52 protein-coding genes and 1 pseudogene (1 of these 53 running past the window's edge) are annotated in these 57,671 nt (G+C 57.9%); 7 read left to right on the plus strand and 46 right to left on the minus strand.

Annotated elements, in window-relative coordinates; genetic code table 11:
* The 28 genes and pseudogenes from RBB47_RS19375 to RBB47_RS19510 all read right to left on the minus strand — a co-directional run.
* A pseudogene (locus RBB47_RS19375) lies at positions 1-119 on the minus strand (IS481 family transposase); the annotation flags it as partial.
* Positions 120-182: 63 nt separating this feature from the next.
* Positions 183-1,040: a bifunctional 2-polyprenyl-6-hydroxyphenol methylase/3-demethylubiquinol 3-O-methyltransferase UbiG gene (locus RBB47_RS19380; protein ID WP_305987525.1), complete on the minus strand. Its 858-nt coding sequence runs from the start codon at positions 1,038-1,040 to the stop codon at positions 183-185.
* 49 nt (positions 1,041-1,089) lie between these two features.
* Positions 1,090-2,496 carry a glycosyltransferase gene (locus tag RBB47_RS19385; RefSeq protein ID WP_305987526.1) on the minus strand — a complete coding sequence of 469 codons (1,407 nt, stop codon included), beginning with the start codon at positions 2,494-2,496 and terminating at the stop codon, positions 1,090-1,092.
* Position 2,497: 1 nt separating this feature from the next.
* Positions 2,498-3,538, minus strand: a complete 1,041-nt coding sequence (locus RBB47_RS19390; RefSeq protein ID WP_305987527.1) for a hypothetical protein — start codon at positions 3,536-3,538, stop codon at positions 2,498-2,500.
* A 104-nt stretch (positions 3,539-3,642) separates the two neighbouring features.
* The gene (locus tag RBB47_RS19395) at positions 3,643-4,335 is read right to left on the minus strand and encodes a sulfotransferase family 2 domain-containing protein (protein ID WP_305987528.1); all 693 of its coding nucleotides are present in this window, start codon (positions 4,333-4,335) and stop codon (positions 3,643-3,645) included.
* 424 nt (positions 4,336-4,759) lie between these two features.
* Positions 4,760-7,552 (minus strand): M10 family metallopeptidase C-terminal domain-containing protein, encoded by a 2,793-nt coding sequence (locus RBB47_RS19400; RefSeq protein WP_305987529.1) that lies wholly within the window; start codon positions 7,550-7,552, stop codon positions 4,760-4,762.
* A gap of 740 nt (positions 7,553-8,292) precedes the next feature.
* Entirely contained in the window at positions 8,293-10,635 is a 2,343-nt protein-coding gene (hypF, locus tag RBB47_RS19405) for a carbamoyltransferase HypF (protein ID WP_305987530.1), read from the minus strand.
* Positions 10,636-10,637: 2 nt separating this feature from the next.
* Positions 10,638-12,089, minus strand: a complete 1,452-nt coding sequence (locus tag RBB47_RS19410; protein ID WP_305987531.1) for a nickel-dependent hydrogenase large subunit — start codon at positions 12,087-12,089, stop codon at positions 10,638-10,640.
* A gap of 2 nt (positions 12,090-12,091) precedes the next feature.
* Positions 12,092-13,114, minus strand: a complete 1,023-nt coding sequence (locus RBB47_RS19415) for a HupU protein (RefSeq protein ID WP_305987532.1) — start codon at positions 13,112-13,114, stop codon at positions 12,092-12,094.
* The gene (locus RBB47_RS19420; RefSeq protein WP_305987533.1) at positions 13,095-14,420 is read right to left on the minus strand and encodes a sensor histidine kinase; all 1,326 of its coding nucleotides are present in this window, start codon (positions 14,418-14,420) and stop codon (positions 13,095-13,097) included. The genes RBB47_RS19415 and RBB47_RS19420 overlap by 20 nt, the downstream gene beginning before the upstream one ends.
* A gap of 48 nt (positions 14,421-14,468) precedes the next feature.
* Positions 14,469-15,962 (minus strand): sigma-54 dependent transcriptional regulator, encoded by a 1,494-nt coding sequence (locus tag RBB47_RS19425; protein ID WP_305987534.1) that lies wholly within the window; start codon positions 15,960-15,962, stop codon positions 14,469-14,471.
* Positions 15,959-17,650 (minus strand): enoyl-CoA hydratase-related protein, encoded by a 1,692-nt coding sequence (locus RBB47_RS19430; RefSeq protein WP_305987535.1) that lies wholly within the window; start codon positions 17,648-17,650, stop codon positions 15,959-15,961. The genes RBB47_RS19425 and RBB47_RS19430 overlap by 4 nt, the downstream gene beginning before the upstream one ends.
* Positions 17,651-17,652: 2 nt before the next feature.
* Positions 17,653-18,690: a hydrogenase expression/formation protein HypE gene (gene hypE / locus RBB47_RS19435; RefSeq protein WP_305987536.1), complete on the minus strand. Its 1,038-nt coding sequence runs from the start codon at positions 18,688-18,690 to the stop codon at positions 17,653-17,655.
* A complete protein-coding gene (hypD, locus tag RBB47_RS19440; RefSeq protein WP_305987537.1) occupies positions 18,687-19,844 on the minus strand; it encodes a hydrogenase formation protein HypD in 1,158 nt (385 codons plus the stop codon). Before hypD ends, hypE begins: the two co-directional genes overlap by 4 nt.
* Positions 19,841-20,095 carry a HypC/HybG/HupF family hydrogenase formation chaperone gene (locus tag RBB47_RS19445; RefSeq protein WP_305987538.1) on the minus strand — a complete coding sequence of 85 codons (255 nt, stop codon included), beginning with the start codon at positions 20,093-20,095 and terminating at the stop codon, positions 19,841-19,843. The genes hypD and RBB47_RS19445 overlap by 4 nt, the downstream gene beginning before the upstream one ends.
* A gap of 9 nt (positions 20,096-20,104) precedes the next feature.
* Complete coding sequence (hypB, locus tag RBB47_RS19450; RefSeq protein ID WP_305987539.1) at positions 20,105-20,983, minus strand: hydrogenase nickel incorporation protein HypB; 879 nt, start codon at positions 20,981-20,983, stop codon at positions 20,105-20,107.
* On the minus strand, positions 20,983-21,324 hold the full coding sequence (gene hypA / locus RBB47_RS19455; protein ID WP_305987540.1) for a hydrogenase maturation nickel metallochaperone HypA: 342 nt from the start codon (positions 21,322-21,324) through the stop codon (positions 20,983-20,985). The genes hypB and hypA overlap by 1 nt, the downstream gene beginning before the upstream one ends.
* On the minus strand, positions 21,324-22,424 hold the full coding sequence (locus tag RBB47_RS19460) for a nickel-dependent hydrogenase large subunit (RefSeq protein ID WP_305987541.1): 1,101 nt from the start codon (positions 22,422-22,424) through the stop codon (positions 21,324-21,326). The genes hypA and RBB47_RS19460 overlap by 1 nt, the downstream gene beginning before the upstream one ends.
* On the minus strand, positions 22,414-23,016 hold the full coding sequence (hybE, locus tag RBB47_RS19465) for a [NiFe]-hydrogenase assembly chaperone HybE (protein WP_305987542.1): 603 nt from the start codon (positions 23,014-23,016) through the stop codon (positions 22,414-22,416). The genes RBB47_RS19460 and hybE overlap by 11 nt, the downstream gene beginning before the upstream one ends.
* 1 nt (position 23,017) lies before the next feature.
* Entirely contained in the window at positions 23,018-23,242 is a 225-nt protein-coding gene (locus RBB47_RS19470) for a rubredoxin (RefSeq protein ID WP_305987543.1), read from the minus strand.
* On the minus strand, positions 23,239-24,111 hold the full coding sequence (locus RBB47_RS19475) for a hydrogenase expression/formation protein (protein WP_305987544.1): 873 nt from the start codon (positions 24,109-24,111) through the stop codon (positions 23,239-23,241). Before RBB47_RS19475 ends, RBB47_RS19470 begins: the two co-directional genes overlap by 4 nt.
* A gap of 20 nt (positions 24,112-24,131) precedes the next feature.
* Complete coding sequence (locus RBB47_RS19480; protein WP_305987545.1) at positions 24,132-24,563, minus strand: hydrogenase-1 expression HyaE; 432 nt, start codon at positions 24,561-24,563, stop codon at positions 24,132-24,134.
* A gap of 10 nt (positions 24,564-24,573) precedes the next feature.
* Positions 24,574-24,882 (minus strand): HypC/HybG/HupF family hydrogenase formation chaperone, encoded by a 309-nt coding sequence (gene hypC, locus RBB47_RS19485; protein WP_305987546.1) that lies wholly within the window; start codon positions 24,880-24,882, stop codon positions 24,574-24,576.
* On the minus strand, positions 24,882-25,574 hold the full coding sequence (locus RBB47_RS19490; protein ID WP_305987547.1) for a HyaD/HybD family hydrogenase maturation endopeptidase: 693 nt from the start codon (positions 25,572-25,574) through the stop codon (positions 24,882-24,884). The genes hypC and RBB47_RS19490 overlap by 1 nt, the downstream gene beginning before the upstream one ends.
* A 416-nt stretch (positions 25,575-25,990) precedes the next feature.
* Positions 25,991-26,746 (minus strand): Ni/Fe-hydrogenase, b-type cytochrome subunit, encoded by a 756-nt coding sequence (cybH, locus tag RBB47_RS19495; RefSeq protein WP_305987548.1) that lies wholly within the window; start codon positions 26,744-26,746, stop codon positions 25,991-25,993.
* A gap of 10 nt (positions 26,747-26,756) precedes the next feature.
* Positions 26,757-27,320: a HupE/UreJ family protein gene (locus RBB47_RS19500; RefSeq protein WP_305987549.1), complete on the minus strand. Its 564-nt coding sequence runs from the start codon at positions 27,318-27,320 to the stop codon at positions 26,757-26,759.
* Positions 27,321-27,332: 12 nt separating this feature from the next.
* Positions 27,333-29,132, minus strand: coding sequence for a nickel-dependent hydrogenase large subunit (locus RBB47_RS19505; protein ID WP_305987550.1), 1,800 nt, complete (start codon positions 29,130-29,132; stop codon positions 27,333-27,335).
* A complete protein-coding gene (locus RBB47_RS19510) occupies positions 29,132-30,211 on the minus strand; it encodes a hydrogenase small subunit (RefSeq protein WP_305987551.1) in 1,080 nt (359 codons plus the stop codon). Before RBB47_RS19510 ends, RBB47_RS19505 begins: the two co-directional genes overlap by 1 nt.
* Before the next feature lie 349 nt (positions 30,212-30,560).
* On the opposite strand from RBB47_RS19510, the gene RBB47_RS19515 reads away from it, so the two are divergent.
* Positions 30,561-31,553 (plus strand): GlxA family transcriptional regulator, encoded by a 993-nt coding sequence (locus tag RBB47_RS19515; RefSeq protein ID WP_305987552.1) that lies wholly within the window; start codon positions 30,561-30,563, stop codon positions 31,551-31,553.
* Here RBB47_RS19515 and RBB47_RS19520 read toward each other — a convergent pair.
* From RBB47_RS19520 to RBB47_RS19575, 12 genes are all read right to left on the minus strand, one after another.
* Positions 31,550-32,479, minus strand: coding sequence for a 3-hydroxyacyl-CoA dehydrogenase NAD-binding domain-containing protein (locus RBB47_RS19520; protein WP_305987553.1), 930 nt, complete (start codon positions 32,477-32,479; stop codon positions 31,550-31,552). The genes RBB47_RS19515 and RBB47_RS19520 overlap by 4 nt on opposite strands.
* Positions 32,479-33,213 (minus strand): SDR family NAD(P)-dependent oxidoreductase, encoded by a 735-nt coding sequence (locus RBB47_RS19525; RefSeq protein ID WP_305987554.1) that lies wholly within the window; start codon positions 33,211-33,213, stop codon positions 32,479-32,481. Before RBB47_RS19525 ends, RBB47_RS19520 begins: the two co-directional genes overlap by 1 nt.
* Entirely contained in the window at positions 33,213-34,631 is a 1,419-nt protein-coding gene (locus RBB47_RS19530; RefSeq protein ID WP_305987555.1) for a gamma-aminobutyraldehyde dehydrogenase, read from the minus strand. The genes RBB47_RS19525 and RBB47_RS19530 overlap by 1 nt, the downstream gene beginning before the upstream one ends.
* 30 nt (positions 34,632-34,661) lie before the next feature.
* Complete coding sequence (locus tag RBB47_RS19535) at positions 34,662-35,597, minus strand: 3-keto-5-aminohexanoate cleavage protein (protein WP_371932819.1); 936 nt, start codon at positions 35,595-35,597, stop codon at positions 34,662-34,664.
* A complete protein-coding gene (locus tag RBB47_RS19540; RefSeq protein ID WP_305987557.1) occupies positions 35,594-36,388 on the minus strand; it encodes an SDR family NAD(P)-dependent oxidoreductase in 795 nt (264 codons plus the stop codon). Before RBB47_RS19540 ends, RBB47_RS19535 begins: the two co-directional genes overlap by 4 nt.
* Entirely contained in the window at positions 36,385-37,920 is a 1,536-nt protein-coding gene (betC, locus tag RBB47_RS19545) for a choline-sulfatase (protein ID WP_305987558.1), read from the minus strand. The genes RBB47_RS19540 and betC overlap by 4 nt, the downstream gene beginning before the upstream one ends.
* Positions 37,917-39,038: a ring-hydroxylating oxygenase subunit alpha gene (locus RBB47_RS19550; RefSeq protein WP_305987559.1), complete on the minus strand. Its 1,122-nt coding sequence runs from the start codon at positions 39,036-39,038 to the stop codon at positions 37,917-37,919. The genes betC and RBB47_RS19550 overlap by 4 nt, the downstream gene beginning before the upstream one ends.
* Positions 39,039-39,215: 177 nt before the next feature.
* Positions 39,216-40,037 (minus strand): citryl-CoA lyase, encoded by an 822-nt coding sequence (locus RBB47_RS19555; protein WP_305987560.1) that lies wholly within the window; start codon positions 40,035-40,037, stop codon positions 39,216-39,218.
* Positions 40,034-41,227: a CaiB/BaiF CoA-transferase family protein gene (locus RBB47_RS19560; protein ID WP_305987561.1), complete on the minus strand. Its 1,194-nt coding sequence runs from the start codon at positions 41,225-41,227 to the stop codon at positions 40,034-40,036. Before RBB47_RS19560 ends, RBB47_RS19555 begins: the two co-directional genes overlap by 4 nt.
* 28 nt (positions 41,228-41,255) lie before the next feature.
* On the minus strand, positions 41,256-42,779 hold the full coding sequence (locus RBB47_RS19565) for a tripartite tricarboxylate transporter permease (protein WP_305987562.1): 1,524 nt from the start codon (positions 42,777-42,779) through the stop codon (positions 41,256-41,258).
* Between the two features lies 1 nt (position 42,780).
* Positions 42,781-43,272, minus strand: a complete 492-nt coding sequence (locus tag RBB47_RS19570; RefSeq protein WP_305987563.1) for a tripartite tricarboxylate transporter TctB family protein — start codon at positions 43,270-43,272, stop codon at positions 42,781-42,783.
* A gap of 86 nt (positions 43,273-43,358) precedes the next feature.
* Positions 43,359-44,339 (minus strand): tripartite tricarboxylate transporter substrate binding protein, encoded by a 981-nt coding sequence (locus RBB47_RS19575; RefSeq protein WP_305987564.1) that lies wholly within the window; start codon positions 44,337-44,339, stop codon positions 43,359-43,361.
* A 115-nt stretch (positions 44,340-44,454) separates the two neighbouring features.
* On the opposite strand from RBB47_RS19575, the gene RBB47_RS19580 reads away from it, so the two are divergent.
* Genes RBB47_RS19580 through RBB47_RS19590 form a run of 3 tightly spaced genes read left to right on the plus strand, consistent with a single transcriptional unit; the run spans position 44,455 to position 47,512 of the window.
* Entirely contained in the window at positions 44,455-45,120 is a 666-nt protein-coding gene (locus RBB47_RS19580; protein ID WP_305987565.1) for a response regulator transcription factor, read from the plus strand.
* A 38-nt stretch (positions 45,121-45,158) separates the two neighbouring features.
* On the plus strand, positions 45,159-46,502 hold the full coding sequence (locus RBB47_RS19585; RefSeq protein WP_305987566.1) for a sensor histidine kinase: 1,344 nt from the start codon (positions 45,159-45,161) through the stop codon (positions 46,500-46,502).
* Entirely contained in the window at positions 46,472-47,512 is a 1,041-nt protein-coding gene (locus tag RBB47_RS19590) for an ABC transporter substrate-binding protein (RefSeq protein WP_305987567.1), read from the plus strand. The genes RBB47_RS19585 and RBB47_RS19590 overlap by 31 nt, the downstream gene beginning before the upstream one ends.
* A 47-nt stretch (positions 47,513-47,559) precedes the next feature.
* Here the strand turns inward: RBB47_RS19590 and rraA are convergent, their stop codons facing one another.
* The 3 genes from rraA to acnA are packed head-to-tail and all read right to left on the minus strand — an operon-like array spanning position 47,560 to position 51,790.
* The gene (gene rraA, locus RBB47_RS19595) at positions 47,560-48,060 is read right to left on the minus strand and encodes a ribonuclease E activity regulator RraA (RefSeq protein ID WP_305987568.1); all 501 of its coding nucleotides are present in this window, start codon (positions 48,058-48,060) and stop codon (positions 47,560-47,562) included.
* Positions 48,057-49,211 carry a 2-methylaconitate cis-trans isomerase PrpF family protein gene (locus tag RBB47_RS19600; protein ID WP_305987569.1) on the minus strand — a complete coding sequence of 385 codons (1,155 nt, stop codon included), beginning with the start codon at positions 49,209-49,211 and terminating at the stop codon, positions 48,057-48,059. Before RBB47_RS19600 ends, rraA begins: the two co-directional genes overlap by 4 nt.
* Entirely contained in the window at positions 49,211-51,790 is a 2,580-nt protein-coding gene (gene acnA, locus RBB47_RS19605) for an aconitate hydratase AcnA (RefSeq protein WP_305987570.1), read from the minus strand. The genes RBB47_RS19600 and acnA overlap by 1 nt, the downstream gene beginning before the upstream one ends.
* An 89-nt stretch (positions 51,791-51,879) precedes the next feature.
* Here acnA and RBB47_RS19610 point away from each other — a divergent pair, with 89 nt between their 5' ends.
* Complete coding sequence (locus tag RBB47_RS19610; RefSeq protein WP_305987571.1) at positions 51,880-52,551, plus strand: IclR family transcriptional regulator; 672 nt, start codon at positions 51,880-51,882, stop codon at positions 52,549-52,551.
* A gap of 102 nt (positions 52,552-52,653) precedes the next feature.
* The gene (locus tag RBB47_RS19615; RefSeq protein ID WP_305987572.1) at positions 52,654-53,529 is read left to right on the plus strand and encodes an oxaloacetate decarboxylase; all 876 of its coding nucleotides are present in this window, start codon (positions 52,654-52,656) and stop codon (positions 53,527-53,529) included.
* Positions 53,530-53,613: 84 nt separating this feature from the next.
* Here the strand turns inward: RBB47_RS19615 and RBB47_RS19620 are convergent, their stop codons facing one another.
* Positions 53,614-53,961 (minus strand): SMR family transporter, encoded by a 348-nt coding sequence (locus tag RBB47_RS19620; RefSeq protein WP_305987573.1) that lies wholly within the window; start codon positions 53,959-53,961, stop codon positions 53,614-53,616.
* A 348-nt stretch (positions 53,962-54,309) separates the two neighbouring features.
* On the opposite strand from RBB47_RS19620, the gene RBB47_RS19625 reads away from it, so the two are divergent.
* A complete protein-coding gene (locus tag RBB47_RS19625; protein ID WP_305987574.1) occupies positions 54,310-54,969 on the plus strand; it encodes a L,D-transpeptidase in 660 nt (219 codons plus the stop codon).
* A 12-nt stretch (positions 54,970-54,981) separates the two neighbouring features.
* On the opposite strand, the gene RBB47_RS19630 is transcribed toward RBB47_RS19625, so the two are convergent.
* The gene (locus RBB47_RS19630; RefSeq protein ID WP_305987575.1) at positions 54,982-56,493 is read right to left on the minus strand and encodes an ABC-F family ATP-binding cassette domain-containing protein; all 1,512 of its coding nucleotides are present in this window, start codon (positions 56,491-56,493) and stop codon (positions 54,982-54,984) included.
* A gap of 290 nt (positions 56,494-56,783) precedes the next feature.
* Positions 56,784-57,671 carry the 3' portion of a malonyl-CoA synthase gene (locus RBB47_RS19635; RefSeq protein WP_305987576.1) on the minus strand. The gene runs 630 nt beyond the window's last position, so the window shows 888 of its 1,518 coding nt (coding positions 631-1,518); its start codon lies beyond the right edge, outside the window; its stop codon occupies positions 56,784-56,786.

The following is a 57,671-nucleotide window of genomic DNA, read 5'->3' on the forward strand; positions in this document are numbered from 1 at the left end:
CAAGCTTCCGCAACATTGCCGAGCTCCTTGGCAAGCTCAAGGACACTTAGCCGATGCTCAGCAAGCTTGCTAGAAGCGTCCCGCTTGCCCTGCGAAGTCGATTTCGAAGATGACGACATGACACTCTCCTTTCAATGCAAAATAGCACGGAAAGAAGCTTAAGAAGACATATAGGCCTGCGGTTAGTTTACACCCATTATCAGGCTACGAGTTGAGTCGAAGTAATAGCAATTGCGCAAGTTTTCTGCTCCAACGGTGAAAAACTGGTCGTAGGCAGAACCTGATTGATAAGCCTCCAGTGCTGCATCGAGACTATCGTACCGTGGAAGCTTTGAATGATTGGAAAGTTTTTTTACGTGCCAATTCCAATATTTGAAGTCTGCGACATATGTATGCCGCATTCTCGGAAGCTCTGGCATCCGTTTAGCGTCAGAAGTTTCTCGTCGGTTGTCCCGGCGTGTTACTAAACCTGAAATGTTGTAACGGTACCTGGCGAAACGTCCGTCACGAGCATCGAACCCAGCCCGAACAAGGTTTATGATAAGAAGCATGGGATCCCAAGTTGTAAGGTGGGCTAGAATACCTCTATCGTTTCTGTGAGGAGGGACTGTACAGCAAAATATGCCACCGTCACGTAGATCTTGGTAAATTTTGTCCAAAAAAAGGCCCGTATTTCGCACGTGTTCCAAGACATGGCTCGACCAAATAACATCGTAGCGTTCCGAAATGTTAAAGTCCAAATAGTCGCCAACAAAAGCAACGCGACTGTCGTTTCTTGTCATATCTACAATATCAATTTTCGCGTTTGGAAATGCAGTCTTAAAGAAATCAGCATGGATGCCATGCCCGCCACCAATGTCCAGAATTCGCGCCGGCGATTTTCCCGCTTGCTCGAAGTATTTAACAAGTTCTAAAGCAGCGAGAGACGCTCGGAAAACGATTATTGGTACAACATCAGTCGGAGCTATATTTACACTGTGTAATGTTTGTATTTTGTTTTCCAGTTTACTCGAAGTTTTGAGATGTTTACTTTTCTTCATAATTTGCTAACTAACGTGTTTTCGTTCGCCTGAGGTGGCCTGTGAATATCTATTCCGAGAAGCATCCACACTGACCAAGATTATGTGGATTTGATACATTTTTGTTGAGCTTTTCAAAATGTTCATCCCAACGCCAAGAAACAAAATTCCTTGTACGGAAGATTTCACTTTCAAGAAAACTCTCGGAAAAAAGCTTCAGAACCAGTTCCTCGAAAGCGCTCTCATCGTCGACAGGGAAAAAACTACCGATACCTTGGCTTACTTCTCTGTGTGCTGCAACATCAGTGACGAGAACAGGCGTGCCAAACAGCAAACTTTCGGCAATTGGCATTCCCCAACCCTCAACATGTGCTGCCGAAACATACGCTCGGGCTGCGCCTAGACTAGTGTTAACTTGATGATCATCGGCACCGCTCAGCACTTGAAGGTGTTGTGAACTGTTCGCTAGTCTTATTAACTCGTCGTAGGAACCATCATCCAGCCACCCTTTTTTTCCATAAATTGTAAGTGTTTCGCTGCCTACAACATTTGGGTATTTATTACAAAACGAAAGCCAAGTACGAGCAAGCCACAAGAAATTCTTTCTAGGTTCCAATGTTCCAATTGACACTAACCCGTTTCGAAGTGAGGCTGGGTTGTTTTCTCGTGTTGCAAGTGCAGACACGCCAATATTTAGAACTTCTGAGACCGATATCCCATCGACTAGCCGTTCCAGTTCCTTCTTCGTAAACTCAGAATTCGTGAAGATGTAGTCTGCCGTACAAGCAACATTTTTCATGGCAATCATGTGCTTTGCACTGCTGTCGGATTTGAATAAATGTGGATGCGATATTGGTAAAACGTCATGGATATAAAAGGCAAGGCGCATGCCGTTTTCTTGCTTTAGGTTGCGAAATAATTCAACTATCTCTAACCCAGAATGGCCAACATTTAGATAAAGCGATTTTTCGCTTGTGGCATTAATAGTGCCTTTTAATCTTTTGTCTCCAACCTTAGTGGTAGAGGCAGATACGAAACGCGCGATCAAGCCTGGAATTAATAGTAATCCCAACCTGACTATTTCCCAAGGAAAATTACCAGAGTATTCTTCAATTGACTCGCGTTCAGAATTTATTTTATGTATGCGATCTTTAATTCCTAAATTCTTTATTTGTATCAAATATGTTTCTTTTACATCTCTAATTTCATTTTTGCTGTGATACTTAAAAAATAAATTGACCTTATTCTCAATAAGTGTATCCGGCTCAGCGCCATTATTCCAACGATCACCGAACGCATCTATGATTTCGCGAACAAACCAAGTTGGCACTTCAACTATTTTGTTGGACACTTGAGCTACATAGCGCCCACTTCTTGTCAAAAAATAGCGCGCGTATTCATACTCAACGCGATCAATTCCAGTTGGAGTCTGAACCTTTATTCGCCTTATTAGGCGTGAAATATCTAAATAGATCATATCAGCCCCAACTCAAACCTGAAGCGGATCTATATGGTGTCTCAAACCTTGGAAATTCTGATCTTGGTGTCTCTCCACCCTCCAATAGAAAACGCCAGAGGTCAGCGGAATAGATGTTTGAGGGCAACATCATATAGTCGCCCACCTTTGACGTAGTGCCAATTGGCGAAAAATTCTCAATAGGTTCTAGGAAAATGTGTGGGCGAGTTTTGAAGTATTGTGCTTCGTGGCATACTGACGAAGAAAGTGCTGCACACAACAATCCGTCACAACTTAGTAGATCGTAGGTATTGGTGTTAATTTCTTTTGCGTTCAATTCTCTTAGCATTTCCATTGTGTTTTGTTTAATTTTCTCATGCGGATGGTGTTTAACGTAGAAATTCTTTGGTTTATACTTATCGAGTATTTTTACCAATTCGCTTATTACGAAAAAATCATCGATAATTTCGCCACCGCGAATTCTCGAGGAATCGACTGCAATCTGGCTGAAAAAAACAATACCATGATCGGTATTCATGCGCTTTGTATAGCGGCGCGCCGCTCTTGCTTTGACAAACCCAACATATTGATCAATATAGCTTCGTTCTGGTGTAAGTTTGACTAGGCGATCATGAATTTCGGTGGAGTTCGTATTGGCAGCTAGCATGTAGTCCGGTAGAAATCTGACAGGGTGCGTACGAATGTCCAAGTAAGTTTTTCCGACACTTGAAATCAATGACCGTTGAGCTGGTGATAATTCAAACCCAACCAAGACATCATTTTTGCCACACCCATCTAAAAAGAATTGCTTTAACCTAGGCCAGTCATCCAAATCTTCGTACACCCTAGCCCACGAATGATGTGTATCCGCAAGGCCGCTTGCGTGCATGATTTCGCTAGCGCCATCTAACAACGATGTGAGTTCAGTCAATTCATTGCTGAACGTACGGGAGCCCGAAAAGTAATGAAAAACCCAGTTAATGTTCCGCCTAAGAATGCCGCGATCACCGTCTAGATTTCGAAACCAATCAAATACTAGTGTTGCTTGAAGAGAATCGCTCATCACGGACCGTCCCAGTCAAAAATGAAGGTTTGAGTTTGCGCAAATTTCGCTCGTTCGCCTTGGGAGCTTACTTCACGCGTATCGTCATAACGCCAACTTTTAGTCTAGTTTTGTTGTGGCGGCGGCTGAAATCCGAAGAACGAAATTTCTTTAGAGTATCGATCTCCGATAAGGTCGATCGCTTTGCTGCTAAAACCTTCAGTCGCCGCTTGGTTTGATGTGGTGTTCAAGCGACCAACCTTAGACAGGTTGATACCATGCGTTCGTGAAAAGTACGTGCGTACGATCTCCCACTGTGTTTCAAGGCGCTCCACTCGCAAGACGACGTCTGGCAAAAAGCAACCTTTGTGTGTAAGTATATGATATTGTGATCGAAAATGTATCTCAGCGTCTGCATCTTTGATTTCTGAAATGACCAACAGAAAATCTTCAAATGACATTTTGTGCTTTAGATCGTAGTGAGCAAAAGGTTCATGAAAGTTGTGGTAAATCTTGTTTTTGTAGCATGAATAAATACGTTCCCATGTATTCCTAACGGCAGTGAATACAAATGATGGCGGATTGCTATATAATTCTTCTTTTTTACAGAAGAAAAAAACGCCATCTTTTTGCTTGTGTAATTTTTTTACGATTTCATCTCTGTCACCGGAAAGTAAAATTTGCGGTATGCGTGTCGCAAGTAGCGACTCTTTGATAGAAGTATTGGCTGCCTTTGGAACTGAAATGTAAGCGAAGCTTAGGTTTCGATCGATAACAATGCTGTTGAACTTGCCTAATCGCTCTTTGCTCGTACTCACTCTAGAGCGTCCTTTCCACGAAAACTGGTTGCGAGAAAATTTCTCACCATCTAATTACCATCCGTTGAAGTGATTTTTCTCGTTTGTCAATGGCGATCTCTGTGGGTTATGCCTATGCAATGAACACATTTCATGAAAGATCGCCAGGATATTGCTGATTTCGTTGTGAAGGAGGACGGTGCCTTGTCCTTGAAAATATCTATAAGCAAGAGTAAACAGCCAGGTATAGTACTCGTGTTTTGGTAATCTATGCGGTGATGAGGTTAAGACTGGTCAGCTGAGAAATTCATTCCGGAAGAGCGCTGGAAATGAATTTGAGGAGTAAATTCAATATTTGGTATTTATTTATCAGCTTTTTGGCGGAAGATGACTATCAGTCTGTTAAATATCTTGCTGAATTACGTCTTGATGACCCAGTAAAAACTTAAACAAATGCGAAGTCATCCGAAGATAAAAGTGTGTGGTCGATGCCCTTAAGTATCAGTTTCGTCCCTGCAAATGTAATATGGGTGTCTTCATTGGAATCTTCGACCAAAATGTCTGATACTGAATTCACACCAAATTCGATCTTGATGATATCAACGCCGTCTTCGAAGTCCAAAATCGTGTCAGTTTCTGAACCGCTTACGAAATAGAAAATATCTGCACCACTACCTCCCGTATATGTGTCAGAGCCCTCATCGCCGCGTAAGATATCGTTTCCGCCCCCGCCAATAAGTACATCGTCACCAAAGTCACCGCGAAGATAGTTGTTTGTAGAATCGCCTACAATAATATCGCTGTATTGGGACCCACTTACTCTTTCAATGCCAATTAGTTGGTCTCCCTCGGCGTGACCACCAGCCTCAACTTCTCCGTCTGCAAGGTTAATCCTTACAGCCTCTGTAGATGCGTTGTAATAGGCCCAGTCAGTGCCTTCTCCACCAACTAACTCGTCTGCGCCTTCATCGCCCCTTAGGATATCGTTTCCACCGCCTCCCTCAAGCCTATCTTCACCGATGTAACCTCTCAAATAGTTGTTGTTCTCGTCGCCGCGAATTTGGTCATTGTAACGGGAGCCTAGGATGCGTTCTATTTCATTCAGTGTATCTCCGTCGGCATCGCCTCCACTTTCTGCCAAACTGTCTTCAAGATTGATTATCACTGCCGCGTTTGATGCATTGTAATATGCCCAGTCTACGCCCGATCCTCCAAAAATTTGGTCCGCACCCTCGTCACCTCTAAGAATGTCATTTCCTATTCCTCCGTGAAGAAAATCGTCGCCAGCATTACCTCTCAAAAAATTGTTTCTTATGTCACCTGTGATCCAATCGTTGTAGTTCGATCCCAAAACGCATTCAATGCTGGACAAAATGTCGCCTTCTGCGTGACCACCACTTTCTGCAGTACCATCGCCAAGGTCGATTTGTACTGCGGATGATGACCCACTATAGTATGCCCAGTCTGTCCCAAAGCCTCCGTCTAGGAGATCTGCGCCTTCGTCTCCCCGAAGAATGTCGGTGCCACCGGCGCCATAGAGTGTATCTTCTCCATCGTGACCTCTAAGGTAGTTGCTTTTGTTGTCGCCTGAAATATTGTCATCAAACAACGATCCCAAAACACGCTCAACTTCAGTGATCACGTCACCTTCCGCAAAGCCGCCGCTTTCGGAAACGGCATCTGCCAGATTAACAATAATCGATGCGTCGGAATGACTATAGTTTACCCAATCGATGCCACTGCCGCCGCGGAGATAGTCGGCGCCCGATCCACCTCTTAAGATGTCGTTCCCAGCTCCACCTTCTAGGTGGTCATTGCCGACACCGCCTTCTAGAACGTTATTTCTCAAGTTCCCGACCAGTGTATCGTTCCCACTGCCACCAATCGCATTCTCGATGACGGAACCGCGTGCGATCTGTAGGTTGCCGGTGTGGCCGCGGACATTTGAGATAGCCTCTTCGTTGAGGTCGATGACTTGGTTGGCGGATTCGGAGGAGAAGTCGAGCGTGTCAGTGCCACCATCATCGACAATCGTGAAGCTGATGCGCGCGTCTAGGCTGCTAATCTCATCCATTAGGTCGCCGGAATTGGCATTGTCGCCATAGGTCGTATTGCCGGTGCGGGTTGTGCCGGTCGTACCGTAGAGGTTGCGGATCGCGATCACGTCGGAGACCTGAGGGCTCAGGACATAGGCGTAGCTGGCGTTGATGAAGGTGTTTTCCGTCTGGCTGAAATAGGACATGACGGAGGCTTGCCAGGAGTCGTTGACATACTGGTTGGATATGCCGTAGGTCGCCGATCCGTTGTAGTTGCCGGCATGACCGAGCCCGAGCGCATGACCGATCTCGTGAATGTAGGTCTGGAACGAATAGCTGTTTGTGCCGGTGCCGTAGCTCGAAATCCAGCTCGTCGACACGTTCACTTCACTACGGGTGATATTCCCGCTGCTTGTCCATGACCGGTTGTAAGCGCCGGAATCGCCATCGTCAAATGTGATCTGTGCGCTGCCGCTGATGTAGGAAAACGCCAGGCCGGTCGCGTCCGACCAGAGCTCCAGAGCATCACGGGCGAGATTCTGGCCGGCCGTGGTCAGCCCGTTGATGTTGACCGTGATAGTTCCGCCGACCGAAACGTTGAACGCGCGTTGAGAGGACCCGTTCGCCTGCCAATAGCCGTCCGTCAGCTGATCGGCGATCTCATCGTTGGTGTAGACGGAGGGCGTGAATTCGTTGACCGCCATCGTGTAGGTGCCGGCGTAGTTGTCATCGTAGGAACCAGCGCCAAGATAGTAAGTGCCCGTCGTGGTGGCGGTGAACGTCATCGCAGAGTTATAACCAGGGCCGCCGTCGTCGTTGTAAGCGATCTGGATCCCGGAAGAATTGTAAAGGCGCAGGTAAGCGTCCGCGAGCGCCGATGCGCCGGTGCCCGTGAGTTCGATCGTGTAGCTCTTGCCCGCTTCCAGGTTGATCGCGATCCAGTCACGGTCGCCGGCACTGCTCAGGCTGCCGTTGAATGTGTCCCCTGCGGACATGGAATAGCTGGTCGAAATATTCGCGGTGGCATCACTCGTCTCGGTGAATGCCGCGTTGACGATCAGTCCGTCGCCCGTTGCATCCTCGACAGAAGGAACGGCGGGGTCGGGCTGGGGGGCTGTCTGAACGCCAACTTCGCTGCAGCTGAACCCGGCGACAACCTTCTGTTCTCCGGTGCGCCCGGTGGCGAAACACAGATCACACATATAAACGGTCCATATCCATTATACCAAGACAACCCGGCTTGGACTGAAACAATCCAGTCGTTTTGGCGTTTTGCACACTCAATTTGGGGCCTGACTTGTGCCGTCGGCTGTCCGCCGATGCAGCCAGGTCAACGCACCTTTGCCGCAGTTTGCGCAAAACAAGTTTTTGAATATTTCTAATATTTGATAAAATCTTATCTATTGCCTTTGCAGCGGGAGCATCGCAGAGAGCTTGCAGTGGAAAAAACTCCAGAACAGACTGACTCTCAGATCGCAGGTGGTCCGTTTTCCACCGGTGTAGGGCCAATTCGCAGTGCCAAAAGTAGTGTTTTTCAAAGTCGCTTTAGTCAGGAAAAATAGCGGAAATCGTGATTCGTTGGCTGACTTTGGAGATGCGATGGAACCAGTTTTTCGCAATCCTTCAGACTTGAGGCAACAATGGTGATTTGTTCGTGGTAAAGATAAGAGGGCGCTCTGTTGGGAACTGCGGTAAATCAGGTTGCTCAGCTTCGTCAAACGCAAGTCAGATAAGTTTGTTGGTCTATCTGTTGGTCTTCTGAAAATCGAACTAAAAAATATTCATACAAAACAAAAATATACGATCTAAATCACATGCCTCTCCTGGCACCAAAAACAAATCTTGGAAATTCCAGTTCGATCCAGGATATCCGAAACAAGGTCCGCTCTGCCGGGCCTTTTTTGTTTCGGGTGTTCGACGCTCGGAAACGCCTGTAGAGGACTTACGCTCCCAAGGATCCAGCCGCTGCAATCGCGGCTTGTCCGAGGCAGAGGCCGCCGTCGTTGGCGGGGAGGGTGCGGTGGATGAGCACCTTTAGGCCATGTTCGGTCAGCCGGGCGGCAAGGCCGTCGTGGAGGATCGAATTTTGCATCACACCGCCGGAGAGCACGATCCGCTCGACACGTTCGGCCTTGGCGATGCGAACCGCCGTTTCAGCAAGGCATTCGATCAGACCAAGAGGAAACCGCGCCGAAATCCGGCCAGTGTCCTCACCTTTCTTTAGGTCGGCCAGCAAAGCCTCCCACAGCGGTCGCCAGGACAAGATGGTGACATCGTCTCCGGTTACGTGGACGGGGTAGCCGTTTTCCGTTTCAAGAAACGGCCGCGCCAGGGCTTCCATCACCGAGCCTGTCTGGCCTTCATAGGTTTGCCTGTCGGGGCAAATGCCGAGCGCGGCGGCCACCGCATCGAACAGCCGGCCGGCCGAGGACGACAACGGCGCGTTCAGGCCCTTGTCGATCATCTGATCCAGCACCGGAAGATTTTTGTCCTTCAGCAGTTTCGGAAGACCGGTCCCCTCCAACATCGTTTGATAACCGGGTCCAAAGGCTGCCCGAAGATGCGCCACCAGATTGCGCCACGGTTCGCGAACCGCCGACGCCCCGCCCGGCAGGGCGACCGGGAGGAAGTGCCCGGCGCGGTGAAAACCGGAATAGCCGCCGGTCAGCAGTTCGCCGCCCCAGATCGACCCATCGGTACCAAGGCCGGATCCATCCAGAAGGATTGCAAGGCTCCTGTCCTCGCCGGGTGGAATGCCTGCTTCCGCTAGCGCGGCCGCCAGATGCGCATGGTGATGCTGCACCTCGACGAGGTCCAATCCCGTCTCTTTTGCCAGGTCTTTCCCGACCTGTGTCGACAGGTAGTCAGGATGGCAATCGACCGCGATCAGATCCGGGTCGAACTTGTAAATCTCCCGGTAGAGCGCAATGTTCTTTTTGAAATCCTCCAACGCGAGCCGGTTTTCCAGATCTCCCATATGCTGGGAAATGACGGCTTCGCCATCCCTGAGCAGGCAAAAGGTTGATTTCAGCTCACCGCCCAACGCCAGGATTTTGGGAGCGGCGCTAAAGGCCTCGTGCAGGCGCAGGGGAGCTGGTGCATAGCCTCGGGCCCGGCGGAGGAACGCAGGTCCGGATGTGCCGAGCCGGACGACGCTGTCGTCCAGCCGGTTTACGATTGCCCGGTTGTGCATCAGAAAGCCGTCGGCAATCCTTGAAAGCTTTGATCGGGCGTCTTCATTGTCGATGACCTGAGGCTCTTCGGAGAGATTGCCGGATGTCAGAACGATCGGACTGTCCATCTCGTTCAGGAGCAGATGGTGCAGGGGTGAATAGGGCAACATGACACCGAGCCTGTCCTGGCCGGGCGCAAGTCCCTTCGCGAGCAAAGAAACGTCGGCTGTTTTCAGGAGCACAATCGGTGCGGCGCGGTCGGCCAGAAGCTTTTCCTCGGCGGTTTCGACGACACAGAACCTCCTGATTTGTGCGACATCGCGCGCCATCAGGGCGAGCGGCTTGTCGGGCCGGTTCTTGCGCGCGCGCAGCCGCATGACGGCGTCCGTGTTCGTTGCATCGACGGCAAGATGAAATCCGCCGATGCCCTTTACCGCGATGATATCGCCCGCCTTCAGCCGCCGAACAGCCCAGCTGATCGGGTCTTGCGTGTCGACACGGTGCGGGCCCTCTTCACACCAGAGTTCCGGCCCGCAGACGGGGCAGGCATTGGGCTGCGCGTGAAACCGCCGGTCCGTCGGATTGTCATATTCGCCCTGGCAGTCATCGCACATCAGGAAGGCTGCCATTGACGTCTTTGCCCGGTCGTAGGGAATGGCGTTGATGATCGAGAGGCGCGGCCCGCAATGGGTGCAGTTCGTGAAGGCGTAACCGAAGCGCCGGTTTGACGGATCGACTATCTCGCGCACGCAGTCGGGGCAGGTTGCAGCATCTGGAACAATGCCGGTCGCGACTTCTCCGGATACGCTCGAAACGATTTCGAAGCCGTCGGAAGGCGTAGCGGTTGGCGCAGGCAGGTCGAACGTGATGATGTCGTCGATGCGCGCCAGTGGCGGACATTCAGCGCTCAGGCGCTTTAAAAACCGGTCGGCGGCCTCCGGAGCGCCGGTGATTTCCGCCAGCACACCTTCCGCGTCATTGAGGACATGCCCGTTCAGCCTTTCGTCCTGTGCAAGGCGCCAGACAAAGGGCCTGAAACCAACCCCCTGAACAAGCCCCTTCACCCGCACGCGCAAAGTGACCGTCAGTGTCCCGGACGGCTGAGAGCACATTCTCAATGCACCGTGCAGACAAGGCAGGGATCGAAAGAGCGCACAATGTGCTGGACAGATACCGGGTCGGTCTCTTCCTTCCTGACCGGTGCCCCGACGAGCGCCTGTTCAAGCGGGCCGGGAATGCCGTCCTTGTCCCGAGGCGAAAAGTTCCAGGTTGTCGGAGCGACGATCTGGTAGTTTTCGATGCGGCCTTTTTCAATCGAGACCCAGTGTCCGAGCGATCCGCGCGCGGCCTCGGTCAGGCCGATGCCCTGGCCGCTGGCGGGCACGTCCCCGTGCGTGATATAGGGCTCACCGCTTTTAAGCGAACGGACCCAGGTTTCCATGGCCATGACAACGAGCGCCATCTCCAGGACCCGCGCAACGACACGCGTATGGACGGATCCGCCATGCCGTCCGACCAGGTCGCGGATAAGGGGATGACCATCGACCATCTGCCGGGCAAGTGCGCCTACTTCCATGACGGTCCCGTCCGATCTCGGGGCCTTGCACCAGGAATACGCTTCGGGCTTTTCCGCGTCCGGCTCCGTTGAACCGGTAACAGGTGGTTCTGAAACGTTTCCTGACCTGTACCAGCTTGATGTCAGGTCTTCCGCGACGGAGGCGGGATTGAACGCGCCGGCGGCGTCATCGCGAATAACGCCTCGCCCGAACAGGTGTCTGCCTTCAAGACTGTAGGCACCGTAGCTCAGGAAGTTTCCGGTCGAGGGGCCTAGCGACTTCAGGTCAAGGGCTGCGGAGAGATTCAGGAAGCGCCTGAAATCCGAAGAGTGCGGCCGCTTTTCTGCGGCCCAGGCTGTCAGGGCACTTTCGCTGTCCAGCGATCCGACCCGTTCAAGACTGTCACCGAACAAGGACCGTTCCAGGAATCTGCGAAAGGCGGTCAGGATGGCAGCAAGACGGGCGATTTCCCCGGGCGCGACCGAACGGGTGGACCCTCCGGGCTGAATGGACAGCGTATGCGGCCACTTTCCTGCCAGGATGCCGAGAATGTGCATGAACTGTGCCCGCGCGGGCAGGACCGCATCGACGGCGGTGCCGGTCATGGCCGTGAACCGTTCGCCGATATCTTCATACCAAGCTTCCCTGGCATAGATCGGCCGGGCGAAATCCGGCATGAAGAACAGGTAAAAATGTGTCAGATGATCAGCCACATTTTCGGTGGCGTGAATGAGATTGGTGGCGAGTTCCCCGTTCGCGGGTATGGAAAGGTTCATGGCCGATGTGAGCGCGCGAGCGGCTGCCACCGACTGGGACACGGAACAGATGCCGCAGATGCGCGGCGCATAGACGATCGAGTCCAGGGGCGGCTTGTTCAGCAGGATCCGTTCAAAGCCGCGGTAGAGCGGAGACACCACCTCTGCTTTGACAACGGCGCCATCGGCATGATCGATTTTGACTTCCAGATCGCCCTCGACCCGATTGAAAGGACCGACTACCAGTCGCGTCATGATCAGGATTTTCCCTTGTCCAGGGGCGGGACGGTCAGGTGGTCGGCGACGGCGTTTTCTTTCAGGCGTGTCGGCGTTGCGGCCTTGGAGAGAGACGCAAGCGCGACGAACCAGGCCTTGGGCATGTCGGTCGGCAGTCCGACAGGAATACCGGCGACTTTGGGTGTTCTGGTGAAATCGTGCCCGGGCTCTTCGAATTCCGGCGCGGTACAATTGATGCAGGGGTAGTTGCCATCAAGGCACGATCCGGACCCGTTCCAGGAGCGGATGTTGCAGTCTGCGCGGGCCTGCGTTCCCTTGCAGCCGAGGTTTTCCATCATGCAGCCGTGGTCGCACAGTTTCTCGGCGCTGGCCTTGTACTCATAGAACTCGTTTTTCGCACATCCGTGGTGAACGAGATGCATGGTGTAGGAGAGCGGCCGGGCCCATTCGTCGGTGTCGGCGGCGCCAAAGCTTCCCGCGGCGACCTGGTGAAGGGTTTCGCAAAGCCAGCCAGGGTGGATCGGGCAGCCGGCGATATTGATGACGGGCAGTCCCGCACGGGAGCGGAAATCAGCCCCGAGGAGGCCGCCGGGCTTGCGGCCGTCATAGGACAGGCCGCGGGCTTCGACATGATTGTCACCGGCTGCGGTGATGCCGCCAAAGGCGGCACAGGATCCGACGGCCACGACGTACTGGGCCTTTTCGGCAAGCAGGCGGATCCACTCCATGGTTGGCTGGCCGGTTCCCGAAAACATGTGAAACTTGCCGGTTCCGTTGGGCCCGCACATGGCCGAGCCTTCCAGGCACAGAATGTCGAGGCTCTCTTCACCTGATGCCAAGCGTTCCATGAGATCGACCACATCGCGGCCGCTGGCTTCGCTCAGCGACGGGTGCCAGAGAACCTCGATATTGGCTGCATCCATGGCCGTGACCAGATCCGGATTTTCGGCGCCGAGTGCCGACAGCGTGCAACCACCGCAACCACCGGACTGCAGCCAGAACAAACGCACAGGCTTTGCTGCTTCAAACGGTCTGAGGGACATGATCCGGGATCCTCAAGGTAAATTCCGCCCCGCCTTCGGGCCGGTTGGCGGCCTGGAGATCTCCCCCCAGTTTCAGCGCCATGTTGTAGCTGACATAAAGGCCGAGGCCGGTACCGGAGCCGATCGGCTTGGTCGTGAAAAACGGCTCGAACAGTTTGTCCATTTCGGCCTGTGCAATGCCGGTTCCGTTGTCGGCAACGCGAATGACAATGGTTCCGTTCTCGCTGCTGCAGGACAGGTCGATAGTGCCGTCCTCGCGGCCGGACAAGACGTCGGCGGCGTTCTGGACCAGGTTGACGACGATCTGGTGCACGTGCCCCTTGCGGCTCGTCATTTCCAGGCAATCTGGTGCGTTAAAGGTGATACCCGGCTTGATCCGCTGCGCCTTGATCACCCAGTCGACGGCCGTATGCATCAGCCGGACGACATTGAACGTCTCCGGCGCTTCCTGCTGATTGCTGGAAAAACGCCGAAGGTCCTCGACGATGTCGCGCACGCGTTCGGCACCTTCCAGTGTGCCGTCGACAAGAGGACCGATATCCCGCAGCACCTTGTCGATCTTCAGGTCCTTTCGAAGGGCTTCCATCTCCTGGCGCGACACATGGTTGTCGCTCGCCGTGAGGTACTTCTTGATTGCGGATCCATATCGCTTGAGCGCGTACATGTTGCCGAAAACGAAACTGATCGGATTGTTGAGCTCATGGGCCACGCCTGCAACGAGCCGTCCAAGGGCCGCCATTTTTTCCGACACGAGCAGTCTTTGCTGAGCCTGGCTGAGCTGCTCATGGGCAGCGTCCAGTTCGCGGTAGGCACGTTGCAATTCGCCGATGGGGCGCCCGACCATCACCATACCGGCCAGACGTCCGCGATGGTCGTGGCGCGGCCTGCAGTTGAGCGCGACGACCGCTGCCGGGCCTTCCTTGACCCTTAGTCCGACGTCGCACGGGGCAACATCCTTTCCGACCACGAGCAGGTCCAGAAAACCGCCTGCCTTGTCCTTGTCTTCCTCAGCGAAGAGATCTGCGAACGGGGTGCCGAGCAACACATCTTCGCTTTGACCGGTCATGCTGACCAGCGCAGGGTTTACCTGCTGGATCCGGCCATGCGCATCACACACAATGAGCACGTCGGTCATGGCGCCGAGCACGGAACGGATGAACTCGTCAGCTTCCTCAAGCGCGTCGTTCTTGTCCTCAAGCTCCGTCTGGGACTGGATCAAATCCGAATAGACCTCGTCCATCTTCTGGATGACATCGATCCAGACATCTTCGCCCGCGTCGTTCAGGCGGGGCTGATCCAGGCCCATCGTCGATGGCCTCGCGTCAGACGTATTTCCTGACTTTGGAATCATGGCCTAAGCCTTTGCACCTGCGCTTTTCCGTTTGGCCGGCAATGCCTTTACGTTTTCAAGCCCGTATCGCTCCAGCTTGCCCCGAAGACCGACGCGCGACAAGCCGAGTTCCCTGGCAGCCTTGGATTTGTTCCAGCGGTGACGGATCAGCGTCTCCTTGATGATCCTGGCTTCAAGCTCACCGATCCGGTCTTTCAATGTGCCGTCAAGCTGCGCAAGAACCGGAACCTCTTCAACGTCCGCGCCCCCAGGATCGGCCTGAAGAATATGCCTAGACAGGAGATCGGCGCCGAGCTTGCGTCCCTCCGTGCCCATGACCAGCATCTGTTGAATTTCATTCTGCATTTCGCGGACGTTGCCGGGCCAGTGATAGGCCTGCATGCAGTCCAATGCCTCTTCGGTCAGCCCGGTCACCGCCTTGCCGAGCTGGGCCATGGCGCGGGTCAGGAGCGCTTTTGCGAGCACCGGGATGTCGGATGGCCGGTCCTTGACGTCCGGAAGCCGGATCACGATGCCGGCAATGCGATAGTAGAGATCCGCGCGAAACCGGCCTGCCCTGACTTCTTCTTCCAGGTCCTTGTTCGTTGCCGCGATCACACGGACATCGATCTTGCGCGTTTTCGTGCTGCCGACCGGCCGGATCTCGCCTTCCTGGAGCGTGCGAAGAAGCTTGACCTGAAAGGCGGGGGACACCTCGCCAATCTCGTCGAGGAACACGGTCCCGCCATTGGCGCGCTCAAAAAGACCGACATGATTTTCGACCGCACCCGTGAAGGCGCCCCGCTTGTGGCCGAAGAGTTCACTTTCAAGAAGTTCGTCCGGAAGCGCGCCGCAGTTTTCCACCACAAAGGGTTTGTTCCATCGCAGCGATCCGTAGTGCAGCGCGCGCGCCGCCAGTTCCTTGCCGGTGCCAGAGGAGCCGGACAGGAGGACGGGCACATCGTAGGGCGCAACTTGCTGCAAGGTGCTGCAAACCGCGTTCATCGGACTGTCCGGACCGCGAATGATGCCGTCCTTGAGATCATAGTCGCGGCGCAGGCTTTCGCGGCGGTCCGCAATGGTCTTGGACGCGCCTGAAGGCGACATTTTCAGTTCGACCGCGAGCAGCTCGTTTTCGCGCTGCAGAGCGTAGAGCCTGCAGGCGTTTTGAAGCGTCAGGATGAGGTTTTCCGGATGCCAGGGTTTGGTGATGTATTGAAAAATGCCGGCTTCGTTGACGCCATCGATAATGTCGTGGGCATCGGTGTAGCCGGAAATAATCATGCGAATGGCATCGGGCCAGCGTTGGCGCACCGTCTTCAGAAACTCGACCCCGGTCTGATCCGGCATACGTTGATCACAAAGGACAATCTGTACCCACTCGTCTTCCAGGACTTGTGTCGCCTCTGCAATCGTCGACGCGGTCTTAACCTCGAATTCTTCGTCCAGGATCCTGGAAATGGACTCCAGCGATCTGATCTCGTCGTCGATCACCAGGATGGTCGGCAGGTCGGTCATGACGCGGCCCTCCGTGTCAGCCGGCGGGCTGGTGAGCCTGCGCGGTGGTTTGCGAGTGTGAGCGGTGTCCGCGACTTCGGGATCTTGCGAACGAAATTGTACCGGGCCACGTGGTAGCTCGGATCGAAGCCGAAGAAGTTTTTCCGCATGCGCTCAAGTTCGGCCGCCCGATAGGCATGAAGAGGCTTTTCCGCTTCGTCGCGTTCACGGCATGCAGCTTTCTCCTCAAGCCTGACCGTCAGGTCCTGCTGTGCAAGCTCTCGGGCCGCTTGTCTGGTTGCTTCGGCGAAGGACGACCCGTCTGCTTCCAGAACACGGTCGGCGAGGCCGAGGGCGAACGCTTCATCTGCTGCCATCGGCAATCTTGCCCGGGCAATTCTGTCCGCGTTTTCCGGCCCGGCGTATTTCGGCAGCAGGTAGGTCCAGAATTCGGAGCCGTAAAGATTGCCCATATCCTTGTAGTGAGGATTGAGGATGGTTCCCGGCCGTATCCAGACCTCATCTGCGGCGCGTGCCAGAAACACACCGCCCGCGCCGGCGCCGCCGCCAAGAGCTGAGACAATCCACTTGTCCGTTGTGCGAATGATCGCCTCGGCGAGATCGTCTATCGCCTGAATGTTGGCCCAGCTTTCCTCCGCCGGACTGTCGGCGGCCTCGATCAGGTTGAGATTGAGACCGTTGGACCAGTGATCGCCGCCCCCGGTCAGAACAAGAACCTTGGCTTTGCTGCGGGCGGCTTTGTCGAACGCTTCCGTCAGGCGCCGGCAGGCGTCAATCCCCATGGCGCCGTTATAGAAATCGAATTGCAGAAAACCGGCGCCGTCTTTTTCCTCAAAGTGAATGTCCCGGTATCCGCCTGCAATCTCAGGAAGCGCCGCTGACTGTTCGGCGAAGACACGGGTCGCCGGCAGCTTAATGGCACCTTTTGCCGCCTTACGGGCATGACCGAGCCAGACCGCGCCGTCGACCGTCCTGAGAGCCAGCGCAGGCCCCGATCGTGCTATGGCCGCACCTGGCTCAGCGCCCGTTGCATCGCCAGTGAAAGGTCTGGCATCAAAGAGATAAGCAGCTTCCCCGAAGATGTTCGACAGCAGGCCGGGCATCCCGTCGGCCGAGCGGATCTTGCGAAGCACCATTTCGCTTGTGTCGGTGATCCAGTCGATTGCCCTTTCAGACTGACGCAGTACCGGACGCCATCGCATCTGGTCCTTCGCGAGCCGGGAAGGTGTCTGGTTGCCAGCGAGTTTCTCAAGTGCCTCAAATACGGCTGTGACTGCGGCTTCCGTGACTTCACGGCGATAAAGACTGGACTTGGTTGCCGCGCGAAGTGGGAATGTCCGGCTTGCCCAGACCGGACCGGCGTCAAGTTCCGCCTCGGCCTGCAGCACGGTGACACCCCATTCCGAAGCACCTTCGAGCACAGCCCAGTCGAGCGCATTCGGTCCCTGGTCACCAGGAGGGCCGGGATGAACGATAAAACAGGGCACCTTTTCAAAAACAGATGCCGGGATGGCCCTCTTCAGAAAGGACGCGACGACAACATCGGGTGCAAACAGGCGGATCGCTTCTTCCGTCACAGCATCATTGATGTCGAATTCCACCGAAACCTCGTGACCTGCCGACCGAAGATCGCAGTGGAGGCGCTGTGTCAGGGAATTGAAGCTGTGGCAGAGCAGAAGGATCTTCATGGTCAGCAGATCCTTGGCAATTGTTCGCCGGAAAGCCAGTCGACAACACGCAGGCCGCCAATCTCCGTTTCCATCTCAACAAGCCCGGCGTCATCCTCAACGACCTTGCCGATAATGGCGGCATCGCGCCCGAGCGGATGCGCCTTCATGACGGCGAGCAGCTTTTCTGCGTCACCGGCATCGCACAGACAGACAAGTTTGCCCTCATTGGCGACGTAAAGCGGATCGAGGCCGAGAAGTTCGCAAGCAGCTGCGACATCCGGCTTGACCGGGATCGTCGTTTCGTCGAGATGCATGCCGACACCGGCAGAGCGGGCGACCTCGTTCAATGTTGCTGCGAGGCCCCCCCGGGTCGGATCGCGGAGAACGGCGATCCCCGGTACTGCTTCGATCATATCGGCGACAAGCGTATGCAGGGCTGCGCTGTCGGACTTGATCTCCGTTTCGAATTCAAGGTTTTCGCGTTTGGAGAGAATGGCAACACCGTGGTCACCGATGGAACCGGACAACAAGATCGCTTGCCCCGGACGTGCTCTTTCCGCCGAGACATGCACGTCTTCCGGAACCACCCCAAGGCCGGTGGTGGTTATGAAGACACCGTCGCCCTTGCCCTTTTCAACGACTTTGGTATCGCCCGTCACGATAGGCACACCGGCCTCGCGGGCCGCCAGAGCCATGGAGGCAACAATCCGCTCCAGATCGGCCAGCGGAAATCCTTCCTCCAGAATGAAGCCGGCGGTCAGGTAGAGCGGTTTTGCGCCTGCCATCGCGACATCGTTGAGCGTCCCGTGAACCGAAAGGGATCCGATGTCCCCGCCCGGAAAGAACAGCGGTGAGATGACATGGCCATCCGTGGACATGACCAACCGGCCCGCAGGGACCTGGAACAGAGCGGCGTCGTTGCCCTGGTCCAGAATGGAATTTGAGAGGTGCCGGCGGAACAGATCGTCGATCAGTTCCGCCATGGCGCGACCACCCCCGCCATGGGCCATGTCGACGGCGCCCTTCCTGTGACTGATCCCGGGGGTGATCGCATTCATTCCGCTGCCTCCTTCACGGGAGCGGCGCGTGCCTTTTCGCGGTGGCGGCCGTAAGTCCAGTAAGCAGCACAAGCGCCTTCCGAGGACACCATGCACGAACCCATTGGGCTGTCGGGCGTGCAAACCGTGCCGAACAGCTTGCAGTCAGTCGGTTTCTTCACGCCCCGCAGGATCGCCGGGCACTCGCAGGATTTGACTTCGCGCGATTTCTTTTCGGAGACCTCAAACCGCTTTTCGGCGTCGAAAGCCGCATATGTCTCGCGTATCTTCAAGGCGCTGTAGGGAACTTTTCCAAGACCGCGCCACTCGAAACTCTGGCGAAGCTCGAACACGTCCGAGACGAGCTGCTGTGCCTTGAGATTGCCTTCACTGGTGACAACGCGGGTGTACTCGTTTTCCACCTCGTGCCGTCCTTCGTTGATCTGCCGGATCAGCATGAGCGCGGATTGCATGACGTCGAGCGGCTCGAACCCTGCGATGACGACCGGTTTGCCGAATTCTTCTGCAAAGAATTCATAAGGCTCGGACCCGATGACGGAACTGACATGAGAGGGCCCCAGAAAACCGTCGATCTGGACGGTGCCCAGCTCACGGACTTCGGGCGACTCCAGAATATGCCCGATCGCGGACGGCGTCAGGACATGATTGCAGAACACCGAGAAGTTCTTGAGTCGCTCCCGTTCCGCTGTCTTGATCGCGACCGCAGTCGGCGGCGTCGTCGTCTCGAACCCGATGGCGAAGAACACGACTTCTCGATCAGGATTGTTACGGGCGATTTTCAACGCGTCCAGGGTCGAATAGACCATCTTGATGTCGGCACCGTCGGCTTTCGCCTTGATCAGGCTGCGCTGCTTGGTGCCGGGTACGCGCATCATGTCGCCATAGGTACACAAAATGACATCGTGGCGTTCTGCAATCTCTACAGCATCGTCGAGCCGCCGCACCGGCAACACGCAGACCGGGCAGCCGGGTCCGTGCACGAAGCGCACGTTTTCGGGCATCAGATCCTTGACGCCATAGCGGAAGATCGCGTGGGTATGACCGCCGCAAAACTCCATGATGTTGTAGGTGCGGCCGGGATCGGCTTCCTGACGGATGGCCTCGGCAATCGTCTTTGCCAGGTCGCGGTCGCGGAATTCGTCGACATATTTCATTGCTCGCTCCCCGCGATCTCTTCTAGTTCTTCCTGAAGGAGGCCGGCTTCCGCCATCATGGCAAGCGTGCGGCTCGCCTCGTCCGGGCTTACCTTGTGAAGCGCATAACCCACATGCACGAGCACGTAGTCATCGACCGCGGGGTCCTCGACCAGAGCGACGGATATCTGCTTTTTGACACCGTCGAGTGCGACGGTCGCCATATCGTCTGCCAACAGTTCGGTGACCTTAGCCGGAATGGCCAAACACATGCCCGCCTCCTATTCCGCAGCACTGAGAGCCGGATGCCCGGCGAGATTCATCAAACGGGCCGCCTCGATCCACTGGAGCCAGTGGTCAAGACCTTCACCGGTGCGCGCCGAAACGGTCAGGATCTTGATGTTCGGATTGACCTTCCGGGCGTTCTCCATTGCGGTGGAAACATCGAAATCGAGATGCGGCAGCAGGTCGGACTTGTTCAGCAGCATAAGATCGGCGGCAGCGAACATGTCGGGATATTTGAGCGGCTTGTCCTCGCCTTCCGTAACGGAAAGAATTGCGACCTTGTGGGCTTCGCCGAGATCAAACGCTGCCGGACAGACGAGATTGCCGACATTTTCGATGAAGATGCAGCCACCGTCTGCCGGTGACAGATGCTCAACTGCGTGTCCAACCATATGTCCGTCGAGGTGGCACCCTTTTCCGGTGTTGATCTGCAGCGCTTCGACACCGGTTTCCCGGATGCGGTCGGCATCGTTGGTGGTCTGCTGATCGCCTTCGATGACGTAGCACTTGCGCGAGCTGCTCAATCGCTTGAGTGTCTCGACCAGAAGGGTCGTTTTGCCGGATCCCGGGCTGGAGACCAGATTGAGGACGAAGATTGCCCGGTCCTGAAAATACCGCCGGTTGGCATCCGCATAGGCGTTGTTCTTCGACAGGATATCCTGTTCCAGCTGGATCATCCGCGACTGGCTCATACCGGGCACAGACGCGCCTGCTTCACCTTCACCGTAATGATGGTGGTGCTGATCGTGATGGTGCGCATGATCATGATGATGATCGTGGGTGTGATCATGACGATGCTGTTCCGCGCCGCCCTTCGCATCACTTGCACCTTCAATGCGAACTTCCCCGGCCCCACATCCGCAGACAGTACACATCACGACACCTCCAGTTCCTTGATCCGTAACTCGTCTCCGCCGGTCACCTGCAGCTGATGTGACCCGCACTCAGGACAAGGATCATATCGCTCGGCAATCGGCACTGATTTAGCGCAATTCAGGCACCAGGCTTGCGCTTGCGGACAGGTAATTTCCAGCGCTGCACCTTCGGCGAGGCTCCCTCGCATAACCACGTCAAACCCGAAACGGAGGGCTTCCAGCTCAACGCCTGACAATGTCCCGACTTCCAGGCAAACCCTGTCGACCTTGGAGAAGGACTGTTGTTCAGCCTGTTCCTTCAGGATCCCGAGAATGCTCTCGCACAGCGACATTTCATGCATCAGTGGATCCTCACGCTATGCGAAACACAGGGATCGATTGCCCCCAGCACAAGATTGGCGAGGTCAAGCCGTTCCTCGCTGTAGCGGTCGGGCAATGCTTCAAGGCAACGCTGCGCGATCCCATTTTTTGCGAAATTCCATCTGGTTGGCGACACGATCTGATAGCTCTCAACCTTACCGTCTCGCAGGACGGCGATGTGGGTCAAGCGGCCGCGTGCGGTTTCAGCAATACCGACGCCTGCGGGCGCTGTTTCGTGAGTGACCTGCAAATCCGTTTTGCGGTCTCTTAGATCTTTCAGCTCAACCAGTATTGTCGCCAAATCGACCAGACGTGCAAGATAGCGCGTCGACAGCGAGGGCATGTCAGCCGCAAGAAGCGGGTGGGCCCGGTGACGTTCGAGCGAGGAGGTCTCCGGGACGAGATCGTCACTTTCCGGCGGCAGCACGAGGCCGGCATCGGAAAGATAAACTGTGCTCACGGCAGCTGTATCGTCGCCAACCCGTTTATCCAGGTTACCAATCAAGCGCGCGGCGCCCGTCAGGCCCGGTTTAATCCAGCCCTGAAGCTCCGCTTGGCTCCGCCGCGACAACCAGCGTGTCAGGCTTTCGCCAAAGACCCACTGTTCGGCAAGCGAACTTGCTGTCTCGACGGCCACATAAGCTTCCCGTTTTAGGTTTGTGAGCTCGAAATGGCCGGAAAACGCCTGTTCCTCGGGATCAAGAGCGGCGCGCAATGCGGGCAGGATCGGCATCGCTGCACGAGCCGTTTCCGTGTCTGGCGGCTCCTGGTTCAACTTCGGCCAGTCGAGCGCAATGCGCAGGAGATGCTCGCGCGCACGTTCCATCAGAACGAGGCATTCGCGAACCTTCCGGGTTTCCGCGTCCGCGCTGTCCCCGCGAGCCGTTTCCATGGCGTAGGAAGATGCGGCGGCATGCGCGGTCCCGCAAAGGGAATAGAGTGCCGGCACCATGCGCATCACTTCAGCCGGCTTGCGGCCGGACAAAAGACGCGTCACGTCGGCGGGTTCCTTCAGCGTGACCTCGACCGATGCTCCAGGGTCCCGCGGCAGAAGGATTTCGACATGTCCCTCAAGATCCATCCCGCACCTCCCGGGAGAGCCCGCCGGTCAGCAGGGCGCGGCGGCTCAATTCCTCTGGTGCTGCAGCCGGCACTGCAACCGGGTCGGCCTCCACATCCGCTTCCTGAACCGGATCCAACTCCTCGGATTTTTCAACGGTCACGATTTCGCCGCGCCAGACCGCCTGCATGTCCTGTTCCGCCTGGCCCGGCGCTTCTTCGGCTTCGAAAAGGGACTGGAGCGCTGCATCAGCGCAGGCTTCTGCGGTTTCCTGATCGGCAAATTCAAGAACCGGCGAAAAGAGCGAGCACATCCAGTAGGTGCCGATTTCAGGTTCATCGCCGCGAATGAACTCGAAAGGCCCTGCCGGAAAACGGAACAGGCGTTTTGTCCCGGTGGCAACAGGTTGCTCATCGTCCGCGTCCGGAAGCAGAAGGAGATTCATGAACCAAGGGGTGATCAGGATCGCCAACCAGTTGTTTTCCCAGCGCTGGGGGTTCACGAGCCGGACATCCAGTGCGTCATTCAGGATCGGAACACCGTCCATTCGCGTCTCGCGGATTGTCCGGAAACAGCTTTCGATCCTGTCAACAACTGGTGCCGGATCCGGCATGTCAGCTCTCCTCCATGACCATGAACCCGGCTTTGCCGGAGTCACATTCCGGGCAGCTCCAGTGATCCGGCAAGGCGGCAAACGGGGTGCCCGGTGGGATCTGCCAGTAGTCATCTCCCTCGGCAGGATCGTAGACATGCCAACAGATTTTGCATTCAAGCCGGGTCGCGGGACCGATTTTCGTGTTGTCACCGCCGTAGGAGCCCGCAAAGAAACCGCCGCTCATCGGTAGATCTCCAGGATCTCGTCAAGACGGGCGGCGGAATCGTCGATGTCTTCTGCGGCCGCACAGGCAACTTCCGGCACCGCGATAATTTCGATCGTATTCAGGATCAGGCTGTCCTGCGAATTGTAGAACTGAACCCACCAGGTGTTGTGCGTGCCCGTCGACGAAATCCGGCAATTGCCGTAGCCCCGGGAAAGGATCGTCACGTCGCCGCGCTCAAGGCTCGTGGTAAGGAATGTAAGGTCCTCTTCGGTATGCGGCAGCAGAGACAGATTGATGACATGCGGGCCGGACGCCTGCTCGCTCTTGGCCACGTGTTCGTTGATTTCCGCAATGAGCGGCGGTGCGTTGAAGATGTTTTCCGCAGCGACCTCTTCCGGCATTGCGACGACCTGTTTCGAGCCAGTGAAGGCGTGGTCGAGAACTTCGGTCGGAAACGCACCGACCTCGATATAGCTGGCTTTTGAATTCCCCGCGGCGGCCGTGCGGTGGACGCGCCAAACGCCGGCGAGAACGGATTCCTGCGCTTGCACATGAGAGCCGGCAATCACGGAGACCTCTCCTTCACCAAGCACCTGATTGACGAGGTCGATGTTCGCGGCGTCAAGTTGGTCCAGGTCGACGCGATATCCGCTGACATTGGTCTTGTGGGCCTTGAGCAGATCCAGAACGGCTTCAAGTGCCGCCAGGCCCGTTGCCAGACCTTCCGTATCCTCCGGTTCCGGCAGGTCCGGCGCTTCGAAGGTCATCATGCCGGACGGCATCTGCATGTATTCCAGTTCGCCGCCGTCCTCGTCGGCAGGCTGGCTGCCAGGACCGACCAGGGGGCCGTTCAACGGTGCCGGGAAAGGGGTATGTGAAGTACTCATGGGGTCACCTTTCTGCGCCGTCAGCTCAATGCGGCCGGTTGGACACCGCAACCTTCGGGAAACCTGAATGCGGGCGGTTCGGTCGGTTCACGTGTGAGAATCTCGGAGATTTCGTTCAGATAGTCGGTCCAGTCGCGCACGCCCTGAATGACGCCGAGATAGGCGCCGTAACGCAAGAAGACGAGGCTCGGAAAGCTGTTGAATCGATAGCGCCGTTGCAGTTCGCGCTCGCAAGACCGGTCAACGATCAACGGCGTGACGGAGCCCTGAAGCGCCTTGCTGAGTTCGGGAAGGATCACCGCAACGTCATTGCTTTCCGCCAGACGTTCGGCGTCACCCGGAAAGAACACCATGGTGAAGACGGTTTCCGCGGCAGACTTGTCGAGCGCCTCCTCGTTGACGACCTTCAGGCCTTCGCGCGCGATGATGGACGTAAGTAAGGGTGAGAACATGCGTGGTCTCTCATTCAGCGGGTTGTTGGATTGCTGCCGGGTCTTCGCGATCCGGATCGATAAGGTCGGCAAACAGATGGTCAATGTTGGTGTCGCCCTGCATGACGAGATCGAGGGCCTTCAGCGCGTCGGAAATGCGCCCGGCCGTGTCCGCATCAAGGATCTCGCGCGCGGCACCCAGAAACGTCAGGACCCACGTGCCTTCCTCGACAGCGCCAACAAGGCGAACATCGATGTCGTGCACTTGGCCGTCGTTGGATCTGCACTGCGCGAAGCCGAAATCGGACGAGATCACCTGCATGGGAATTCCGAGGCACATCAGCGCTGCTCCATCGGCTTGGCGACGAGCGCTGCAACCTCTGCATCGAAATCTGCGGGACCGGACCATCCCTGCCCGGCGAGAACGCGGCTGTCGCCGTGCCGGAACGCATCGCCCGATTCCGGCCGGCCGCCTTCATAGCGGCCAAGCGTCATTTCAAGGCTGGCGATCGTCTGATCCTCGCCAAGCAGCTCCGTCCTCGGAAACGCCTCAACCCCGTGAGACTTGAGAAACGCCAGCGCATGATCAATCGCCGGATCGATCTGTGCCTTGACCTCGGGCCGAAGGCTGCCGCCGTAATCTTCGAGTTCCACCGGCTGGACCCCGACAAGCAGCAGATGTTCGGGGTAATCGCCCAGCATCTCGGCCATCGCCAGCACTTCCTGAAAACCGGTCTGGTGAAGAGAAATTTTCTTGGCGCCCAGAAACTTCGGTACCTCTTCACCCTGGACGAGCTTCATGGTTCCCGGCGGCAGGCCGTAGTCGACGGCATCGAAAACAATCAGGATATCTGCGTCGCGGATATGCTGAACCAGGTAGACACCCTGTGTGCCCCCGTCCATGACCGCAACATTGTCACCGAAACAGTGCCTGCGGTGCAGCTCTTCCACTGCCCGAACACCAAAACCCTCATCCGCCCATAACAGGTTCCCGATTCCGAGAATCAAGACGGCGGGTGCACCCTCTCCCATGGCGCTGTCCTCCCTTGCCCGCCGCATTCGTGAATCAGGACGGGCGTTGCCTTGTGTCTGAATTGCTTTCGCAAGTGACGTGCCAAAAAGACAGTTCGGTTAAGAAGCTGTTTTTAAAGGATTTTAATGAGAGGGTGTAAGATAATTGGAAGGAAAGTATCCGCCAGAATGACAGTTTGGAAGAAAGCTTTCCATAGGAGTGGTGACACGGACGCTGCCGGTGGATGGATTTCTGCCACTTCAACGAAGATCGGTGGGACAGGTCCCGCCGCCCATCTTTCGAGGCTTCTCGATGCTGAGCACCTTAAGATGTGGTTTTCGGAGGGACACACGCTGTGATCAAATGCAAACCGGCGGGGAAGGCCCCGCCGGTCTGGGTCGACAAAATACTTGGTCGATCGGGTACGCGCGACGACTTACTCGTCCGCCACCGGCTTGTCGTCTCTGAACGTGCGCCAGCCCGAGAACATCGATGACATGATCGATTGCCGGGACATGATGTCCTCGCGCACAGCCGCATAAACGTGAATGATCACGAAGCAGACGATCACCCAAAGTCCCAGGTGGTGCCAGGTGTGCACATCCTGGCTCTGGCCGAACAGCGGGATGATCCAGCTCGAGAACATCTCATACTGCCAGGACCCCATGCCGGTGCCTTCGCCGTAGAGCGCGAAGCCGGTCAGGATCATGAAGACGATGCACCAGACGAAGAGCACGTGCATCACCAGGGTCGCCAGCGGGTTGTGGCCTGCGTATTTCAGCGGCTCGCGGACGATCATGGCGTACCACTCAACCTCATGGAACAGCTCGCGCCAGAAGCTACCCCGCCAGACGGGCGGCAGGAAAATCTGCTTGGCGTGCTTGTTGCCAACGAAAGCCCAGTAGATCCGGAACAGGAAGGCCACCGTCAGGATGTAGCCTGCTGCAAAATGCAGATAACGGATCCAGCCGAAGAGGAAGCTGGAAGAAGCTTCTCCTCCGATAGACGGCGGTGGCGAGCCGATAAAGTAACCGGTGATCCCGAGAACGAGAATGCAAAGGGCATTGACCCAATGCCAGATCCGGACTGGTGCCTCGTAGATGTAGACGGCCTCTTCCTTGTGGGAGGCGGTCCCGTGATCCAGCGTTTCGCTGGTTTCGGGAACCTCCTGGCCGGTTGCGTCGATGGTCATGGCATCCTCCTTATCCGGCGAGCAGCGCCACACCGGTGGCACCGAGGACGAGACCGGGCGCATAGCGACCGATGAGCGATGTCCGGACAGACCGGCCGAACGTCCAGCCCGCGGCATGAAGCGCGGCACTCCCGGCGGCAAACGCGGCAAGGTAGACGACTGACGCCCCGATTGCTTCGACGCCGTGAGCTGTGCCATGCAGGAACCCGAACGCCGCTGTCACTGCCAGGATCAGCGGCAGCGCCAGATTTGATCCGGCGGCGATCAAAAGGCCGAAGACAATGAGCGAAGCGAGAATGCCAGGCTCGGCAGCCGCAAGCGTCAGTCCGGCAACACCACTCAAGAGACCGATCACCAATGCGGCAACGAAGGCTGCGGGAAGGGTCCATGCAATGCCGTCGCGACGGTCTGCGGCAAGGATCCCCACACCGAACATCGCCAGGAGATGGTCGATGCCAAGGAAGGGGTGAAGAAATCCGGTCAGAGCGGTCAGCTCGTGTCCGGTATGCGCCGTGGCCGGGGTGGCCGCGATCAGGCCACCTCCGACAAGTGCCAGTTTCAAAAGCTTTTTCATGATGTTCCTCCCTCAGCGCACCTTGATGTCGGCCAGTTCCTCACCGTCCGGACCCATGACATGGGTCGAACAGGCAAGGCACGGGTCGAAACTGTGCAGGGTGCGCAGAATTTCGACCGGCTCGTCGGCGCGTTCCACCTTCGTGTTCAAAAGCGAGGCTTCGAACGCTCCGATGTTGCCGTCATTGTCGCGCGGGCTGCCGTTCCAGGTGGTCGGCACCACGCACTGGTAATTGTCGATCCTGGTGTCCTTGATCTTGATCCAGTGTGCGAGCGCGCCACGCGGAGCTTCGGTGAAGCCGACGCCCTTGACTTCCGTCGGCCAGGTCGACGGGTCGAATTTCTCCGTATTGGCCGTCGTGGAATCGCCGGCTTTGATGTTGGCGATCATCTTGTCCATGAAGTAGCGCTGCTTTTGCGCCGCCCACTGGGCTTCAAGTCCCCTTGCAGCCGTGCGCCCAAGCGTCGAGAACAGGGCGTCGATAGGCACGTCGAGCGCCGACAGCGTGCGGTCGACCTGGTCCTTGATCTCCTCGTGCCCTTGCATGTAGCCGATGACGTAGCGGGCGAGCGGCCCGACTTCCATCGCGTGGCCACGCCAGCGCGGTGCCTTGATCCAGGAATACTTGGCGTTTTCATCGATGTTGACGATGTTGGTCGACGTGCCGATCAGGTTGTCACCGAGCGCGTAGTTCGGTTCCGTGACCCCGTCCCAGGGGTGCAGCCCCTTGGCCTCGTCGGCATAGGCGTACCAGGAGTGCGGCACGAATTCTTGGATCTGGTCCGGATCCCTGAGGTCGATCTCGTGGATTTCCGTCAGCTTGCCATCGACGATGGCGCCGCGCGGCATCATCAGGTTTTCCGGCGAGTAATCGTTGGCCCGGTCCGGGATGTCGCCGTAGGACATCAGGCTCTGGGACGACAGTCCACCGCCATAGAGCCAGCTCTTGTAGAACCCGGCAATGGCAATCAGATCCGGAATATAGACGTTTTCGATGAACTCGATGGACCGGTCGATGATGCTGGAGACATAGTTGAGCCGGTCCATGGTGATTGGCGCGCCGACGGCCTGATCGCCATCGATGTTGATCGCGCAGGGAACACCACCCACCAGCCAGTTCGGATGGGTATCCTTGCCACCGAAGATCGTGCGGGTGGTCATGATTTCCTTCTGGAAATCGAGCGCTTCGAGATAGTGGGTGACCGCCATCAGATCGGCTTCCGGCGGCAACAGGTAGGCCGGGTTGGTCCAATAACCGTTTTTGAACGGTCCGAGCTGGCCGGATTCGACGAATTTCTTCAAGCGGTTCTGAATGTCCCGGAAGTAACCGGGCGAAGACTTGGCGTGTCTTGGGGACACCTGCTGCTGCAGTGCGGAGGTCGCCTTCGGGTCCGCCTTCAAGGCGTTGACCGGGTTCACCCAGTCCAGCGCATGAAGGTGATAGAAGTGAACCAGATGGTCGTGTACCTGCAGCGACAGCTGCATGATGTTGCGGATGGAGTTGGCGTTTTCGGGAATGTCGATCCCGAGTGCATCTTCCACCGCGCGCACGGAGGTGAGCGCGTGGGTGCCGGTGCAGACGCCGCAGATCCGCTGGGTGAACGCCCAGGCATCACGCGGATCGCGGCCCTTCAGGATCACTTCAAGTCCACGCCACATGGTGCCGGTAGAGACCGCGTTGCGAATGATGTTGTCCTCATCGACATTCACTTCGCAGCGCATGTGGCCTTCGATCCGCGTGACCGGATCAACCACGACCCGCTTGCCGGAGGTATCCAGATCAAACCCGTTCGGGGTGCGCAAGGTAGCCATCACTCATCTCCTCCCTTGTGGCGAGCGCGCTTGACGGCGCTGGCGGCAGCGTGGGTCGCGGCGGCTGCGCCGACGACCAGGGCCGCCGCTCCGCCGATCTTGTCCGCGTTGGACTCAACGCCGAACCCTTTGATGTCGGTCAGGCGGTCATAGAAGCCGCCCTTGTCCCAGAACCCGTCTTCCGAACAGCCGAAGCAGGGATGACCGGACTGGATCGGGAAGGACAGGCCGCCGTTCCAGCGAACGGTCGAGCAGGCGTTGTAGGTGGTGGGGCCTTTGCAGCCGACCTTGTAGAGGCAATAGCCCTTGCGTGCGCCCTCATCGTCGAAGCTTTCGACGAACTGGCCCGCATCGAAGTGCGGCCGCCGGTAGCACTTGTCGTGGATCCGCTGCGAATAGAACATTTTCGGCCGGCCCTGACGGTCAAGTTCCGGGAACCGGTCGAAAGTAACGAGATAGGTGATCACCGCGGTCATCACTTCGGCAATCGGCGGACAGCCGGGGACCTTGATGATCGGCTTGTTGTTCGGCATGCCCGGTGCCTTGTGGATCGGCACCGCCTGAGTCGGATTCGGCCTTGCCGCCTGGACGCAGCCCCAGGATGCACAAGAGCCCCAGGAGATGATCGCCTTGCAGTGTGCTGCCGCGTGCTGCAATTGCTCAAGATAAGGCTTGCCTGCGATGATGCAGGACATGCCTTCCTGGTTGAGCGGCGGATTGCCCTCACAGGCAAGAAGGTAGTTGCCGTCGTATTTGTCGATCGTTTCCTGGATGATCGCCTCGGCCTGATGGCCGGCAGCCGCCATGATGGTGTCGTCATAGTCGAGCGAGATCATCGACAGGATGACGTCCTTGGCGAGAGGGTGTGCCGAACGGATGAAACTCTCCGAACAACACGTGCACTCAAGCCCGTGCAGCCACAGCACCGGAATGCGCGGCTTTGTCTCCATGGCTTCGGCGATTTTCGGCGCAAAGCTCGGTCCGAGACCGAGCGCTGCTGCCGTCAGCGAACAGAATTTAAGGAAACTTCGCCTGGTGATGCCTTGTCGGCGCATCACATCGTAAAAGGTCTCGTGCATACCCCACGCTCCTCCGCATGTTATTTTTGGCTGGATGCCAAATTCCATGCGGGCTTTGCAGGAAGCGGGCCAAATTCTTTAGTTTTTGTTTTTGTTGGGTTTTCGTCGGAAAATTCCACTGTTCAGCTTGATGGCGAAACGGATAGAGCCGCTGCATGTTTTCAAAGTGTAAGCAAACTAACCACCAAGCCGCCAGTCGTGCTTTCAAGGTTGGAGGCGAGATTTCGCGCGGCAAGAAAGCCGGTCGCTTCCAGCTGGAATGCGTATCGGTCCACGCCAGAAAACAAAGACCCCGGTTTTGTGCTATGTCCTGAAACCGGTAACCCTAATACCCGAGCGGACCGCACTCTTGAACCTGGTTATCCTTGTGACGCCTTACTTCAATCTGGCTGCAACGATGTCCTTCATCGATCCGTTCCGGGCGGCAAACTACCTGACCGGGTCGACAACGTTCCGATGGCACGTGCTTTCTGCCGAGGGTGGAATGGTGATGTCGAGCAGCGGGCTCGCGATTGAAACCGCTGCGTTGACGCAAACCGTACCGGCAAAGGCAGATCTCGTTCTCGTCAGTTCAAGCTGGACGCCGGAGCAGAGCTATTCGGACGTCACGACGAGTGCGCTCAACCGATGGGCCCGGGAAGGGGCGATTGTCGGCGGCATCGACACCGGCGCCTTCGTCCTGGCCAATGCCGGGCTGTTGAAGAACAAGCGGGCCACGGCGCACTACGAACATATAGATGCGCTCATGGAAATGGCGACGGACACGACGGTTTGCGAAGATCTGTTTGTCGTTGACGGCCGGCTCTTCACCTGTTGCGGCGGCACGGCGGCCTCCGATGCCGCGCTTCATTATCTCAGCGAGTTTTCCGGCCCCAGCATTGCGAATGCGGCCGCGCGCTATGTGTTTCACCATGATGTTCGCGGCGCGGGCCGATCGCAGAACCCGAAACGTGTCGAGCCGACGGGCCACGTGACACCCAACACCGTCAGAAAAGCAATCGATCTGATGGAGGCAAATCTTGAAGATCCGATTCCGATCCCGGAAATCTGCAAACGCGTTGCCATCTCACAGCGGCAGCTGGGCCGCCTGTTCACGCAATATGTTCACAAGACACCGGTCGAATACTATCGCGACATCCGGCTCGACCGCGCCCGGGGCCTGGTGACGCAGACAGAAATGAAACTCAGCGAAGTGGCGGCGGCCTCCGGCTTCAACAGCCAGGTTCATTTCAGCCGATGTTACCAACAGAAATTCGGCCTGGCACCGAACAAGGACCGCATCGAGGGCCGTGTCCCATTCGAGTTCCGGGCCTGGCCGATGCATAGTCCAAGGTCAAGCTAGCGAAGCGGCTTCGTCGCAGCCTGGATCGCCACCAGCATTCGGTCCCTGTCGCGCGCGAGTTCCTGAGGGCTGCGTCCTCTCGCCTGCTCGGCCATGCCTGCGACCAGCTTTTCAATGACATCGTCATCGAGCCGCGGATCGCCCAAATCGTCCCACCAGCCGTTGAAGGTATCCTTGAAATGGTCGCAGAACGCTTTGAGGCCACCTTCGCCCGCGCCGAGATGAAACAGCATCGTTGGACCCATCGACGCCCACCTCAGACCGGGGCCGGCCCACATCGCCCTGTCAATGTCTTCAACGCTCGCAACGCCCTCTATGGCCATGTAGACCGCTTCGCGCCAGACAGCTGCCTGCAGGCGGTTCGCAACATGGCCCGCCATGCCTTTCTTGATGCGGATCGTGACTTTTCCAATGTCGTGATAAAAGTCTTCGGTCACGTTCAGAACATCCGCACTGGTGCACGAATTTCCCGTCAGTTCCACCAGCGGGATCAAGTGTGGCGGATTGAACGGGTGCCCGAGAACAAAGCGCGCGGGATCTTTCCAGCCCTCTTGCAGCGCCTCCAGCGTCAATCCGGACGTCGAACTCGACACGACCGCGTGGGGCGGCAGCACCGCTTCGATTTCCCCATAGGTCGCATGTTTGATCGGAAGCCTCTCAGGTACGTTTTCCTGAACGAAGTCTGCGCCTTCCACGACGGATGCGGCTGACTGCGAAAACGTCAAAGCGTCCGGCGTCGCCCGCTCTGTCAGGCCAAGCTCTTCAAGCGCCGGCCAGGCCGCGTCGATATACGCTTTGACCTTGTTTTGCGTTTCCGGGTCTGGATCGAAGACGGATACGCTTCGTCCCGCTGCCAGGAAGAGGGCCGTCCAGCTGGCACCAATGACACCTGCGCCCAGAACAGCGACATTCGAAATATGCTTCATCAGAACAATCCCGGGTTCAAGGGTGAGGCGGCGGTCATGCCGCCGTCGACAGTGAATAGCTGCCCGGTTGCGAAGGAGGCATCGTCAGAGGCAAGCCAGACCGCCATCGCGGCGATGTCAGAGGGTTTGCCAAACCGTCCGGCCGGGTGCCGCTTCACGGCATCGGACTGCGCTTTGTCCGGATCTTGGGCAAGCTGGAATCCGGCCTCCAGCATGCCCGTTTCGATCCAGCCCGGGCAAATCGCATTGCAACGGATCGCCGGACCTTGGTCGACCGCGATCGACCGCGTGAGCCCGTGCACAAAGGCCTTCGACGCGTTGTAGAGCGCCATGGACGGGTCGGCGACATTGCCGGATATGGAGCCGATATTGATGAGCGAGCCACCATTGCGCATGCGCGGTATGAAGGCGCGACAAACATTGAAGACGCCCCTCGCGTTGGTGCCCATCACCAGGTCCCAATCCTCGTCGGAACTCTCGACCACGGTTTTTTCGACCTGAACTCCCGCATTGTTGACGACAACGTCAAACGCACCGAGGCTCTCTGCAGTATTTGTCACAGCGTCCGGGTCGGAGACGTCGAGGCTGATCCAGCCGGCTTTGAATTCGTCAGGGTGCTCCCCGCGGCCGCACGCAACGACATCTGCGCCTTCTCTCAGAAAAGCGTCGACGATCCCGCGCCCGATGCCCGACCGTCCTCCGGTGACAAAGGCCCGTTTGCCTGAAAGACGCATCAGTGCGCAACCATGACGTGGCGGATCGACGTGTAGGCATCCAGCGCATAGACCGACATGTCACATCCGGTGCCGGAACCCTTCATCGCAGCCCAGGGCATTTCCGGTGTCGCGACGCCATGCGTGTTGACCCATGTAAAGCCGTAGCGCAGCTTCGATGTCATCTGCATCGCGCGCCCGACGTCCCGCGTCCAGACGGAAGAAGCCAATCCATAGGACCCAGCGTTCGCTGTTTTCAAAGCCTCGTCCGCATCGGTAAACCGCGACACTGTCACGACGGGCCCGAATACTTCGCTCCGCGCAATCTCGGCATTCCCGTCGACATTCGCGACAACGGTCGGCTGGTAGAAAAATCCGCTACCGTCTCCGCTTTCCCCGCCAGTGATCACTTCGCCCGACGGACGCGCGCGATCGACGAAGGCTGCTACGCGGTTTCTGTGCTCGGCCGAAACAAGAGGCCCCATCTCGGTGCCTTCCGCCTTTTGGGCGCCCATCTGGATTTGGCTAACCTGGTCTCCGATGGCGGCGACAAGCTTGTCGTAGATGCCGTCGGCGGCGAGCACCCGGCAGGGCTGCGCGCAATCCTGTCCGGCGTTGAAATAGCTGCCGTATCGAATGGTTTCGGCAACGGCATCAATATCGGCATCATCAAAGACGATGACTGGCGCCTTGCCGCCGAGCTCGAGATGAACATGGCGTATCTGGTTGGAAGCCGCCCGCATTGCCGCCATCCCGGTTGCCGGTGATCCTGTGACGCTGATGGCTTCCATTTGCGGACTGTTGATCAACTGATCCCCAATCGTCGGGCCGCGCCCGTGCACGATGTTCAGGAGGCCTGCGGGAACTGCATCCTTGATGAGTTCAGCCAGCTTCAATGTCGACAGCGGCGTCAGCTCCGAGGGCTTCAGAACCACGGGGCATCCGGCGGCAATCGGCGCCGCCAGTTTCCAGGACGCCATCATCAAGGGATAGTTCCACGGGGCGATGGCTGCGACCGGTCCGACCGGATCGCGCCGGATCATCGATGTGTGGCCGGCCACATATTCGCCGGTTGCCGAGCCGGTCATCGTTCTTGCCGCGCCTGCGAAAAAACGGAAGACGTCGATGGTCAGCGGCATTTCATCGTCATGCGCGGACGGCCACGGTTTGCCGACATCAAGACTTTCAAGTTCCGCCAGCTCGAAACTGTTCTCCTCGATTATCTCCGCGATCTGCAGAAGAAGCGCAGATCGCTCCGCTGGTGTTGTCGCCGACAGGGTCGCGAAGCTTTCTGCCGAACTTCTAACCGCCGCCTCAACCTGTTCCGGGCTCGCTTCGTTCACCGTTGCGATTGTGCTGCCGGTTGCCGGGTCAAGAACATCCAGTGCGACGCCGTCGCCGCTCACCAGTTCGCCGTTTATCAACATTTTCGTCTGCATGGATTGTCCTCCTTAGGGTGCGTCCGTAGCCTAAAACCCGACTCGGTCAGCTCCCTTCAGCGCAAGGCGCTGGCGGGCTTCGGCGGGGGTCGCCACTGTCAGTCCCAGATTTTCGATGATCGTGCGAATGCGTTGAACCTGTTGGGCATTCGACGTTGCAAGCTCGCCCTTGCCGATAAAGAGGCTGTCTTCCAGGCCGACGCGGAGATTGCCGCCGAGCAGAGCGCTCTGGGTCGCAAACGGCATTTGATGGCGGCCCGCCGACAGAACCGACCACTCGTAAGTGCTGGCGCCGAAGAGCTCGTCCGCCTTCTTGTGAAGATGAACAAGATTGTCGATATCGGCCCCCATGCCACCCAGGATGCCGAACACCATCTGAATGAAGAAAGGCGGTTTGATCAGGCCCTGGTCCACGAACCATTTGACGTTGTAAAGATGCCCGAGGTCGTAGCACTCGAACTCGAACCGGGTGCCGTGGTCGCCACCGAGTTTCTCGATCGCGTAGCGGATCGTCTTGAACGTGTTCGGAAAGATGAAATCTTCCGTCATTTCCAGGAAAGGGCGTTCCCAATCGAACTGGAAGTCACTGTATTTCTGAAGCATCGGGAAGATGCCGAAATTCATAGATCCCATGTTGAGCGATGCCATTTCCGGACTTGCGCTGGTCGCCGCCAGAAGCCGTTCGTCCATCGACATGCCCAGGCCGCCGCCGGTGGAGACATTCACAACCGCGTCCGTCGACTGCTTTATGACGGGTAGAAACTGTCGGAAGATTTCCGGTCTCGGGTCCGGCTTGCCGGTGTCCGGATTGCGCGCATGGAGATGGATGATCGAAGCGCCGGCTTCGGCAGCTTCAATGCTTGCCGTTGCGATTTCGGCCGGTGTGATCGGCAGGTGCGGTGACATCGACGGTGTATGGATACCGCCTGTCGGGGCACAGGTTATGATGATGGACTTCGGCATCAGAGCTTCATCTGCTGCACCTGTGCAGACAGCCCTCCGTCAAGCACCCACAGCTGTCCCGATGCGTAACGCGCCTCGTCCGAAGCCAGCCACGTCACCAGATTGGCGATATCAGTCGGCGTGCCATAGGTGCGCATCGGGTGCACATCCCGGACAGCCTGCTGCAGCGTTTCAATGTTGCCGCCGCCACCGCCCGATCCCTCACCGGTGAAGAAGCTCTGCAGCATCGGCGTGTCGATATAGCCGGGACAAATCGCGTTGACGCGTATGCCCTCCGGACCGTGGTCGCATGCCATCGCCCGCGTCAGCGCGTGCACGGCGCCCTTTGTGGCGCAATAGGCGGCAAGGCCGGGATCGGCGATGAAACCGTCATACGATCCGAAATTGATCAGGCTTGCGCTTGTCCCCGATCTGGCGGCTTCACGCATCAACGGAAGCGCATGTTTGGACGTCAGGAACGTGCCCGTGACATTGACGGCAAAGCTGCGGTTCCACTCCTCAAGGGTGGTGTCCTCGATCGTCTTTTCGATCTCGATCCCGGCGGCATTTACAAGAATATCCAACTTGCCGTGCGAAGCGCGCACCGTCTCCATCGCGTCGACGGCGTCCTGTTCCTGCGTGACGTCCAGCTTTATAAACAAGCCGCCATCATCGCTCTCGCTTTCCAGGGAGCCGCCTGGAGTCAGGTCGGCCGCATAGACAGTCGCACCTTCCTTGATGAAACGTGCGACGATCGCGCGTCCAATGCCGCCGCGCGCTCCCGTGACGAGAGCGGTTTTGCCGTTCAGCATCATCGATTGGAGTCCTTGTTTGGAGGGAAGCGATACCGGCTGGCCGCGGCCGTCCAGTCCATGTGATTGCGCACATATTGCTGGCTGGCGTCAGACGGCGGATCGTAGTCCCAGTGTTCGCCGGCACCGGCTTCCATGGCCGCGTGCAACGCGCGTCGCGCCTTTTGAGTTGCTATGACCCTCACTCGAAGGTCCTCACCGTTCCATCGGGCATCAAATTCCGCAGCGAAATCGGCAGCAGCATCGGCATAGTCTGGATCAGTGGTCCGATTGACGGTCTCGTGCGGATCCTTGTCGAGGTCATAAAGCTGGGGCGGATCGGCGTCGCAATGGATGTATTTGAGCGGCCCCCGTCGGATCATCACCACGGGGTAGGGGGTCATTTCCGCGCAATATTCGCCAATTGCCTCATCAACCGGATCGTGTTCACCGCGCGCCAGCGGCATCAGGCTGCGACCGTCGACAGGCACCCCGAGCATGTCCGGCCCGCCACCACCGATTTCCAGGAAGGTCGGCAGCAGGTCGACGAGAGAGCAGGCATTTTTCGCGGTCCCGTGCGTCACTCCGGGTCCTGCCATGACGAGGGGAACGCGTGCGGAGTGTTCGAAGAAATTCATCTTGTACCAAAGGCCACGCTCTCCGAGCATGTCGCCGTGATCTGCGGTCACGAGGATGATCGTGTTGTCGAGTTCGCCGATCTCCTGAAGCGTTTGGACCAGCAGTCCCACCTTGCTGTCGAAGTAACTGACGTTCGCGAGATAAGCATGGCGGGCTCTTCGCACCTCTTCCTCGGTCAAGGGGACATAGGACGCTTCGATCCCGTCCATCAGGCGGCGCGAGAATGGATCCTGATCGTCCTGAGCGGGAACAAATTGCGGAAGATCGATGTCGGCGTCGGTGTATAGGTCCCACCATTCCGGCCGTGCGACATAAGGGTCATGCGGATGGATGAAACTGGCGACCAACGCGAAGGGACTGTCATGCCCCTGAGCCTTGTCCCGCGCCACATCGAACAGCCAACGCCGGGCTGCAAAGCCGACTTCCTCGTCGTAGTCGATCTGGAACGTGGCCTGGGCGATACCGCTTTCCTTGACGGTCTGCATGTTGTGGTACCACTTGTCGATCCGCTCGTCCGGCGCTTCCCAGTCCGGCGTCCAGGCGAAATCGGCAGGGTAGATGTCGGTGGTTACCCGGTTCTCAAAGCCGTGCATCTGGTCCGGACCGACGAAATGCATCTTGCCGGACAGGCAGGTGCGGTACCCCAGGGCCTTCAGGTAATGCGCAAAGGTCGGAATAGACGCGTTGAATTCCGATGCATTGTCGTAGGCTGCAATCCGGCTGATCAGCTGGCCGGACATGAATGCAAAACGCGACGGTGCGCAGAGCGGAGAATTGCAGTAGGCCGCGTCAAAACGCATGCCGCGCGCTGCAAGCGCATCCAGATGCGGGGTCTTGGCGACCGGATGGCCGTAGGCGCCGGTAAAATGTGGTGCCAGTTGATCCGCCATCACCACGACAATGTTGGGGCGTCTCACGCGGCACCTCGTGCGTAGGCGTCGAGAACCAGACCGTGGAAGTGGTGTACGGCATGCTCCGATTTGCCCGACCCGTCCGGATCGTGGACGATGCGCCCCTGCGTGAAGGCCGGCGTGTTCATGCCCCTTTGCACGCTTTCAACGAGACCAATGTCCTCGACCTGTAGCACCTCGTCGAGATAGCGAATGGCGTCCAGCTCCATCTCGTTCGGTTCCGGCGTTTCCAGAAAGAAGTCGTATGTCTCCAGAGTCCGGTCCGGGCCCACGGGAATGATGTTCAAAACGATCATGCTCGACCGGCCCGGATAGCGCATCAGGCAGGTCGTCGGCCACAGCCACCAGACGGCATGTGTGCGAACCGTGGCGTTCGAGACATCATAGGCGGTGTTGGCAGATTGCCCGGCATCGGCCATGTGGCTCGAATAGATGCCGTGCGTCGTCACCTTGTAGGTGTCCATATCGACGAGGTCGCAGAAATCCTTGTGAGCCGTCGGACAGTGGTAGCACTCCAGGAAATTGTCGACGACGTTCTTCCAATTGGACTTGATGTCGTAGGTCAGCCGATGCCCGAAAGTCAGCTTGTCCACGTCCGGAGCCCAATGGCGGATTTCGGTTTCCAGATCCCCGGATTGCGCGGACAGCGGCGCCGCTTCAGTGTCGAGATTCACAAAGACAAAACCGCAGAACTCTTCGACCTGAACCTGATCAAGGCAGATGTCACTAACGTGAAAATCTTGCAGGTTTTCGGTGTGGGGTGCACGGGCCAGCTGGCCGTCAAGTTTATAGACCCAGGCATGATAGGGACACAGGATCCGCGTCGTTGTACCTTCACCGCTCAAGAGTTCGTGCGCGCGGTGTTTGCAGACATTGTAAAACGCCCTGAGGACCCCGTCTCGTCCGCGGACGACGGCAACAGGGTGACCAGCGATTTCCACGGTCACATAGGAGCCCGGGTCCCGCGTCTTTTCGACGTGACAAACCCACTGCCAGTTCTTGCCGATGATCGACTTGAGGTCTTCGCGAAACCAGTCAGGCTCTGTGTAGGCGTTGGCGACCAAGGAACTGGACCGCGCCGGATCCGTGCTGTAGCCGGCTGAAATCTGCGACACTGAAGACATGGCGTTCGCTCTCCCTTACTGCATTTCAGGGTGCCGCTTAATTGATGCGGCGGCGTAATTTTTTTGGTCATGTTTTTGATATTTTTGGACGTCGAGGATATGCGACGGTGTTCACCCGGCGCTGCGAGGTGAATTCGAGCGGACGGCGCTTTCAAAGAGGAACTTTGCTAAAACAGCTCAGTCTTCATCGCTGATGGGGCCGGGACCGGTATAGGTCCAGCGATAGGACGGGGGTGTCGGGCCCTTGTTGCGGCCGCCCTGGTTCATCTGCTCCCAGGCATGCGCGATCACGCCGACGGATCTGGAAAGGCAGAAGAGCCCGCGTGCCAGCTGCCCTGCAAACCCGAGTTCCGCATAGACGACGGCGGTCGCGCCATCGATGTTCATCGGGACCGGTTTGCCCTTCCGGGTATTCAGAATGGTCTGAATTGCTCTGCCGATATCGGCAAAGCGCCCGCTGACAATACCCTCTTGAGCGGCTTCATCGACCAGACCCAGCAGACGAGGGGCGCGGGGGTCTTCGGGTTTGTGAAACCTGTGGCCAAATCCGGGTATGAAGGCCGTGCGTTCGGATTGCCAGCGATCGATCATTTGCGCGGCGGCCTCCTCAAGATCGAGCCCGCCCGCAACCGCCTGGTCGATCCAGCCATAAAGCTCCACCGCTTGTTCACCAGCCCCGCCGTGAACGTCATCAAGCATGTTGACCGCGGATGCCAGGGCACCGTTGAGGCTGAGACCGCAGGTCACTGCCATGCGGGCGGCAGCGATCGACGGCGCCTGCGGCCCATGGTCGACAGCGGCCACCAAAGCGCATTCTAGCAGCTTCGCCTGCTCAGGCGTCGGCAAGTCGCCCCGGGTCATCAGCCAGATCATCTGGGGAAAGGAGACGTTACCGATCAGGTCCTCAATGGCATGGCCACGAAACCGGATCTTGCCGGGGGCCATGTCTATGATGTCTGTCGACCACCAGTCTGAGACGTCGCTGTTTCCGTCGCTCATAGCGCACCGTCACTCTGCAATTCAGCCAATTCCGCCTCGCTCACGCCCAAACCGGTCCAGATCTCTTCGTTATGCTCGCCAAGGAGAGGCGGAGGATCATCCACACGCGGTGCTTCCCCGTCGAGCTTGATCCCGGTGGTTGTCACCGAAATGTCTCGGCCAACGCCGGGCACGTCCTGGAACGTGTTCAGGAAACCGCGGTCCGCGACCTGGGGCATCTCCAGCACCTCCGGAACTGTCAGCACGGCTCCGGACGGAACGCCGAGACGGTTGAGCTCCTTGGCCCAGTCGCGCGCGGGACGGGTCTTGAGCACGATTTCAAGCTCCGCTTTCAAAGCCAGGCGATTTCGTTTCCTGTCTTCACGCGTCGCATATTCCGGACGATCGCGAAGCGCGCTCAAGCCAAGGTGATCGGTCAGCAGAACCCATTGTTCGTCCTTGTTGGCAGCGATGTTGAGAAGTCCGTGACCAGCTTCAAAGGCCCCCGAGGGGGCTGATGTGATGTTTTCGTTGCCGTTGGCTGCCGGTTCCACGCCCGCGTTGAGATAATTGGAAACCACCCAACCCATCGTCGCCAGAACCGATTCAAGCATGGAAACATCCAGGAAGCAGCCTCTTGGCTTGGCGTTCAGCGCGGAGGCAACGGCAAATGCGGCCGTGATGCCGCCAACGGTATCGGCGACCGGATAGCCGACCCTGAGCGGCGCGCTCTCGCTGTCGCCCGTGATCGACATGACGCCGGATGCGCCCTGGATGATCTGATCGTAAGCCGGCCTGTGCACCCAGGGCCCGTCCTGACCGAAGCCGGAGATGGCACAATAGATCAGCTGCTGGTTCTCTTGCTTGAGCGTGTCGTATCCGACGCCGAGCCGGTCCATCACGCCGGGACGAAAGTTCTCAACCAGCACATCTGCGGTTTTCACCAGCTTGAGAAAGAGCGCCTTGCCCTTTGCATGCTTCAGGTTGACCGTGACCGATTTCTTGCCGGCGTTTTGCGCAAGGAACGAGACGCCCATTCCCTTGTCGTTGAGCTCCGGGTCGGCGCCGAGTTTGCGCGCAAGGTCACCTCGGCCTGCGGCCTCGACCTTGATCACTTCCGCGCCGAGATGCGCCAGGTGATGACAGCAAAACGGCCCGGCAAGTACATTGGTCAGGTCGAGGACCCGAATGCCTTCAAGCGGTTTCGACACCTGGCGCTACCTCTTCTTCTGCTTTCGCTCAGTCTCCGTCGGCCACGCCTTCCGCGCGCAGACGGGCCCGGCGGGCCCGGTACCCCGGCAGGACCACGAGGACGACGGCCAGGATCAACAGGCCAAGCGTCATCGGGCGCTCCCAGACAAAGCCCATGCCGTCATAAAGCTGCATGGCGCGGGAGAAATTGTTCTCCAGCAGCGGTCCAAGGATGAACCCGATGAGCAGCGGCGCAAGCGGATAGTCCGCGAACCGGAACAGGGTTGCGCAAATGCCGAACCCGACCAGGATCAGGAGCTCCGTCGCGTTGTTCTGCCCGATATAGGCCCCCATCAGCGTGAAGAACAAAATGAACGGGATCAGGTAGTTGCGCGGGACGGCCAGGACCTTGGCGATATAGGGGATCAGCGGCAGGTTCAGGATCAGAAGAACCAGATTGCCGAGATACATGGAAATGATGACCGCCCAGAAGATCTGCGGTTCATCCACCATCAGGCGTGGACCCGGGCTCACGTTGAGCGCAATCAGCGCACCCAAGAGAATGGCTGTGGTGCCCGAGCCTGGAATGCCAAGGGTGAGAAGCGGAACGAAAGACCCGGTGCAGGCAGCGTTGTTGGCGCTTTCCGGTGCCGCAATGCCTTTAACCGATCCCTTGCCGAACTCGTCCTGCTCTTCTTTCGATGCGATGTTTCGCTCAACAGCATAGCCCAGGAAGGAAGCGATGGTCGCCCCAGCGCCCGGCAGAACGCCGATGAAGAAACCCTGGAGCGATTGCCGTCCGATCACGGGCGTGATCTTGCGCGCTTCGTCCTTTGAGATGCGCAGATTCTTGATCTTGCCGCCGTCGCTGCCGTCACCGGTCTTGGAACGGTTTGGATCAAGCACGAGGAAGATTGCTTCGGGAAGCGCGAACATGGCCATCGCAAGTGTGATGAAACCGAAGCCGGACTGAAGATCCATGACCCCCATCGTGAAGCGGGGTGCGTTGAAGAGCACACCCTCTCCAACCGTTGCCATCATCAGCCCGAGGAATGTCATGAGCAGCGCCTTGCCGACCTGTCCTGTGCCGGCGAAGGCCGCAATGGCCGACAGGCCCACGACCATCAGCGCGAAGTATTCCGAGGAGTGGAACAACAGCGCGACCGAGGCCAGAGCCGGTGCAAACACCATCAACAGGACGGCGCCGATCGTTCCCCCGGCGAAGGATGAGATGGCGGCGACTGTCAGTGCCTTGCCGGCCTGACCCTTTCTTGCCAGCGGATACCCGTCAAAGGACGTTGCAACGGTAGAGGCAACACCCGGCGCATTGATGAGGATGGAAGATGTCGATCCGCCGAAGACCGCACCGTAGTAAACGCCAGCCAGCAGGATCAGCGCGGCGGACGGATCGCCGATCGTGATTGCGACCGGGATCATGATGGCGATGATCGACATCGGGCCGAGGCCTGGAAGCATGCCGATGAATGTGCCGATCAGGCAGCCGCCGACAACCATCAGGATGTTGGTAAAGGTGAAGGCCGTTGCGAGGCCGGTCAGAAGTCCCTCAAGCATCTCAGCCCCCAGTCATGAAAATCGGGAATGGGCTCAGGAAGATCCCGAGAACCACGTCCACCAGATACCAAACCGTGCCTGCGGCGATCGCCGCGACAAGGATCATCACCCCGTAACGGCGTTCTCCGAGAATGAAGCTGCCGACGGTCAAAAACAGAAAGGTTGATGCCAGGAAACCGAGAGGGCGCAGCAAAAGAGCGTAGGCCACCATCAGCGCCAGAAGCAGGATGGCCTGGCCGACCTTGTATTCCCGCAGGCGCGACAGGTTGATGTCCGTTGCGTCTTTCTTTTCCGGAGATTTCTCAAGGCCCAGCAGGACACTCAGGGACAACAGGATCGCCCCGATGACCAGAACCTTCGGAAAGCTCGATGGCCAGATCGGGCTGCGTTTCATGATCGGCGGCAAAAGCGCGTCCATGGTAAAAAAGGCTGCATAGCCATAGGCCAGACAGATCAGCAGGATGACTAGGGCCAGCCAGCGGTCGAGCGCCATCGTTCCCCCCCCAGGATTTTTTGGATTGGTTGATGCGTCCGGGTGTACCCGGACGCATCTGTCACCACGTCAGGTGTGAGCGTGGCTTAAAGGAAGCCGAGTTGCTTCATCAGATCGCCGATCACCTGCTCCTGCTCTTCCAGGAAGGAACGGAAATCGTCGCCGGGATTATGGATGTTCACCCAGCCGTTGCGTGCACGGACGTCTTCCCACTCAGCGGTCTCGTACATTGCGGCGATCGCAGCCTGATACGCAGCCAGCTTGTCTGCCGGCAGACCCGGGGCGGCAAAGAAACCGCGCCAGTTGACGAAGGTGGTGTCATTGCCCTGCTCGACCATGGTCGGTGCATCGGCATAGGCATCCACACGCTCAGGAGAGGTCACACCGATGATGCGGACTTCTCCGGCCTTGGCGAGTTCAACGGCTTCGGAGAAACCGGTGGAAACGGCCTGGACTTCGCCAGAAAGCAGACCGGCCATGGTCTTGCCGCCACCATCATAAGGCACGTATTTCAGTGCGACCGGATCAGCTCCGGCCGCCTGGAAGACCATTGCGGCCACGAGGTGGTCCATGCCGCCCGGAACAGAGCCGCCACCAACGGCGGTGCCGGCCGGATCCGCATTAAAGGCTTCGATCAGGCCATTGACGTCCTGGATATCGCTGTCTGCGGGCACGACAAGTGCTGCGTAGTCACCGATCGTTCCGGCCACCAGCGTCAGGTCGCGGAAATTCTGCGGGAACACGCCAGTCAGCGAACGGATCACGATCGGTGTGGAGTTGACCATGAGCGTGCCATGGTTGCTGTCGGCATTTTCAATCAGGTAGCCGATGGCCTTGCCGCCACCGCCGCCGGACATGTTCTCATAAGACGCGGAGCCGACGAGACCGGCCTTGGTCAGGGCTTCACCCGTACCACGGGCCGTACCGTCCCAGCCGCCACCAGCACCGCCCGGAATCAGGAAGTGAATGCTGTCAACGACTTCTTCGGCAAATGTCGGTGTTGCGAATGAAAAAGAGACGGCAGCCGCCGCCAGAACGACCCGGCGGGTCATCTTCATAAGTGTCATATTTTCCTCCCTGACACGCCGGGGCTTCACGAGCCCCTTGCAAACATTAAAAGTATTGGGAAAGCTGACAGGAACCTGTCACGTCACCAAAAACATTGGCAAACGGCTGAAAAACATGCGCTTCCTGCTGATTGAGGACAATGAGAAACTGGCAAAGGCCATTGTCGAGCGCCTCGGCCTTGACGGGCACGTGGTTGATCATGCTCCCGATCTGGAAACGGCTGCGGACTGCCTCGCCGGTACCGGATACGAACTCATTCTGCTCGATATCATGCTGCCGGACGGCGACGGTCGCACGTTTCTGGAGCGTCACCGGACCGGTGACAACGATACGCCTGTCATCGTCCTGACCGCCCGCTCCGAGGTGTCGGACCGTGTGCGCATGCTGGACCTCGGGGCAGACGACTACATCACAAAACCCTTTGATTTTTCAGAACTTGAAGCGCGCTGCCGGGCGGTCCTTCGGCGTCGCCAGGGCGCTGCACGCAATCAGAAGACATTCGAGGATGTCGTGTTCGATCCGCTTGCCGGCACGGTCGAGGTCGCAGGAAGCGTGTCCGATCTGAGAAACCGGGAACTGCGATTGCTTGAAGTGTTTTTTTCCGCGCCCGACATGATCTTCTCCAAATCCCATCTCGTCGACCGGCTGTTCTCCTATGATGAGGACGTCTCGGAAAACGCCATCGAGGTCTATGTCGGGCGGGTTCGAAAGAAGCTGCAGGGTGGGCGCGTCAAGATCGAGACCGTGCGTGGGGTCGGTTACCGGATGACCGCCTCATGACACCTGTCCGCGCGCGTGGGTCCTTGAGAAGGCGATTGTTGCTCCAACTGCTCCTGGTGGCCGCAATCCTGTCGGTCGCGCTTTATTTCACCGTAAGGGCCCTGGCCCAGCAGGCGGCCGAAACCACCCAGGACAACATCCTGATCGCATCGGCAACGGCGATATCCGAGGCCGCTCGCGCAGAACGCGGCCAGATCCTGGTTGACGTCCCTTACTCCGCGCTTTCCATGCTGGGGTCGATTGCCGAGGAACGCGTCTTCTATCGTGTCACGGCAGATGATCTGACGGTGACCGGCTACGATGATCTTCCGGCGCCCGCTACGACGGTAGAGACCGGCAATCCGGTGTTTACGACAACAATTTACAGGGGCGATGAGGTTCGGATCGCCGCACTTCCGCGGCGCCTGACGGTCGGCGACGAGACAGTCATCCTGACGGTACTGGTCGCCCAGACACGGCTGGGGCTTGCCGCCGTCTCGCTACAGATCTCCATCGCCGCGGCTGCCGCCGGTGTCGGCTTTTTCCTCTTGTCCGGAGCCCTCAGCTGGTTTGCGACCAACAACGCCATGCGCCCGCTCAACCGGTTGGCCCAGTCGGTGGAACGGCGCGGCCCTCAGGATCTCAGCCCGGTCGAAACATCCGCGCCCACGGAGTTGGTGCCGCTGCTTCAATCGCTGAACACGTTCATGGCGCGGCTCAGCGCATCCCTGGCGCGGACGGAGGACTTTATCGCAGAAGCTGCCCATCATGTCAGAACGCCGCTGGCGACGGTGCGGACGCAGTCTGAGATCGCCATGCGCAGCGTCAGAAAACCCGAAAACAAGCAGATCCTGCGCGAGGTCATTCGGGCGGCCGATGAAAGTTCGCGTTCTGCGGGTCAGCTTCTCGATCACGCGATGGTCGCACTGCGCTCGGACAATCTCGAAAAGGAACGGCTCAACATGAAGGATCTCGCCCAGGACGTGATCCGGTCGATCAGCCCGACGGCGGACCTGAAGGACATCCGCATTACCTGTTCCGGCTCGGACCGCACAAGCGCAGTTGAGGGGGACACGATCCTGTTGCAGAACGCACTTCGCAACCTGCTGGACAATGCGGTCAAGTATTCGCCAGAAGACAGCCGGATAAAGGTGGAGATTTCGGAGGCGGATTCGAGTGTCCGCATCGATGTCCTCGATGAGGGCAGGGGTCTGGGAGACGGCGACCGAACCCATTTGACGGAACGGTTCGGCAGAGGCGACAACGTACGGGACGTGATCGGTTCCGGCCTAGGACTGACAATTGTGGACGAGGTCGTGCGCGCCCATGGCGGGTCCCTGGCGCTGACAGACAATCCTGAGAGGAGGGGAACATGCGCGTCCATTACCTTACCCTCGGCCTGATCGGTTGGTTCCTCGCCCTGGTTACCACTGCCCAGGGCTTCGTTGCCGAGGAAGAACGCCTCTTTGAGGCTGACAATCCAACCGCGGAACTCACGATCCTATCGACGGCGGATCTTAATATTTTCGCGCCACTGGTCGAAGCCTACCAGGCTCGCAATCCCACGATTGCAGTGCGTTATGTGACCGCATCCAGCAGCGAGTTGATGAAGGCGCTTTACGAGGAAGATGCGCAATTCGACATTGCGATTTCGTCCGCGATGGATCTGCAGACCAAGCTCGTCAATGACGGATTCGCGCAGCGCCATGTTTCAACGGAAACCGGTTCCTTGCCGGAATGGGCGAAGTGGCGCGACCGGCTCTACGCCTTCACCCAGGAACCTGCGGTTCTTGTTTACTCAAAGGTCGCTTTCGAAGGTCTGCCTCAACCGACGAACCGGGACGAGCTGATTGCGCTGATGCGCGAAAATCCCGATCGCTTTGATGGAAGGGTGGGGACTTATGACATCCGCGAAAGTGGAGCGGGCTACCTGTTTGCGACGCAGGACTCCCGCCAGTCGGAGTCCCTGTGGCGGATGGCCGAGGTCATGGGCCGTCTCGACGCGCAGCTCTACTGCTGTTCCAGCAAGATGATCAAGGATGTGACAGAGGGTCGTCTCGCCTTGGCCTATAACGTGCTCGGCAGTTACGCGGCCGCTCATCTTGCCGACAATCCGGATCTGGGTCTTCTGCAGTTCAACGATTTCACGACCGTTATGCTGCGCACTGTGCTGATACCGAAAACCGCTCCGGACCCTGATCTCGCCGGACAATTCGTCGACTTTCTGGTGTCGGAAGAAAACCGTGATCTGATCGAAGACCTGACGGGGCTGCCCGCCATAGATCCAGGCGTCCTGCAACGCGAAGCCGCCTTCCGCCCGATCCGGCTGGGACCGGGCCTGCTTGTCTATCTTGATCAGCTGAAACGCCGCACTTTTATCCGGGCATGGCTCAATGCCATGGTGCAGCCTTAGATACTCACCCTAGGGTACGGCTTCATTTTTGGTCCGTATCCTGATGTTCACGACGCAAGTGGCCCGTCCGTGACAAGCACACCGTCCTCGTCGCAATAGATGAACTTTCCCGGTTCGATCAACACGCCGCCGAACGCCAGCGGAATGTCGATTGCCCCGGTTCCTGCCTTTGCCGATCGGATTGGGCTGGTTCCGAGTGCCTTGACGCCGATTTGGAGATCGGCAAGCAACCGGGAGTCCCTGACCGCGCCGTTGATGACGATCCCGGCCCAGCCGTTTTTGATCAGCCTTTCTGCCATCATGTCGCCCAGGAGCGCGGTGCGCATGGAGCCACCTCCATCCAACACGATGACAGACCCCTCACCGTTTTCGGAACAAAGGGTCTCCTGCACGAGCTTGGTGTCTTCGACCATCAAAGCAGTCCGGATCTTGCCCGAAAAAGCGCGCCTGGCTCCAAAGTCGCGAAACGGAAGCTGAACGAGGCGAACCTTGTCGGGATGGGCATCGTTCAGGTCGCAGGTGGAATAACTGTTGAGGTCTTCGCTCAAGACGCATCCTCCAGGAAGTCGGCGGGATATAGAACGGCGCCTTCCATGATCCGCCGTTGTGTTCGAAACGTTCCGGCCGTGATTGCAGTCGGGCCATCGGGATCTGTGCGCACGTCTGCGGTAACCTGCAGGACGCCGGATGGTGTGCCTATTCTGAGGTCGTGGCCTTCGGGCCGCGCAATCTCCTGAACAAGAGACCCCTGAACCTGTGCCGCAACGGCCGTGCACATACCTCCTGTGAGGGTGATCGCCCGGTGAAAGTTGCCCATCGACACAAGGCGCACGTTCAGGTCATGCGTGACTGCTCCATGTGTTTCGCCATCGAGAGACACAAACTCTCGCGGAGCGCCGACAATGGCGACCTTGGGGTTGGAGCGTTTCACGTCATCAACTGACGTTGCCAGACCCATGACGACTGCCCCCGCACGCCGAATGGCTTCAAGCTGACTCATCAGGGTGTGGTCGCCGTCGAGATCCTGGGGCAGCTCGGTGGCGGATTTGCCAAGATCCGCGGCCCGCAGGTAAACAACAGGATTGGCTGCATCGATCAGCGATACTTCGAGCTCACCGACACCGTCAACGACCAGCCGGTCCGTTACATTGCCTGTCGGAAGCAGCTTTCCGGTTGCCGCACCACCCGGCGCTAGAAAGTCGAGGATGACAGGCGCCCCAGTCCCCGAAACGCCTGGAATGGCAACATCTCCTTCCTCCACCGCGTTACCGTCTTTGACCGGAAATCGGGCATGATAGAGACGGTCGGTGTTGGTGTCATAGATACGTACAAGCGCTTCGCGCTGATCCGGGGCCAGTTTGATCATGCCTTCCTCGACCGCAAAGGGGCCGACGCAGGAAGACATGTTCCCGCAGGCCGAGCCGTAGTCGGCAAGCGGTTCGTCAACAGCGATCTGGACAAACGTGTAGTCGACGTCAGCGTCTTCGCGCTCAGACGGTTTGACAATCACGACCTTGGAAAGCGAGGACAAGCCACCGCCCATGCCGTTGAGCTGCCGGCCATAGGCATCCGGACTGCCCAGGACATGCAAAAAGATCCGGTCGCAGACGGTGCGGTCGGCCGGCAGATCTGCCCCGTTGAAGACCACCGCCTTCGACGTCCCACCGCGATAGAAGGCTGCCCGTAGCCGGTTCTGCATCATGCCGCTCCTGCGAGAAATTTCCTGAACGCGCGCGGCAGAAGACCGCCGGCGGCAAATGTCGCCCGCTCGCCGTCATTGTAAAGTCTAAGGTCCAGCGGTGTCATGTCATAGCTGCCGTCCCGGCGATGCACGGTCAGCATGGCGCCCCGTAGATCCTCGTCAAAGTCGATATCGAAGGTCTCGCTGCCGTCGAGGCGTAGCGTCTGCCGCGTGACGCCCTTGGGAAAGCAGAGTGGAGCAATCCCCATATTGACAAGGTTCGAGCGGTGAATGCGTTCAAAACTCTCCACGACCACCGCCCGGACCCCGGCAAGCCAGGGCGCTTTGGCCGCCGTGTCGCGCGAAGATCCGCATCCGTATTCCTTGCCGCCAATCACGACCAGCTTTTGGTCCCTGTCGATGTAGGTCTCTATCGCCTTGTAGATGGTCGTGACCTCGCCTTCAGGCTCAACACGGGTCCAGGAGCCCTCCTTGTCCGGGGTCATTTCATTGCGGAGCCTGTAGTTGGCGAATGTCGAACGGACGACCACGTCTGAACACCCGCGCCGCGTGCCGAAGGAATTGAAGTCCTGAGGCTCAACTCCCTGTTCCTGGAGATACCGACCTGCCTCGGACTCTGGCGTGATGATGCCGGAGGGAGAGATGTGATCGGTCGTGACGCTATCCCCCAGAATAGCGAGCGGCCGCAGACCCTTCAAAGGTTCAACGGGAGGCGTTTCCGGTTTGATCGAGCGGATGAACGGCGGAAAGGAAACGTAGTTGGAGGGAACCCATTCATAGGTGCCTGCGCTTGCTTCCAAATCATTCCAGTGCGTGTTCACTTCACTGATTGCGCCATAATTCCTGCTGAACTCTTCCGGCGTCACGAACGTCTTGATGATTTCCTCCACCTCATCGGCCGTTGGCCAGAGATCTGTCAGAAAAACGGGATTGCCCTCCGTATCGGTTCCAAGCGGCTCGGTCGTGATGTCCTTCAGGATCGTGCCCATCAGCGCATAGCCGACTACCAGCGGCGGCGATGCGATCATGTTGCGCGATGCGAGTGGATGGATCCGTCCCGCAAAGTTTCGGTTCCCTGACAGAACCGCGATACCCTTCACATCGTGTTTCTTGATCGCAGCTTCGTGTGCCGGGTCGAGCGGGCCGGACATGCCGTTGCAGGTGGAGCAGGAAAACGCCACGACCTCAAAGCCGAGGGCATCGAGAGAAGACTGCAGGCCGCTCTTTTCAAGGTAGCTCGCCACCACTCTGGAACCGGGCGCCAGGGACGTCTTCACGTGCCCGGGGATTTTCAACCCTCGTGCAACCGCATTTCGCGTCATCAGACCCGCAGTCACCATGCTGCGCGGGTTCGCGGTGTTGGTGCAGCTTGTAATGGCCGCGATAATCACGTCGCCATCGCCGATATCATGGGATGCGCCGTCGACCTCGACCCTGCGCGGGGTTTCTCCCTCCAGCTTCAGCTTTTCCGTGGCATCGGCCAGATCGATCCGCTGTTCAGGGCGCGACGGGCCGGAGACAGAGCGCCCGATCCGGCTGAGGTCGAGTTCGACGACGTCGTCATACTCCACGGCCCGGTCGGTACCATCCGCCCACAGGTCCTGCGCCTTGCAGTAAAGCTCGGTCAGACCGGCGCTGTTGCCGCGCCCCGTGTCATTGAGATAGTCGATGGTTCTTTCGTCGACCGGGCAGTACACCATCGTCGACCCGTATTCCGGCGCCATGTTCGCAATAGTGGCCCGGTCTGCGACGCTGAGGTTGCGATACCCCGGCCCGAAGAGTTCGACAAACGTGTCGACGACACCGATGGCGCGCAGTTTCTCTGCGATCACCAGCGCCTTGTCTTTCGCCTGTATGTGATCTGCAGGTGCACCGGTCACTTCCAGGCCGATGACCCGTGGCACGTTGACCGGCGTCGTCTCGCCAAAGAGAACTGCTTCGGCTTCAAGGCCGCCAACACCCCAGCCCATGATGCCGAGCGCGTTGATCATTGGTGTATGGCTGTCGGTTCCAAGGCAGCTGTCAGGAATGAGCAGGTTGGCGTTATCCTGGGCGGGCAGGACCGTCTGTCCGAGATACTCCAGGTTGACCTGATGGCAGATGCCGCCTCCGGGCGGGATGACGCGAAGACGCGGAAAGCGCGTTTCGCAGGCCTTGAGAAACGCAAACCGCTCGCGATTGACCTCGAATTCGCGATCCATGTTCTTCTGAAGCGCAAATTTGTCGGCCCAGTGATTGATCGACATGGAGTGGTCGATCACCAGATCGACCGGCAGGCTCATGTCGACGGTAAGCGGATCGCCCCCTTCTTCCTCAAGGAGATTGCGCATCGCCATGATGTCGATCAGCGCTGGGATCCCGAGCATGTCATGCAAGAGTAGGCGTGCAGGCCGGAAGGGCACAGCATCGCCGTTGCGCGCGAGAACATCCTGCGCCGCTGTGCCGCCTTCGGAATGGCGGGCCGCGTTCTCGGCCAGAAGCCGCAACGAATAGGGCAGACTGCGGTAGCGCTCGCCGAGGAGCCCGCGATAATCTGCAGCCAGAAATGTCGAATTTGGAATTGGTTGATAGCGCACTTTGCCTCTCCACAGTTGACGCAAGGCTAGACAGTCCATGGGGTATGCAGCAAGGTGCTTCTGATGGCGTTTCATCTGGTAGAACGAAGATGGCAACCAACCGAACTGAATCCGTCGAACGCGCGATGTCGATCCTAAGTTCCTTCTCAACCCAAAAGCCGGTCATGACCCTTGCCGAGATCGCCGAGGAAACGGGACTGCACAAAAGCACCATCCTGCGGCTGACGAATTCCATGAGCATCTACGGCTTCATACAGCGCGACGAGGACGGACGGTTCAGCGTCGGACCTAGTGTCTGGCGCCTCGGTCTGATATTCCGACGTGACTTCACAAGGCGGGAACATGTTGCGCCATCTCTCAAGATCCTGGCAGAAGCAACCGGCGAAACAGCGTCGTTTTACGTGCGAGCCGGCAATGAACGTGTTTGTTTATACAGGGAAAATTCTCCCAACCTGCTGCGGTTCCATGTCGAGGAAGGCATGCGCTTGCGGCTTTCGACCGGAGCATCCGGCCTCGTGCTGCGCCACTTTTCCGGGGAGGATGTCGGAGATCTGAGCCAGTTCAACAAGAACGGTACTGTCAGTTCGATGGGCCAGACCAATCCCAATATCTCTTCCATCTCGACGCCCGTTTTTGGCAGCAATGGCGAGCTGGCCGGCGCCCTAACGGTTTCCGGGCTCGCAACGCGCTTTGATGATGAAGCACGTGCAAATGCGATCCCTCTTCTTGAAAGCCTCGCCAAAACCCTGACGACCGGTTGAGTGGTGCGTTTCATCTGATAGAACGCCGGTTCGCGGAACTTGCCAAAAGCCTGGGCGCGTCTTAGCCAAGTGGTGAGATTTTCAAAGCCGGAGTGCGCATCGATGATGAACCACGAAATCAACAAAGCCTTCCGTGCGCGCCTCGAAAAGGGTGGCGCCGTCCTGATGCCGGGTGCTGCCAACGCGCTGGCGGCCAGGGTCATTGACGGGCTCGGTTTTGAAGCGGTCTACATCTCGGGCGCCGGTCTCACCAACACCTTTCTCGGCATGCCGGATCTCGGGTTTGTTTCTCTTCCGGAGATTGCCCAGCACACGGCGACCATCCGAAACACCACCGAGCTACCCATTGTCGTTGATGCAGACACGGGTTTCGGCAACGCGCTGAACGTCCATCACACCGTGCGGACGCTCGAGCGCGCAGGAGCGAGTGCCATTCAGCTGGAAGACCAGGTCAATCCGAAGCGGTGCGGTCACTTTTCCGGAAAGGAGGTCGTCGGCTTAGGCGAGGCGCGCAGCAGGATCAAGGCGGCGGCTGACGCCCGTATCGACCCCAATTTCCTGATTGTCGCCCGCACGGATGCGTGCGCGACCGATGGATTTGACGCCGCGATCGAAAGAGCGGAAGCCTTCATTGAGGACGGCGCAGATGTCACGTTCATTGAAGCGCCCAGGAGCCTGGAAAACATTCGCGATATTCCCAAACGACTTGCCGGCACCCCGCAGCTTATAAACCTCGTCGTCGGCGGGAAGACACCGATCATCGACTTTGCCGAGCTCGACGAATTGGGATTTGGACTTGTGCTCTACGCCAATGTCGCTCTTCAGGGGGCGCTGAAGGGCATGGATGACGCACTCTCCATGCTGAAAGCTGATGGGCGGATGGACGAAAACGGACCGGTCGCTAGCTTCGAAGTGCGTCAGAATGCGGTCAAGAAAACCTACTACGATGATCTTGAACGCCAATATGAAGTCGAGTGAATGCTGGCCGGAAAGCGCAATTGGAGCCGGTCGACACCTGTTCGATCGGCTTCTTTCGCAACGGGGCGGCGTCTTCGGTGATCGTCAATGCGTTAGCGATTTGGAAAAGACGTTGATGATCACCACGCCGGCAACGATCAGACCAAGGCCGAGGATCGCCGGCAAATCCAGCTTCTGGCCGAAGGCAAGCCAGGCAACTAGCGTGATCAGAACGATACCGGCGCCCGACCAGATCGCATAGACGATTCCCGTCGGCAGCACACGGATCGGATAGGACAGCAGCCAGAACGAAACCGCGTAGCCGATAACAGTGATCAGCGACGGCACGAGCCGGGTGAAGCTTTCCGCCCTTGCCAGGGCAGAGGTTGCAACAACTTCGGCAACGATAGCCGCGCATAGGATGAGATAGGTCGTGGTCAGGTTGACGGGCATGGAGCGCTCTCTTTTTTCGCAACCTGACAGCCAGGCCGCGCAAATCGAATCGAATTTCAGGGGTCGGACTTTGCGCTTTTACGCGCGTTGCAAGAAAAGCGCACCAGCTGCGAAATCGCTTCAGGTCACGTAGGTGTGAGTTCCAATAAACGGATCCAGCGCTTGAAAAGTGTGCCCAATTTGCTTTGTTAAGGCCCCGTTTACCATAATAATGTTGCCATGCAGCGTCATGTGGCATGTCTTGATTGTTGATTGTCTGATGAGGGCCGGGCCATTGGGAAAAAAGGGCTCGGTGAATACTTTCCAGCGTGCGTTCAGCGCCTGGCTCGGCCGGAGAAGGACTTGGAAATGACGTCAATCTTGAATCGTCGAAGTTTCATTGCCGGTTTGCCGTTGCTTCTGGCCGCCTGTCAGGGCAGCCAGAAATCGACCGTTCAGGCCGGCCTGACGCCGCTTGCCGATGGAACGCCGAACTATGCCTCCGCCTACGCACCCGTCCGCGACGGCGGCTTCTCGCTTCCCGGCATCGATTACCAGGCGTTCGACCCGAAATATCTGCGACAGACAGTTTTTTATCCAACGCGTTACCCGGCCGGAACGATCGTGGTCGACCCGAACAAGAAGTTCCTTTATCTGGTTCAGCCCGGCGGACGCGCAATCCGCTACGGTATCGGTGTCGGGCGTGCAGGATTTGCCTGGAACGGTGAGGCCGTTATCCGTTTCAAGCGGGAGTGGCCGAAGTGGTTCCCGCCCGACGAGATGATCGAGCGTGACCCCAGCCTTGAGAAATACCGGGAGGGTCAGGAGGGCGGGCCGAGCAACCCGATCGGGGCTCGCGGGCTATACCTCTGGCAGGGCAACAAGGACACGCTCTACCGCATCCACAGCACCAATCAGCCGGGCAGCATTGGCACCAACGCCTCCAGTGGCTGTATCCGCATGTGGCACCAGGACATTATCGACCTCTACGACAGGGTGGAGCTCGGCACGAAGGTGGTGGTGCTGTAACGCTGCAATGACTCAGCCGAGCTGGTCGGCGAAGAAGGCTTCCGGGCTCCCGGCTTCGACCAGCTTTTTTCCCTCTATTTGCCAAAACCGCGTGCCGACATTGCGCACGAACGTCCGGTCGTGGCTGACCAGCAGCGCGGTCGCGTCGTGAACCAGCAACTCACGCTCCAGTGCCTCCTGGCCCTCTATGTCGAGATGGTTTGTCGGTTCGTCCAGAATGTACAGGTTCGGGTTTCTCAGCCGCAGCAAGAGCATGGCAAGCCGGCTGCGCTGACCGCCCGAGAGGACGGAAACATCCTTTTGCTGAAGATCGATATGGATGCCTGCTTCCGCCAACAGAGCGCGGGCACGCCTGTCCCCGACGTCTGAGGACTCTGTAACGGCTGCCAACGGGTTTTTGAAGCGGTCAATCTGGGAAAGCGACTGGTCCGAGACGCCGGGGACGGCCGAGGGCGCGACGCGGATATCAGGCAGGTCCTTTTGAAGAGCGTCGATAACAAGCGACAACAGGCGTGATTTGCCCGCGCCGTTCGCACCGAGCACGACAACACGGTCTCCCGGATTGATCCAGAGCGCCGGAAGACGGAACAGAGTGCGACCGTCCGGGACGGTTACGTTTGACGCGGCAAGACTTACCAGAGCCTTTGCATGCGCTCCTGAATTATCCAGGCGTATCTTGCCCGCGGACCGCCGGTTTTCCGCAGGCCGCGCGGCATCTTCGATTTTCTGCGCCCGTTCCTTCAGCTGCTTTGTCTTGTTCAAAAGCAGGTCGGACCCGGAATTGACGCCGATATTCTTCAGCTTCGCAGCCTGCCGCCGGAGCTGGTTGGCCTTCGCGAGATCGTTCCGGAACCGGCGCTCAGTGGCGCTGTCCTGTTCCGCAAGCGCCTCCCTCGCCTTGCTATAGGGCAGGGGAAAGACATGCGACTGCTCGCGTCGAAGGAAGAGGGTTCTGTTGCAGACCGCATCCAGAAACGACCGGTCATGGCTGGCGACGATGAGCGGTGTGCCATGCGCGATGGTGCCAATCCAGCTTTGCAGAATGCCGATGCGTTCAAGGTCCAGGTGGTTGGTTGGCTCGTCCATCAGGAGCACATCCGGTTCGTTGGCCCAGACCCTGGCAAGTAGGGTGACCCGTTGCCAACCACCCGAGAGTTCGCCAAGAGGGCGTTGCCACAGGTTTTCCGGAACCTCAAGATCGCTCAGTGCGATATCGACCCGCCAGCTTTCACTTTCAGCCTGTTCCGGGTCAAGCGCGGACAGAACCGCATCATAGAGCGAAACCTGTTTCAGCATTTCCGGAACATCTTGCGTGACCAAACCCACGCGAAGACCACGCGCTGTCGTGATGTCGCCGTGGCTTGCTTCGGCTTCACCGGCAAGGATGCGCAGCAGGGTCGATTTGCCGGTTCCGTTGGCCGCAACGAGGCCGATCCGGTCGCCTTTTTCCAGATTGAGGTTCAGATTTTCAAACAGGGGAGACGTCAAAATGACGCCGAGATTGCGAAGATTGATCAGGGACATGTGCCACAACTTTCAAACCGGGGCTGCAGCCTTCAAGGCTGCCATCTGGGCAGATCGTCGTGACTTTGAAAATGTCCTTCGATCAGCCCTACAAACGCGTTTGCAGGGCCTGAACGGGACCGCGGGTTCGATCATGGAATCTGAAATACGACATGTGACCCTCCCTCGGTTCGTGTGGACTGTTGTGAAGGCTATTGGGCCGAGCCGCCCAAGTCAATCTTTCACAGAAGAAACGGTAAGGTAGTGAGAATCCGGCAGCTCTTCTGAACTGCCGGACAAGGGAGTGACAATCACCCCTGTGTGAACATGTCCTTGTATGTGTCGCGCAGGACGTTCTTCTGAACCTTGCCCATCGTGTTGCGCGGCAGTTCGTCGAGTAAAATCAGTTTTCTGGGATGCTTGAACCGGGCAAGCGAGTGTTTGACGGCTTCGTGGATCTCGTCGAGATCGGGCTCTGTTCCCTTTTCGGGCACCAGAACACCAAGTACGGTTTCGCCGAAATCCGGGTGCGGAACGCCGATTACCGCGCTTTCCAGCACACCGGGCTGGTCGTCGAGCACAAGTTCGATTTCCTTCGGGTAGATGTTATAGCCGCCGGAAATTATGAGGTCCTTGTTGCGCCCGACAATATGGACATAACCGTCTTCATCAATCCTGCCGAGATCACCTGTGATAAAGAAGCCGTCGGCGCGCAGTTCCGCCGCCGTCTTTTCCGGCATTTGCCAGTAGCCCTTGAAGACATTCGGTCCACGCACCTCGATCTGGCCGACATCGCCCTGCGGCAACGTTTCGCCGGTGTCCGGATTGGTGATCTTCAATTCAACGCCAGGCAGGGGAAAGCCAACCGTTCCCGCACGTCGCTCACCATCATAAGGATTTGACGTGTTCATATTGGTCTCGGTCATGCCGTAACGCTCAAGAATCCGGTGACCGGTCCGGTTTTCGAACTGCACATGCGTCTCAGCCAGCAGCGGCGCGGAGCCGGAAACGAACAGACGCATATGGGCGGCCAGGTCTTTCGTGAAGCGTTCGTCGCCCAACAGCCGGGTGTAGAAGGTTGGCACGCCCATCATGGAGGTGGCGTCCGGCATGTGCTTGATGATCTCATCCAGGTCGAATTTTGGCATGAAGACCATGCTGCCGCCGGCGGCGAGTGTCACGTTGGTCGCAACGAACAG

The organism is Roseibium sp. MMSF_3544 (genome assembly GCF_030732845.1).
Taxonomy (GTDB): domain Bacteria; phylum Pseudomonadota; class Alphaproteobacteria; order Rhizobiales; family Stappiaceae; genus Roseibium.

What these genes read in the sequence shown, in the direction of transcription:
- RBB47_RS19490 (WP_305987547.1), bottom strand. Translation starts at nt 25,574, where the DNA reads ATGGGAGAGGGTGCACCCGCCGTCTTGATTCTCGGAATCGGGAACCTG.
- RBB47_RS19565 (WP_305987562.1), bottom strand. Translation starts at nt 42,779, where the DNA reads ATGCTTGAGGGACTTCTGACCGGCCTCGCAACGGCCTTCACCTTTACC.
- RBB47_RS19475 (WP_305987544.1), bottom strand. Translation starts at nt 24,111, where the DNA reads ATGAGTACTTCACATACCCCTTTCCCGGCACCGTTGAACGGCCCCCTG.
- RBB47_RS19550 (WP_305987559.1), bottom strand. Translation starts at nt 39,038, where the DNA reads ATGTCTTCAGTGTCGCAGATTTCAGCCGGCTACAGCACGGATCCGGCG.
- RBB47_RS19510 (WP_305987551.1), bottom strand. Translation starts at nt 30,211, where the DNA reads ATGCACGAGACCTTTTACGATGTGATGCGCCGACAAGGCATCACCAGG.
- RBB47_RS19385 (WP_305987526.1), bottom strand. Translation starts at nt 2,496, where the DNA reads ATGATCTATTTAGATATTTCACGCCTAATAAGGCGAATAAAGGTTCAG.
- RBB47_RS19525 (WP_305987554.1), bottom strand. Translation starts at nt 33,213, where the DNA reads ATGCGTCTTTCAGGCAAACGGGCCTTTGTCACCGGAGGACGGTCGGGC.
- RBB47_RS19415 (WP_305987532.1), bottom strand. Translation starts at nt 13,114, where the DNA reads ATGTCCCTCAGACCGTTTGAAGCAGCAAAGCCTGTGCGTTTGTTCTGG.
- RBB47_RS19570 (WP_305987563.1), bottom strand. Translation starts at nt 43,272, where the DNA reads ATGGCGCTCGACCGCTGGCTGGCCCTAGTCATCCTGCTGATCTGTCTG.
- RBB47_RS19445 (WP_305987538.1), bottom strand. Translation starts at nt 20,095, where the DNA reads ATGTGTTTGGCCATTCCGGCTAAGGTCACCGAACTGTTGGCAGACGAT.
- RBB47_RS19425 (WP_305987534.1), bottom strand. Translation starts at nt 15,962, where the DNA reads ATGACCGACCTGCCGACCATCCTGGTGATCGACGACGAGATCAGATCG.
- RBB47_RS19630 (WP_305987575.1), bottom strand. Translation starts at nt 56,493, where the DNA reads ATGTCCCTGATCAATCTTCGCAATCTCGGCGTCATTTTGACGTCTCCC.
- RBB47_RS19520 (WP_305987553.1), bottom strand. Translation starts at nt 32,479, where the DNA reads ATGAAGCATATTTCGAATGTCGCTGTTCTGGGCGCAGGTGTCATTGGT.
- hybE (WP_305987542.1), bottom strand. Translation starts at nt 23,016, where the DNA reads ATGCCGGATCCGGCACCAGTTGTTGACAGGATCGAAAGCTGTTTCCGG.
- RBB47_RS19410 (WP_305987531.1), bottom strand. Translation starts at nt 12,089, where the DNA reads ATGACGCGACTGGTAGTCGGTCCTTTCAATCGGGTCGAGGGCGATCTG.
- RBB47_RS19505 (WP_305987550.1), bottom strand. Translation starts at nt 29,132, where the DNA reads ATGGCTACCTTGCGCACCCCGAACGGGTTTGATCTGGATACCTCCGGC.
- hypE (WP_305987536.1), bottom strand. Translation starts at nt 18,690, where the DNA reads ATGAATGCGATCACCCCCGGGATCAGTCACAGGAAGGGCGCCGTCGAC.
- RBB47_RS19380 (WP_305987525.1), bottom strand. Translation starts at nt 1,040, where the DNA reads ATGAAGAAAAGTAAACATCTCAAAACTTCGAGTAAACTGGAAAACAAA.
- RBB47_RS19400 (WP_305987529.1), bottom strand. Translation starts at nt 7,552, where the DNA reads ATGTGTGATCTGTGTTTCGCCACCGGGCGCACCGGAGAACAGAAGGTT.
- hypB (WP_305987539.1), bottom strand. Translation starts at nt 20,983, where the DNA reads ATGTGTACTGTCTGCGGATGTGGGGCCGGGGAAGTTCGCATTGAAGGT.
- RBB47_RS19540 (WP_305987557.1), bottom strand. Translation starts at nt 36,388, where the DNA reads ATGATGCTGAACGGCAAAACCGCTCTCGTCACGGGAGCGCGCGGCGGC.
- RBB47_RS19430 (WP_305987535.1), bottom strand. Translation starts at nt 17,650, where the DNA reads ATGAAGATCCTTCTGCTCTGCCACAGCTTCAATTCCCTGACACAGCGC.
- RBB47_RS19625 (WP_305987574.1), top strand. Translation starts at nt 54,310, where the DNA reads ATGACGTCAATCTTGAATCGTCGAAGTTTCATTGCCGGTTTGCCGTTG.
- RBB47_RS19530 (WP_305987555.1), bottom strand. Translation starts at nt 34,631, where the DNA reads ATGCAGACGAAAATGTTGATAAACGGCGAACTGGTGAGCGGCGACGGC.
- RBB47_RS19590 (WP_305987567.1), top strand. Translation starts at nt 46,472, where the DNA reads ATGCGCGTCCATTACCTTACCCTCGGCCTGATCGGTTGGTTCCTCGCC.
- RBB47_RS19615 (WP_305987572.1), top strand. Translation starts at nt 52,654, where the DNA reads ATGATGAACCACGAAATCAACAAAGCCTTCCGTGCGCGCCTCGAAAAG.
- RBB47_RS19600 (WP_305987569.1), bottom strand. Translation starts at nt 49,211, where the DNA reads ATGCAGAACCGGCTACGGGCAGCCTTCTATCGCGGTGGGACGTCGAAG.
- RBB47_RS19470 (WP_305987543.1), bottom strand. Translation starts at nt 23,242, where the DNA reads ATGAGCGGCGGTTTCTTTGCGGGCTCCTACGGCGGTGACAACACGAAA.
- hypD (WP_305987537.1), bottom strand. Translation starts at nt 19,844, where the DNA reads ATGAAATATGTCGACGAATTCCGCGACCGCGACCTGGCAAAGACGATT.
- hypC (WP_305987546.1), bottom strand. Translation starts at nt 24,882, where the DNA reads ATGTGCCTCGGAATTCCCATGCAGGTGATCTCGTCCGATTTCGGCTTC.
- RBB47_RS19620 (WP_305987573.1), bottom strand. Translation starts at nt 53,961, where the DNA reads ATGCCCGTCAACCTGACCACGACCTATCTCATCCTATGCGCGGCTATC.
- RBB47_RS19480 (WP_305987545.1), bottom strand. Translation starts at nt 24,563, where the DNA reads ATGTTCTCACCCTTACTTACGTCCATCATCGCGCGCGAAGGCCTGAAG.
- RBB47_RS19575 (WP_305987564.1), bottom strand. Translation starts at nt 44,339, where the DNA reads ATGACACTTATGAAGATGACCCGCCGGGTCGTTCTGGCGGCGGCTGCC.
- RBB47_RS19500 (WP_305987549.1), bottom strand. Translation starts at nt 27,320, where the DNA reads ATGAAAAAGCTTTTGAAACTGGCACTTGTCGGAGGTGGCCTGATCGCG.
- cybH (WP_305987548.1), bottom strand. Translation starts at nt 26,746, where the DNA reads ATGACCATCGACGCAACCGGCCAGGAGGTTCCCGAAACCAGCGAAACG.
- RBB47_RS19580 (WP_305987565.1), top strand. Translation starts at nt 44,455, where the DNA reads ATGCGCTTCCTGCTGATTGAGGACAATGAGAAACTGGCAAAGGCCATT.
- hypA (WP_305987540.1), bottom strand. Translation starts at nt 21,324, where the DNA reads ATGCATGAAATGTCGCTGTGCGAGAGCATTCTCGGGATCCTGAAGGAA.
- RBB47_RS19460 (WP_305987541.1), bottom strand. Translation starts at nt 22,424, where the DNA reads ATGGATCTTGAGGGACATGTCGAAATCCTTCTGCCGCGGGACCCTGGA.
- RBB47_RS19390 (WP_305987527.1), bottom strand. Translation starts at nt 3,538, where the DNA reads ATGAGCGATTCTCTTCAAGCAACACTAGTATTTGATTGGTTTCGAAAT.
- RBB47_RS19420 (WP_305987533.1), bottom strand. Translation starts at nt 14,420, where the DNA reads ATGGGCCTGGATCAGCCCCGCCTGAACGACGCGGGCGAAGATGTCTGG.
- RBB47_RS19555 (WP_305987560.1), bottom strand. Translation starts at nt 40,037, where the DNA reads ATGAGCGACGGAAACAGCGACGTCTCAGACTGGTGGTCGACAGACATC.
- RBB47_RS19610 (WP_305987571.1), top strand. Translation starts at nt 51,880, where the DNA reads ATGGCAACCAACCGAACTGAATCCGTCGAACGCGCGATGTCGATCCTA.
- hypF (WP_305987530.1), bottom strand. Translation starts at nt 10,635, where the DNA reads ATGTGCTCTCAGCCGTCCGGGACACTGACGGTCACTTTGCGCGTGCGG.